The 57,671-nt window shown below is 39.7% G+C and carries 52 protein-coding genes (1 of these 52 running past the window's edge); 21 read left to right on the forward strand and 31 right to left on the reverse strand.

Going from position 1 to position 57,671, the window contains the following annotated elements:
• Window positions 1-44 precede the first annotated feature (44 nt).
• The 15 genes from O3617_RS05965 to O3617_RS06035 form a co-directional block, all read right to left on the reverse strand.
• Window positions 45-686 (reverse strand): CatB-related O-acetyltransferase, encoded by a 642-nt coding sequence (locus tag O3617_RS05965; protein WP_371449138.1) that lies wholly within the window; start codon window positions 684-686, stop codon window positions 45-47.
• Between the two features lie 11 nt (window positions 687-697).
• Window positions 698-1,837, reverse strand: coding sequence for a DegT/DnrJ/EryC1/StrS family aminotransferase (locus tag O3617_RS05970; RefSeq protein WP_371449139.1), 1,140 nt, complete (start codon window positions 1,835-1,837; stop codon window positions 698-700).
• Between the two features lie 88 nt (window positions 1,838-1,925).
• Complete coding sequence (gene rfbB, locus O3617_RS05975; protein WP_371449140.1) at window positions 1,926-2,930, reverse strand: dTDP-glucose 4,6-dehydratase; 1,005 nt, start codon at window positions 2,928-2,930, stop codon at window positions 1,926-1,928.
• Window positions 2,931-2,942: 12 nt separating this feature from the next.
• Window positions 2,943-3,521, reverse strand: a complete 579-nt coding sequence (gene rfbC, locus O3617_RS05980; RefSeq protein ID WP_371449141.1) for a dTDP-4-dehydrorhamnose 3,5-epimerase — start codon at window positions 3,519-3,521, stop codon at window positions 2,943-2,945.
• Between the two features lie 12 nt (window positions 3,522-3,533).
• Window positions 3,534-4,412 (reverse strand): glucose-1-phosphate thymidylyltransferase RfbA, encoded by an 879-nt coding sequence (rfbA, locus tag O3617_RS05985; protein WP_371449142.1) that lies wholly within the window; start codon window positions 4,410-4,412, stop codon window positions 3,534-3,536.
• Window positions 4,413-4,432: 20 nt separating this feature from the next.
• Window positions 4,433-5,422, reverse strand: a complete 990-nt coding sequence (locus tag O3617_RS05990) for a glycosyltransferase (RefSeq protein ID WP_371449143.1) — start codon at window positions 5,420-5,422, stop codon at window positions 4,433-4,435.
• 28 nt (window positions 5,423-5,450) lie between these two features.
• On the reverse strand, window positions 5,451-7,241 hold the full coding sequence (locus O3617_RS05995) for a phosphoethanolamine transferase (protein ID WP_371449144.1): 1,791 nt from the start codon (window positions 7,239-7,241) through the stop codon (window positions 5,451-5,453).
• Window positions 7,242-7,304: 63 nt separating this feature from the next.
• Window positions 7,305-8,486, reverse strand: a complete 1,182-nt coding sequence (locus tag O3617_RS06000; RefSeq protein ID WP_371449145.1) for a glycosyltransferase — start codon at window positions 8,484-8,486, stop codon at window positions 7,305-7,307.
• A 212-nt stretch (window positions 8,487-8,698) separates the two neighbouring features.
• Window positions 8,699-9,628 (reverse strand): VirK/YbjX family protein, encoded by a 930-nt coding sequence (locus O3617_RS06005; RefSeq protein ID WP_371449146.1) that lies wholly within the window; start codon window positions 9,626-9,628, stop codon window positions 8,699-8,701.
• Window positions 9,629-9,797: 169 nt separating this feature from the next.
• A complete protein-coding gene (locus tag O3617_RS06010) occupies window positions 9,798-10,925 on the reverse strand; it encodes a glycosyltransferase family 1 protein (protein WP_371449147.1) in 1,128 nt (375 codons plus the stop codon).
• Between the two features lie 61 nt (window positions 10,926-10,986).
• Window positions 10,987-11,745, reverse strand: coding sequence for a glycosyltransferase family 2 protein (locus O3617_RS06015; protein ID WP_371449148.1), 759 nt, complete (start codon window positions 11,743-11,745; stop codon window positions 10,987-10,989).
• A gap of 11 nt (window positions 11,746-11,756) precedes the next feature.
• Window positions 11,757-13,754, reverse strand: coding sequence for an LTA synthase family protein (locus O3617_RS06020; RefSeq protein ID WP_316601673.1), 1,998 nt, complete (start codon window positions 13,752-13,754; stop codon window positions 11,757-11,759).
• A gap of 88 nt (window positions 13,755-13,842) precedes the next feature.
• The gene (locus O3617_RS06025) at window positions 13,843-15,777 is read right to left on the reverse strand and encodes an LTA synthase family protein (protein ID WP_371449149.1); all 1,935 of its coding nucleotides are present in this window, start codon (window positions 15,775-15,777) and stop codon (window positions 13,843-13,845) included.
• Window positions 15,778-15,892: 115 nt separating this feature from the next.
• On the reverse strand, window positions 15,893-16,726 hold the full coding sequence (locus tag O3617_RS06030; protein ID WP_371449150.1) for a hypothetical protein: 834 nt from the start codon (window positions 16,724-16,726) through the stop codon (window positions 15,893-15,895).
• Window positions 16,727-17,218: 492 nt separating this feature from the next.
• Window positions 17,219-17,818: a class I SAM-dependent methyltransferase gene (locus O3617_RS06035; RefSeq protein WP_371449199.1), complete on the reverse strand. Its 600-nt coding sequence runs from the start codon at window positions 17,816-17,818 to the stop codon at window positions 17,219-17,221.
• A 282-nt stretch (window positions 17,819-18,100) separates the two neighbouring features.
• On the opposite strand from O3617_RS06035, the gene O3617_RS06040 reads away from it, so the two are divergent.
• On the forward strand, window positions 18,101-19,450 hold the full coding sequence (locus O3617_RS06040) for a hemolysin family protein (RefSeq protein ID WP_371449151.1): 1,350 nt from the start codon (window positions 18,101-18,103) through the stop codon (window positions 19,448-19,450).
• A gap of 471 nt (window positions 19,451-19,921) precedes the next feature.
• On the opposite strand, the gene O3617_RS06045 is transcribed toward O3617_RS06040, so the two are convergent.
• Window positions 19,922-20,194, reverse strand: a complete 273-nt coding sequence (locus O3617_RS06045) for a type II toxin-antitoxin system YafQ family toxin (RefSeq protein WP_156717978.1) — start codon at window positions 20,192-20,194, stop codon at window positions 19,922-19,924.
• Entirely contained in the window at window positions 20,194-20,469 is a 276-nt protein-coding gene (locus tag O3617_RS06050; protein WP_005375812.1) for a type II toxin-antitoxin system RelB/DinJ family antitoxin, read from the reverse strand. Before O3617_RS06050 ends, O3617_RS06045 begins: the two co-directional genes overlap by 1 nt.
• A 482-nt stretch (window positions 20,470-20,951) precedes the next feature.
• On the opposite strand from O3617_RS06050, the gene O3617_RS06055 reads away from it, so the two are divergent.
• Together O3617_RS06055 and O3617_RS06060 are read left to right on the forward strand one after the other, a co-directional pair.
• Window positions 20,952-22,016 (forward strand): efflux RND transporter periplasmic adaptor subunit, encoded by a 1,065-nt coding sequence (locus O3617_RS06055; protein WP_371449152.1) that lies wholly within the window; start codon window positions 20,952-20,954, stop codon window positions 22,014-22,016.
• A complete protein-coding gene (locus O3617_RS06060; RefSeq protein ID WP_371449153.1) occupies window positions 22,013-25,075 on the forward strand; it encodes an efflux RND transporter permease subunit in 3,063 nt (1,020 codons plus the stop codon). The genes O3617_RS06055 and O3617_RS06060 overlap by 4 nt, the downstream gene beginning before the upstream one ends.
• A gap of 547 nt (window positions 25,076-25,622) precedes the next feature.
• Here O3617_RS06060 and O3617_RS06065 read toward each other — a convergent pair.
• From O3617_RS06065 to dnaA, 9 genes are all read right to left on the reverse strand, one after another.
• On the reverse strand, window positions 25,623-25,940 hold the full coding sequence (locus O3617_RS06065) for a YbjQ family protein (protein WP_287505582.1): 318 nt from the start codon (window positions 25,938-25,940) through the stop codon (window positions 25,623-25,625).
• 146 nt (window positions 25,941-26,086) lie between these two features.
• Entirely contained in the window at window positions 26,087-27,568 is a 1,482-nt protein-coding gene (locus tag O3617_RS06070) for an amino acid permease (protein ID WP_371449154.1), read from the reverse strand.
• Window positions 27,569-27,578: 10 nt separating this feature from the next.
• Window positions 27,579-29,480: a DNA topoisomerase (ATP-hydrolyzing) subunit B gene (gyrB, locus tag O3617_RS06075; RefSeq protein WP_105083801.1), complete on the reverse strand. Its 1,902-nt coding sequence runs from the start codon at window positions 29,478-29,480 to the stop codon at window positions 27,579-27,581.
• A 109-nt stretch (window positions 29,481-29,589) separates the two neighbouring features.
• The gene (gene remB, locus O3617_RS06080) at window positions 29,590-29,841 is read right to left on the reverse strand and encodes an extracellular matrix regulator RemB (protein WP_295226932.1); all 252 of its coding nucleotides are present in this window, start codon (window positions 29,839-29,841) and stop codon (window positions 29,590-29,592) included.
• A 71-nt stretch (window positions 29,842-29,912) separates the two neighbouring features.
• Window positions 29,913-30,812: a DUF721 domain-containing protein gene (locus O3617_RS06085; RefSeq protein ID WP_371449155.1), complete on the reverse strand. Its 900-nt coding sequence runs from the start codon at window positions 30,810-30,812 to the stop codon at window positions 29,913-29,915.
• Window positions 30,799-31,899 (reverse strand): DNA replication/repair protein RecF, encoded by a 1,101-nt coding sequence (gene recF / locus O3617_RS06090; protein WP_371449156.1) that lies wholly within the window; start codon window positions 31,897-31,899, stop codon window positions 30,799-30,801. The genes O3617_RS06085 and recF overlap by 14 nt, the downstream gene beginning before the upstream one ends.
• A gap of 3 nt (window positions 31,900-31,902) precedes the next feature.
• Window positions 31,903-32,133 carry an RNA-binding S4 domain-containing protein gene (locus O3617_RS06095; RefSeq protein ID WP_371449157.1) on the reverse strand — a complete coding sequence of 77 codons (231 nt, stop codon included), beginning with the start codon at window positions 32,131-32,133 and terminating at the stop codon, window positions 31,903-31,905.
• 203 nt (window positions 32,134-32,336) lie between these two features.
• Window positions 32,337-33,458: a DNA polymerase III subunit beta gene (gene dnaN, locus O3617_RS06100; protein ID WP_016476251.1), complete on the reverse strand. Its 1,122-nt coding sequence runs from the start codon at window positions 33,456-33,458 to the stop codon at window positions 32,337-32,339.
• A gap of 317 nt (window positions 33,459-33,775) precedes the next feature.
• Complete coding sequence (gene dnaA / locus O3617_RS06105) at window positions 33,776-35,401, reverse strand: chromosomal replication initiator protein DnaA (protein WP_371449158.1); 1,626 nt, start codon at window positions 35,399-35,401, stop codon at window positions 33,776-33,778.
• 655 nt (window positions 35,402-36,056) lie between these two features.
• Between dnaA and rpmH the strand changes: the two genes are divergently transcribed.
• From rpmH to mnmG, 7 genes are all read left to right on the forward strand, one after another.
• Window positions 36,057-36,191: a 50S ribosomal protein L34 gene (gene rpmH, locus O3617_RS06110; RefSeq protein ID WP_004692946.1), complete on the forward strand. Its 135-nt coding sequence runs from the start codon at window positions 36,057-36,059 to the stop codon at window positions 36,189-36,191.
• A 79-nt stretch (window positions 36,192-36,270) separates the two neighbouring features.
• On the forward strand, window positions 36,271-36,618 hold the full coding sequence (gene rnpA / locus O3617_RS06115; protein ID WP_005375872.1) for a ribonuclease P protein component: 348 nt from the start codon (window positions 36,271-36,273) through the stop codon (window positions 36,616-36,618).
• 121 nt (window positions 36,619-36,739) lie between these two features.
• Window positions 36,740-36,994: a membrane protein insertion efficiency factor YidD gene (yidD, locus tag O3617_RS06120; protein ID WP_371449159.1), complete on the forward strand. Its 255-nt coding sequence runs from the start codon at window positions 36,740-36,742 to the stop codon at window positions 36,992-36,994.
• A 173-nt stretch (window positions 36,995-37,167) separates the two neighbouring features.
• Window positions 37,168-37,824, forward strand: a complete 657-nt coding sequence (locus O3617_RS06125; RefSeq protein WP_371449200.1) for a YidC/Oxa1 family membrane protein insertase — start codon at window positions 37,168-37,170, stop codon at window positions 37,822-37,824.
• A gap of 8 nt (window positions 37,825-37,832) precedes the next feature.
• Window positions 37,833-38,618, forward strand: a complete 786-nt coding sequence (jag, locus tag O3617_RS06130; protein WP_371449160.1) for an RNA-binding cell elongation regulator Jag/EloR — start codon at window positions 37,833-37,835, stop codon at window positions 38,616-38,618.
• A 270-nt stretch (window positions 38,619-38,888) separates the two neighbouring features.
• Window positions 38,889-40,274, forward strand: a complete 1,386-nt coding sequence (gene mnmE, locus O3617_RS06135; protein ID WP_371449161.1) for a tRNA uridine-5-carboxymethylaminomethyl(34) synthesis GTPase MnmE — start codon at window positions 38,889-38,891, stop codon at window positions 40,272-40,274.
• A gap of 45 nt (window positions 40,275-40,319) precedes the next feature.
• Window positions 40,320-42,191 carry a tRNA uridine-5-carboxymethylaminomethyl(34) synthesis enzyme MnmG gene (gene mnmG, locus O3617_RS06140; RefSeq protein ID WP_371449162.1) on the forward strand — a complete coding sequence of 624 codons (1,872 nt, stop codon included), beginning with the start codon at window positions 40,320-40,322 and terminating at the stop codon, window positions 42,189-42,191.
• An 80-nt stretch (window positions 42,192-42,271) separates the two neighbouring features.
• Here the strand turns inward: mnmG and O3617_RS06145 are convergent, their stop codons facing one another.
• Both O3617_RS06145 and O3617_RS06150 read right to left on the reverse strand, forming a co-directional pair.
• Window positions 42,272-42,673, reverse strand: coding sequence for a type II toxin-antitoxin system VapC family toxin (locus tag O3617_RS06145; protein ID WP_371449163.1), 402 nt, complete (start codon window positions 42,671-42,673; stop codon window positions 42,272-42,274).
• Between the two features lie 5 nt (window positions 42,674-42,678).
• Entirely contained in the window at window positions 42,679-42,909 is a 231-nt protein-coding gene (locus tag O3617_RS06150; protein ID WP_371449164.1) for an antitoxin, read from the reverse strand.
• A gap of 511 nt (window positions 42,910-43,420) precedes the next feature.
• On the opposite strand from O3617_RS06150, the gene rsmG reads away from it, so the two are divergent.
• Window positions 43,421-44,170, forward strand: coding sequence for a 16S rRNA (guanine(527)-N(7))-methyltransferase RsmG (gene rsmG / locus O3617_RS06155; RefSeq protein WP_371449165.1), 750 nt, complete (start codon window positions 43,421-43,423; stop codon window positions 44,168-44,170).
• Between the two features lie 202 nt (window positions 44,171-44,372).
• Here the strand turns inward: rsmG and O3617_RS06160 are convergent, their stop codons facing one another.
• The 3 genes from O3617_RS06160 to O3617_RS06170 form a co-directional block, all read right to left on the reverse strand.
• Window positions 44,373-45,230 (reverse strand): methylenetetrahydrofolate reductase, encoded by an 858-nt coding sequence (locus O3617_RS06160; protein WP_371449201.1) that lies wholly within the window; start codon window positions 45,228-45,230, stop codon window positions 44,373-44,375.
• 111 nt (window positions 45,231-45,341) lie between these two features.
• The gene (locus O3617_RS06165) at window positions 45,342-47,774 is read right to left on the reverse strand and encodes a homocysteine S-methyltransferase family protein (RefSeq protein ID WP_371449166.1); all 2,433 of its coding nucleotides are present in this window, start codon (window positions 47,772-47,774) and stop codon (window positions 45,342-45,344) included.
• A 360-nt stretch (window positions 47,775-48,134) separates the two neighbouring features.
• The gene (locus O3617_RS06170; RefSeq protein ID WP_371449167.1) at window positions 48,135-48,887 is read right to left on the reverse strand and encodes a methionine synthase; all 753 of its coding nucleotides are present in this window, start codon (window positions 48,885-48,887) and stop codon (window positions 48,135-48,137) included.
• A gap of 399 nt (window positions 48,888-49,286) precedes the next feature.
• On the opposite strand from O3617_RS06170, the gene O3617_RS06175 reads away from it, so the two are divergent.
• The 10 genes from O3617_RS06175 to O3617_RS06220 all read left to right on the forward strand — a co-directional run.
• On the forward strand, window positions 49,287-50,060 hold the full coding sequence (locus tag O3617_RS06175) for a ParA family protein (protein WP_371449168.1): 774 nt from the start codon (window positions 49,287-49,289) through the stop codon (window positions 50,058-50,060).
• 114 nt (window positions 50,061-50,174) lie between these two features.
• Complete coding sequence (locus O3617_RS06180; RefSeq protein ID WP_371449169.1) at window positions 50,175-51,086, forward strand: ParB/RepB/Spo0J family partition protein; 912 nt, start codon at window positions 50,175-50,177, stop codon at window positions 51,084-51,086.
• Window positions 51,086-52,372: a [FeFe] hydrogenase H-cluster maturation GTPase HydF gene (gene hydF, locus O3617_RS06185; RefSeq protein WP_371449170.1), complete on the forward strand. Its 1,287-nt coding sequence runs from the start codon at window positions 51,086-51,088 to the stop codon at window positions 52,370-52,372. Before O3617_RS06180 ends, hydF begins: the two co-directional genes overlap by 1 nt.
• Window positions 52,366-52,887 carry a DUF4446 family protein gene (locus O3617_RS06190; protein WP_016476263.1) on the forward strand — a complete coding sequence of 174 codons (522 nt, stop codon included), beginning with the start codon at window positions 52,366-52,368 and terminating at the stop codon, window positions 52,885-52,887. The genes hydF and O3617_RS06190 overlap by 7 nt, the downstream gene beginning before the upstream one ends.
• Window positions 52,888-52,940: 53 nt before the next feature.
• A complete protein-coding gene (locus O3617_RS06195) occupies window positions 52,941-53,918 on the forward strand; it encodes a M23 family metallopeptidase (RefSeq protein WP_371449171.1) in 978 nt (325 codons plus the stop codon).
• A gap of 715 nt (window positions 53,919-54,633) precedes the next feature.
• Window positions 54,634-55,212: a cob(I)yrinic acid a,c-diamide adenosyltransferase gene (locus O3617_RS06200; protein ID WP_301836445.1), complete on the forward strand. Its 579-nt coding sequence runs from the start codon at window positions 54,634-54,636 to the stop codon at window positions 55,210-55,212.
• Window positions 55,213-55,254: 42 nt separating this feature from the next.
• Entirely contained in the window at window positions 55,255-56,385 is a 1,131-nt protein-coding gene (locus tag O3617_RS06205) for a hypothetical protein (protein WP_371449172.1), read from the forward strand.
• Window positions 56,386-56,408: 23 nt separating this feature from the next.
• Window positions 56,409-56,786: a GerW family sporulation protein gene (locus O3617_RS06210; RefSeq protein WP_038123670.1), complete on the forward strand. Its 378-nt coding sequence runs from the start codon at window positions 56,409-56,411 to the stop codon at window positions 56,784-56,786.
• Between the two features lie 205 nt (window positions 56,787-56,991).
• Entirely contained in the window at window positions 56,992-57,450 is a 459-nt protein-coding gene (locus O3617_RS06215) for an OmpH family outer membrane protein (protein ID WP_005375856.1), read from the forward strand.
• A gap of 182 nt (window positions 57,451-57,632) precedes the next feature.
• Window positions 57,633-57,671: the 5' portion of a hypothetical protein gene (locus tag O3617_RS06220; protein ID WP_371449173.1), read on the forward strand. 555 nt of this gene lie beyond the right edge of the window; the window shows 39 of its 594 coding nt (coding positions 1-39); the start codon lies at window positions 57,633-57,635; its stop codon lies off the right edge, out of view.

Here is a 57,671-nt window from a genome sequence, read left to right on the forward strand (position 1 = left end):
CCTTCTATATTTACTTAATATGTAAATATAGAAGGCTTCACCTTTTATTTATACCTGGCTATAAACTCTTCAATTTTAGACCAATACTTCATACTTTCAAAGATTTTATCATCATCCCATTTCCACCATTTCATGAACAATAAAGATTCTACTATACTATCAGAAAATCGTTGTTTTATAACTCGATTACTACCTACAACAACTGTGTATGGCTCTACATCCTTTGTAATAACACTACCTGCTCCTATAACGGATCCATCACCGATAGTTACACCACTTCTAATAATACTATGAGCTCCAATCCATACATCATTACCAATTCTAATACTTCTATCCGCGTTAGGCATATCTTTCTTGTAATCAAGAAAATTTCCATATGTACTTACATAATTAATATTATGACCATTTTGAACAAGATGTTGATCAATACCTATCGAACAAAAACTACCTATTGAATGCATTTCTCTTTCATGATAAGAACGATAGCCATATGTGAATTTTCCAATTGGTATACCAATATATTTATCAAACCAATATCTAGATAAATTATCTTTCCAGCCATATTTCTTTTTTGAATATTTATATAACCATTCAGGAGGATTACTTGTCCCTCTAATTTTTCGTATACCTTCCAAATAGAGTTTTTCCCATTCCGTAATCCCATATTTTTCTACTAACTCATCCATGATTTCCTTATTTATGCATTAACAAACTCAATAACTTTATTAGCAATCATTTTTACATCATCTTTTGTTAAATACATATGAAGTGGCATGGTAATAATTCTATTAGACATTCTATGCGCATTAGGACATTTACCATTATCATAAGAATACATTTCATACTCTGTATTATCACGATAATGAACACCAGGATAGATATCATTTTCTTGTAAATATTCAAGTAATCCATCTCGATTATCTACAGCAATTTCATAGATATGATAGGAACATTCATCGGCATGTGGTGCACCGATGATTTGAATTTTTGGCTCATTTTTAAACATCTCATCATAGCATCTAGCTAATTCACGACGATATTCATTTGTTTCATCCAAGTATTTAAGCTCTACTAAGCCAATAGCAGCCATGATAGAATTACCATGATCTTTATAACCCAGGTACTCTACATCATATTTCCATTTATAAGAACCTTTTGTGCCACTATTACGAGCATACGTATCCTTATTAATACCTAACCATGTCAATTTGCGACAAATTTCATCATACTTTTTATTATGGAAACAAATCATACCACTATCAGCAGTTGGTAAATTTTTAACAGCCTGGAATGAATAGACAGCCACATCTATGCCATGCCATGTACCTGGCATTTGTCCATTCACACGAGTACCGGCCATGTGTGCCGCATCAAGAATTAGTTTTAGATTATGTTCTTTACAGATTTCAATAATTTTATCTAATTGACCAACACGTCCACCATAACCAACAAAAATAACAGCTCTAGTTTTATCATTAATTTTACGTTTTACATCTTCAGGATCTAAACAAAGGTATTCATCTACATCAGCAAAACGAGGTACTAATTTTTCATATAAAACAGCATGATTCGTAGATACAAAAGTAATTGGTGTAGTTATAATTTCATCACCGTTTTCCCAACCATTTTCTTTTTTTAAGATTTCTACTGCTAAATGTAATCCAACAGTAGCTGAGTTTAAGAAATGAGCATTCTCATGACCAGTATATTCTTTCCATTTATTTTCAAATTCTACTGTTTTGAAACCAAGACCAGTCCAACCTATTTCAAGACATTCTCTGATTTCATTTAAACATTCTTCTACATGATATTTAGGTTTTAATACTTGAATTGTCATAACTATACTCTTTCTTATTAATATAATGATATCTATAATTAATTATACTAAATAGTATACTCTAATAAAATTATTTTCATAACAATATTTAACGTCCGTATTTACTTTTATATTCCCCACTAATTATATGTTCCCACCAGTCTTGATTATGCATATACCATTGAATAGTTCTCTTTATTCCCTCATCAAAAGATGTTTTTGGCAACCATCCTAATTCATCATTAATTTTAGTAGGATCTATAGCATACCGTTGGTCATGCCCTGGTCGGTCTGTAACATAAGTAATTAACGATTCATCTTTTCCCAATGTAGATAAAATCGTTTTTACTACATCAATATTAGCACGTTCATTATGACCACCAATATTATAAACCTCTCCTACACGACCTTTTCTAACGATTAAATCAATGGCCTCACAATGATCTTCTACATATAACCAATCGCGCACATTCTTTCCATCCCCATATACAGGTAATTGTTTATTATTGAAAGCATTAATGATCATCAATGGAATCAATTTTTCTGGAAAATGATATGGTCCATAATTATTTGAACAACGAGAAATCGTTACAGGTAAACCATACGTTCTATGGTAGGCTAATACTAATAAATCAGCAGATGCTTTAGATGATGAATATGGACTCGATGTATGAATCGGTGTCTCTTCCGTAAAGAATAAATCTGGTCGATCTAGTGGTAAATCACCATACACTTCATCTGTGGATACTTGATGATATCGCTGAATTCCATATTTACGACAAGCATCCATTAATACAGCAGTCCCCATAATATTCGTACGCAAGAATACTTCTGGATTCTCAATGCTTCTATCTACATGAGACTCAGCTGCAAAGTTAATAACTATATCTGGCTTATATTGCTCAAATATTTTATAAATAGCTTGTCTATCTGCAATGTCTGCTTTCACGAAAGAAAAATTAGACTTATCTTTTACAGGTTCTAAAGTTTCTAAATTACCTGCATAGGTTAGTGCATCAACGCATATGATATGATCCTCTGGATACTTAGCTACCATCATATGTACAAAGTTACCACCGATAAACCCAGCACCACCGGTTACAATAATATTCATATGTTCACCACCCTATTGTCCACTATCAGCCATTGTAAAGGATATCTTATTCTCTAATTCATCAAAGAATGGAGATTTTCTATCCTTCTCAGATAGGATAGGATTTTCTATACCCCAATTAATAGCTAATATGGGATCATTCCATCGAATACCACCATCTGATTCTGATGCGTAATAGTTATCTGCTTTATACATAAACTCAACATGATCTGTTAGGGTTACAAAACCATGCCCAAAGCCACGAGGGATTAGAAATTGTTTTCGATTTTTTTCACTAAGTTCAACACCATACCATTGCTTATATGTAGGACTATCCTTACGAAGATCAACTGCTACATCAAGTACTGCACCACGTACACATCGTACTAATTTTGCTTGTGCCTTATCGCCATATTGAAAGTGGATGCCACGCAATGTACCTTTTACAGTAGATGATGAGTGATTGTCTTGTACAAAATTATAAAATAAGCCAGCCTCTTCCATAGTTCGCTTATTCCATGATTCCATAAAGAATCCTCGATGATCACCAAAAACTTGTGGTTCAATAATCACAAGACCTGGGATACCTGTTTCTGTAACCTTGATTCCCATATTATACAACCCCTATCCTTGTATTTGCCCCTCTGCTACACGCCGTAAATGTTTACCATATGGTGACTTACCATATAGCTTTGCACTTTCTAATAATTGTTCTTTACTAATCCAGTTATTACGATAAGCAATTTCTTCTAAGGCAGATATTTCAATACCAGAACGTGTTTGAATAACTCGAACAAATTCAGATGCATCACTAAGAGAATCCACAGTTCCTGTATCTAACCAAGAATACCCTCTACCAAGTGTGTGAACACGTAAATCACCACGTTCTAAGTACATTTTATTTAAATCTGTTATTTCTAATTCTCCACGATCAGATGGTGTTACCTTTTTAGCCAATTCACAAACGTCTTTATCATAGAAATATAACCCTGTAACGGCATAATTTGATTTAGGATGTTGCGGTTTTTCTTCAATAGATTTTACTAATCCATTTTCATCAAATTCAACAACACCAAAACGTTCTGGATCTTCTACATGATAACCAAATACAGTCGCACCACTTGTAGCCTGTGCAGCTTCTTGCAATTGTTTTCTCATCCCTGCACCATAAAAAATATTATCACCCAAAATCATGGCACAAGAATCACCATCAATAAATTCTTCACCAATAATAAAAGCTTGTGCTAATCCATCTGGGGATGGTTGCTCTTTATATTGTAAATTAATGCCATATCTAGAACCATCACCTAATAAGCGTTCAAAATTAGGTAAATCCTGCGGTGTTGATATAATCAAGATATCCTTAATCTCTGCTAACATAAGCATAGATAATGGATAAAATATCATTGGTTTATCATAAACAGGCAATAATTGTTTAGATGTTACTAATGTTAATGGATATAGACGTGTCCCTGATCCACCAGCTAAAATAATCCCCTTCATACTTATCCTTCTTTATTCTTTTAAGAAAAAATTAATTTTAATGCGTTTACTAAATTATATTTTTCTCTAATAAGTTGACCACCATTTCTAGCAATTTGATTGCGTTCATCTTCATGACTCATATAATATTCAATCTTTTCAAGTAGCTCATTTATATTAGAATAACACTCGAAATCTCTTTTTTCTTTTAATTCTAAATTACATATATTCTGTCTATCACTCAAAATAAAATTATCATTACCCATAACCTCAAAAGTTCGACAATTATAACATGTATGCCCTTCTATATGGATATTCAAATTGATTTTTGTCCGTTTATAATAAGTAATTACATCACTAGGTGTTAATACTTTATTCTCAACAAATTTAGATAAATATGGATATCTACGTTTAAACTTCCATTTACCGATAATCCGTTGATGCCAATGATGATCATGCCATATACGTCCTAATACAAGCATCTTATAATTCTTCTCATATGCTAACTTAGCAGCGGCTTCTAATATATCTAATCGTTTTTGTATACCTGCAATCGTACCAATAAAAAATATATCTATATCTTGCTTATCTTCAGATGTACGAGGTGAAGTATAAAATTCTGGCCCCGCAAATAATGGCAAGTATTCTCCCTCAATAGAATAATATTTTTTTAATTGTAAAATATCATTTATCTCAAAAGAATAAATTTTAGAATATAGATATATATGATTTTTTAAATCATTTATATCATGCATAGCATCCCAAACCCATAATCGACAATCAACCTGTTGAGATATAGTTTCATTTATAAGAAATGTTTGATCTGGAAATCTAAAATCATTAAGAAATAAAACTATATCTATTTTCTTATGTTTAATTACACTTAATAGTCGATTTCGCTCTACTTGTACAGATTTATCATAATCTAGTTCAAATATCTCTGTACAATTACCTAGTTGCGTATTCGCAGCAATCATATTTCTAGAAAATATACTGCTATTTCTTTGATTAGTAACTAAACAAGTATTCATATTCTTCTCCATAAATTAGAATAAGTTTCTAATGATCAATATCCTCACTTAATGATACTTTTCCTAAATTAGTTTTTAATGACTCCTTTGTATATATATATTCTTTTTTAGTAAAATCATCCTCAAAAGGGACACTATCACATTTGATTTGCATTATTCCTAACATCAGGTTAAAAATCAAATCATTGGTAATATAATAATCCTTATGTTGCTTTAAGTTTTTATAAGTTTCAGAATATCTCATCTTATATTCATCAGACAAATAAATAAATAATGGAACTCTAACGGTGTCAAATCCATTAAAATAAGGTTTTCTTTTTACTTCAATATCTGTTCCATGATCTGAAAAATAAACCATAGACTGTAAATTTAAAGCAGATTTACTATAATTAAAAATTAATTTTAATATATAATCCGTATAACGTATTGAATTATCATAAGCATTTACTCCTAAGCCATGATTTTTTTCTACAGGCCAAACCTCAAACTCTGCTGGATATCTTTCATTAAATACAACATGGCTACCTTTTAAATGTAATACTATCAACTTATTAGAATCTGTTTGAGGAATGGATTTTAAATAATCTAACAACGCTTCATCATATGGAACAGATGTATAATCTTCTAAAGTCCATCTATAATAATCTGCCTTCTGGCCAATGATAGATACAACTGTATTTTCTACATTAGCAACGCCTTGATTACTATACCAAAACGTTTCAAATCCACAAGATTTTGCTGCATCAATAATAGTAATAGCATCAACAAAATTTATATTATTATATTGATTAGCATTAGTTAAAGCTAACTCCATTACCTTTGCCGTTTGTACAAATGATGAATACATATGATTAAATGTAAGAATCTTATCAGATTTACTCATTTCAGTTAACCATGGAGTAGTATCTCGATTGTATTCACATAGGGCAGACATATGATCTGTATTAGCAGATTCTCCTATAACAAGAATAAATGTATTTCCTGATTTACTTAATAAATGCTCAAATTTTAAATTTTCTATTGCTTCTTTATGCTTTACATTATATTGTGCTAAACTTCTTTGGAATCTACAAAATTCTAATACTAATTTAATTAGTCCTGTTTTTCTTATTAAAGCATTTTGACCTTTTACAATAAAAGTAAAATAAATGATTCCCCAAAAAAATATATTCATAATGAATAAATCAGTTATTTTAAAAGAATTCAGTACTATAGAAAAATTTGATAACAAGAATATTGCTACAATAAAACAAAGACCACCTAAAAGAATTAAAAACTTTTCAAAAGATGAGATTGTTTTAAAAAACTCAATAACCTCATATTTTTGTGTATAATAAATAGTCTGTATAGTAGAAATATCAATAACTTTTCTATATATTAAATAATATAAAATCGTTACTATACTTGGTGTTAAAAAGCCAATAATAATTATGCAATATATAATACGACAAATAATTTCACTATTAATAAAATAACCTAATATCATTGTTATTAATATTAATTCAATAACAGAATATATTCCCCATACAAAATCATAGCAATGCAAAAATCCAATTTTTCCATTGCTATTTGTTAAATAATAAATTACTGGATAAGTATACGAAATAATTAAACCAATAATACTTGGCACAATAAATATACTCATATCAACATAAAAAAAATTAATACTAATATATATTACACCTGTAAGTAAAATTAATGGTATTAATAACTTAACAGCAGAAACACGATAGTCTGAATTATCTAAACCTTTTGATAAATATATAAGAGAAAAATATAATACTAGAAATACTATAAAAAAAGTAAAAATATAATACATACAACTACACCCTATCTTAATAATATCCCTACCAAATCTTATTCCTATATAAATAAAGCTGCATTAATTTCTAATAGTCTCAAATAATAAATTTTCCCATCTAGACCATATAATATTAGGAGCATATTGTTTCATAGAATTAGATGCATTCTTTCCTAAATTAGTACACAACTCATTATCAGACATAAGTTTTTTTAACCCCTGTGCAATATCATCAGAATTGTCTGCTACCAAAATTCCATTATATTCATCTTGCACCATATCAGATACACCAAGCCATGTATCACAAGCTATGACAGGTAACCCTTTAGCCATCGCTTCAGCCATCGATAAACCAAAACCTTCTGATGCACTCATCATGGCATATATATCTCCTGTTGATAAAACAGATTCCACATCCTTAGTAATACCTTTAAATTGGACCCTATCCGTTAAATTTGCCTGTTTTATCATCAATTCTAATTGTGCTTTATAGGCTTTATTCTCATCAGCGCCCCACAGTTCAACAATCCAATTTGGAAATTGATCTGCCACTTTAGAAAAAGCTTCAATTAATAAGTGAGGTCGCTTATGTCCCTTTGCCAAACGACCTATAAATAAAATTTTATGTACATCTTTTGGTTTTGTTAAGTCTACTTGATTGGTAAATTGTGGTACTACATTTCCTATAACCACAATTTTATTATTAGGAAGATGTCCTTCTAATACTTTTTTAAATGATGGTAATAGCACTTGATTTACATCAGATTGCTTTACAGCTTCTAAAGACAAAACAGGATAAAAATCAAAATAATCTTCTGGATTACCATGACTCATAGTAATAATAGGTATATGATTATTAATATTTAAATCAATTATCAAACTTTTAGATGCACCTGGAGTAAATGATACAATAATATCTGGATTTATTGTTTTTATTATTTGTCCCATATAAGGGCAAATATATTTATAGTTAAAATCGTTATTTACAGTACGTGCTTTTTGTTTACTAAATAATCGATAAAACTCACGTTTTAAACGTAATGAAAGAGGATATTTGATTCGTTTTCCATTCTGTAGTCGTACATCATAACACTTTATATCCTCATCTATAGGAAAGAAAAAATCACCACTACGTTCATCAGCATAAATAACTGATACAGTATGTCCTCGTTTATGCATTTCATTAGCAAAAGCACTGGTTACTTTTGCTAATCCGCCTGTATCTCCAACCATCTTAGTCGTATTTACTAGTAAAATATTCATTATCAAACCCCATATGTATAGCAATTAAAAGGTGTTTACTGACTATAATAATTACATTTATTATAGCATATATAGACCTTTAATTACGCATAAACTCATACTTTATTCATTTATTAAAATGTATATAATCACTTAAAATCTAATCCTATAAAAAAACTTCTACTATATAATTAATTACATTTTATAGTAGAAGTTTTATACATCCCAATATTCTATTTTAAATACGCCTTCAAATTTTCTTTAATTTGTTCTTCGTACTGATCCAATAGTTCATATCTCTTCCGATATTGACTACGTTTTTGTGATTTGATTTCTTCAATCGGTTTTCTATATTCTTCCAATGGAATTTTGAAGAATCGTGGATCTTGTGTAACTGTACCGCCAATGTCATCCCACAATGGATCGAGTTCAGCTACTTTTGCCTTATGGCCACGTACCATGTGTGTATTGGCGTAGAAACCTTCGTCAGATACAGCATACATGGATTGAACTTTACAGTATTTAGCGAGTTCCCGAATCAAAAATACGATAAAGTTTTTTGGACGATATCCGAACATTTTTTTTGTAATATGTTTCGCATTATCAAGGCCATCCTTGTACCCTTGGATGGTGCCAATCCACAATGCTGGTTCCCCTTCTAAACCTTTGCCGAGGCGGATGTTCGCATGATATACGCCTTGGTCGCCTAGTTGCAACAGAATGGTAAATAAACCTTCCTTACGTTGACCAGTCATAAAGTTAAGGTGTGCCGTCATGTTTAAATCAGCATCTTCCCAAAGTAAAATGCCTTGTTTCAATCCTTCCGGTTTTAGTTCATCCGGATTATATAGCATTTCGATGGCCTCAGGCGTAAATACATCTTCTAAGGCTGTAAAGTGATTCTTTACCGCATCAATGCGTTCACGCAAGGTAGATTCTTTAAACAAGAAAATACGGCTCATCAACTCATAGAGGCCTTCTTGTTTATCTAAAATATGTTGATCTGGTGCGTAGCTTTCAAAAAAAGACTTATATTCCATCATCTCTTGTTTGTGGCCTACAGTTCGCAAGAAATGCAAGATTACGCGTCGTGTTTCACGCCATGATTTTTTCCCATAAATAGCTCGACCATTAGCCCATTGGTCCTTTATATATTGAAACATACACTCTCCTTACTTATACATATTTCATTTCAAAAGATTGTCAAAAGATTGTCAAAAGATTATTTTTTCTATAAACTCTTATTCTATCTATGTTTTTTGGATTTTCTAATCTATCAATATAATAATTTCAAAAGATTATCAAAAGATTATTCCAAAAATTCTTGTATAGTTATACATTAATGATTGAATCAATCATCCGTTTATGTCCAAAGTCTTCATTGGCTTGTACCAAACCTGCCTCATATATGTCTGGATGTTCAATCATTTTGTTTACGAATTGTTCTAATCCAGCACGAATCGTATCCACCGAGGATATGTCTAAGCTTTCACCAACATGATAATCGCGCAGCACCTCAGGATTGATTTCAGGCGATACCAAGGCCGGTTTATAGAACCCAATAGCCGTATAAAGCATGGCGCTCCAGTGATAGCGATACCGTTCAGCACCATATGGCATCAAGATGGCATCTACGTCTAGTAAAGCCTTGTCCCAATCGGATCCGATGAGGTTCGCATGTAGGAATGAAAGCCCTGGCACGTCCTTGTATTCGTCAGCGATGGCATCGAATAGTTCGCCGTCCTCAGGTTTTGCTGTCGCCCCTTGTACCAAGAGTTCTACGGGACTCGTAAAAGCAGCTGTTTTGAAAGCATCCAATAACGGGATAATATTCTTTTCTTTGCGGAATTGACCGAAAAATCCAAGACGAAGCGGCGTATGTGTAGAGAAGATTGGCGTTTCACCCGTCGAAGGGGTAAACACAGGAGGTAGAATAGGACGTACGCGCGGTAGGTCACTGCGCAGCATATCGTCGCGCAAGGTGATAACATCTAGGTAAATATTTTGATATCGATTGGCACGTTCCGCTTGTTTCAAGAATCGTACGTTTTCACCCTTGCCAATGCCATGGAAAATAAAGTGAACAGGTACCTTTGCATGTTTTAAAGGCGTATCCAATAGTGCTTTTATATAGCGATACGTAGAGGTAGGAATGATTAGAGCATCACAGTTGTGTTCCTCTAATTTCTTAGCAGCTGAAGTAAACCATGCACGGCGACGTCGTTCACGCAAAATGGACAAGAACGGTTTTTTCCATTTCGATGCACCTGCATAGGTCACTACCTCTCCGCCTTCAAGATAGATAACCTCAACGCCATAATCAACCTTAAAGGTAAAGTTCTCCGGCACCATCAATACCGGTTCATGACCTTGGCGTTTTAATTCATTGATGATCATGCGGTCAAATTCTACCTCATGACCAGCAGGCATAATGATGCTTTCCAAAATGGCTACGCGCATTGTGGTCCTTCCTTTCTCTACTAACACTCATCTGTTATCTAGAATCTATTATCTAGATCTGTTATAGTTTCCCATTGGATTTCAATAAATAATATAGCTTTACGTACTTAATCATGGTATAGAAATAATGGTTCACGGAAAGGATAAATCCCATTTTTCCATCTAAAAAACCTCTATCTAAAATGTACACCTTGAAAAAAGCCCAGCTTGGACGGATAAGAATATCCTTTACAAAGGAACAGGATTTTCCGTTTTCCTTATATTTCTTAGCCGCCAATGTCGTATAATTATTGAATTTATTGAAATACTGATGCCAATTATCGTAAGTATAATGATACATTTTGCCATGTAATTTAGCCTCAGGATAGGTGCTGGATATAGTTTCGTGTACAAATCCTTCTATATTCGTACCCTCTTTTGGCATAAATCGCAACACGTAATCAGGTCGCAACACACCATGAGTGGCCTTATTGTGATGGAATACATTCGACCGTTCAATCCAGTATGCTTTTTTCTCATTCTTAGCCAGCACATCTTGTGCTTCTCGTTGTAATTCTGGCGAAATGCGTTCATCTGCATCGAGGAAGAAAATCCATTCGGACCGAGCCTCTTCGACAGCAAAACGTCGTTGTTGAGACCAATCGCCATTCATAGCATGATGTACGACGCGGGCCCCCATAGATTCAGCAATCTCTACCGTTTTATCCGTGCTGCCATCGTCGATAAGAAGCACCTCATCAGCAAATTGTGCAGATGCGATACAGTCTTTCATATGTTGTTCTTCATTTTTAGCCAAAATAATGACCGTTACTGTTGCCATGTATGTCTCCCCTATTGTACATTAGCATAAAATTTCATCATCCACGCCGATAAGGAGCGCCAATATTCTGCGTCCTGCGCGTGGTTATCGATTGGGCGTATGTATTCGGATGGTTCCGCCGTGTAGGCTTGGTATTGTCCGTAATCGCCGAGCACATCCCCTACCATGTCGCTTGTGATCCATTGGTATGGTGTTACATGCACATCCGGTTGTTCATCAAATGCGGATGGCACCGCCGCATAATATTCGAACCCTTTTGGCGCGATGGCCTCTATGATCGTTGGCATGATGCTTAGATGCGTGCCAATAGATGCAGGTAGTGATGTTTGTGAAAGCTCTGGATGTTGCATATAAAATACGGTATTACGAATTTCACGCATCGTATAATCCCGATGCAAGAAGGATGTATTATTAAATTCACCAAATAGATTGGAATGGTCACCCGTTACGATGAACAAGCTATCTGGGAACTTCGCTTTCATAGCATCTACAAAATCAAAGATGGCCTTATCACAATATTTGTAAGTTGCTAAGCCCTTATTGCCATCCTTGCGATTTAAAATATCATCGCCAACGCCAGGCAAATCGCGGCGTGCATCAAAATCAAGGTACTTATCTTCTAATTTATAGGGACCATGATTAGTCGTAGTATATACAAAATGGAATGTCGGTTCCTCCATAGCTACGATGCGTTTTGCCGCCTCTTCGAGGAATACGTGATCGTATACGCCAAGCCATGTTTGCGGTGCTTGAGGACCACAGAATTCGGTAGCATTTTCAATACGGTCAAAGCCTTGGGCCTTGCCGTATTTCGTAAAGTTACCACTCGATGAGTTACCACCGTACCAGTAAATGGTTTGGTATCCTAATCGTTTTATCTGTGCTGCCAGAGCAGTTGGCAATGTATTGTTCCAAAAAATTTCCTTTTCATTTAATTCCATGCCGCTATCATAGATACCGCTTATGAGGCTTGAAATAGAAGGACGTGACACATTACCGGCTGGCAAGAAATTAGGCACACACGCCGTATGCACATCAGCCGCAAACTCACGCAATCCTGGACAGATATTAAAATTCATATACAACAGATCCATGGACCACTGAGGGATGCTTTCACCAACAATCAAAAAGATATGCTTAGGCTTAGCAATGCGAGCACCCTTTGCTACGCGTTTAAAGGCATACAATGGATTATCCAAGGTTTGCCAATCACGGCACGGCATAAGATGGTTCACATCCTCTACGAGTTCCTCATCGGATTTCATTTGCGCCGCTGTCAACGGCGTTTTGCGAACCAATTTGAGAGCCTCTAAATCGTCAATGGTGGCCTTTGCAAAGAAGATATCCTCCTTAACGATGGTTGGCACCACGTCCCATTCCGGTTTATTGCGGTGATTCAATGTCCCACCATAATGAAGCCAATAGTAAATCACCACATAGATTACCAAAAATCCAAAGGCACTAGCGCCAGCTGCGATATTGCTTTCAAAATGAGGATACGGAATGGACGGAATCGCAGACAGTAATGTGCTAGCCCCATAGCTAATGACCGCTACAGGAATGAATCCGGCGAGCACCCACCAACCCTTGTCTTGATTAAAGAAAATATCGATGAGGTTTTTCTTATCCGCATGCTTACCATAGTGCAACATGTAGTTATAGGTATCGTTAAAATGCTTGTAGAACTGCATCTTACCGGCAAAGGCAGCATATATAATGCAGCTCAACACCGTATTTAAAACGATGGCTGCCATCATGTAGTAATCTGGAAAAGCCAAGAACGGCAAGGTTCCAAGCACAAGCAAAATCAATAGCTGATAGGCGTTGATATCCATGCCCCACCAAAATCCAAAGGTAAAGCAAGTACGAATGATGTGTCCCTTGCCCTTTAGCGTTTCATATGGATGGTACACGCCGATAAAGATAGCCCTAAAGATAGCACAGAGTATAGGCATCCAGAGGAATAGTTTAATATTTTGTTGGAGGGATAAGAAAAATTGTTCACCCATGATAGTTCCTTTTGTAAGTAAACAAACCCTATATATTCCCTGACAATATGGAGTTCATTTTGTTAATGATATAAATTAAAATATTCCCCTATTGGATACTATCCCCATGTTTTAACCGCCAAGCCGTTAATTCTCGCATGGTTTTCATAGAGTTAGCATAGGCTTGCGGCATTTGTTCATTTTCTAAATAAATACCATTTGTATCCATCCACAAACGATGGTTAAACACGAATGGCCCTTGATTAAATAGACTCGGCACCATAGCTTCATAGGTTTGCCCTGTGCGACCTACGAGTTCCGCTAAGGTCGGAATGATTTGGATGCTCATGCCGAATGCATTTGGTGAAAGCCATTCTTTTTTGATGCCTTGTCCATAGAAAATAATCGGAATCGTAGAGAACACATTAGCACTTTGTTCACGAGCAAAGGTAAAGCGTTCGCTATGGTCACCGGTGATAACAAATAATGAAGTTGGATCAGATTGTTCCTCTTTGCTAATAAATTCACCCATCACATGGTCTGCATACCATATGTGGCCCATTTCGTTAATTTGCTTATCCGTATTGGCAATGGAATCTGGCAAGTTCTTACGAACCTTATCCGCATCATAGCCTTCCTTCGCCACATTCACACTATATGGAGGATGATTCGACGTAGTCATGATGACATTGATGATTTTTTCGCCACGATGTTTGTCCATGTATGCATTGATAGCCTTGAACATATCTCCATCGGCTACACCCCAAGCATTTGTTTCATTGCTCGGCATTTCAGATGCATCGTGAAATTCATCAAAACCTTGTTCTAATGCAAAGTTCTTAACATTTTGCCAAGTACTAAAACCGCCATACCAAAATACGGTCTTATAACCTAGTTTTTTCATAACCGGTCCAATACCGAGGCCATATGGTTCTTGTAGCATGCCTACGCTATAGTTTGGATACATCCCCGTATCCGGCATGCCCGTTAATAAACCAATAATGGCAGGCATCGTACCTGTTCCTTGAGCCAAGGCCATTTGCGTACCCATCGCCTGTGGACTAGCCGCGTACTTACGACCTTGCTCTACAAGATACGCACCAGGTTCGTTGAATTCAGCAAGAAATGGCCATAAGCCATAGGATTCACCGAGAATGATATTAATAGATTGCGGTTGTTGTTGTAATCGCTCTGTTGTTATCGTTTTTGTGAAAGCTTCATCAAATCGTGTACTATTAGGATTACCGCCAATGGCCTGTATTTTTTCATGTAATTCAGCAGGTGTTAAGTGAATATCCTCTAGCTCTGAAGTCCGTTTCGCAATAGATTTTACACGGTATAACGCTTGTGCATCGTCTAATATTGTTTCATTTAATAGATTTGAATTAAGTCGAGCTGCGCTTTCCCAGTTAATGGAATTCGTATAACCAAAGGCTCCACCAAAGCGGAAAAATACGAATAGTACACCAAATCCAACAAAACTTAGAACACCAGTAATCCATTTACTACGCTTAGTACTAGGTGCCCATTCATATGTGTTGGTATTTAGTACTTTCACTAAAAGCCAAGTGAAAATAATACTAAGCGCAATGCCACCAATTAAATATGGTATACCATGATATTCATTGATAGCCGTATTGATAATGGCATGAATATCGTCATGTTTGCCATTGATAAGCATCGCATTGTAAGAGGAGTTAAATATGGTATAAAACGGAATACGCCCCATAAAAAGCAATGTAAAGAAGATGGTAACAAATCCATACCAAACCTTGCGTACACCTTGGGCCTTCCATTTCGGCCACACTATAGATGGCAATGTAGCAAATAGCAAACTTACAAGGACAATCGATCCAACGGTCTTCAAACTCAACCGAAAACCAAGCCATAAAGACATTAAAATACTGTCCATTGTAGTCGTATCTAATTGAGATTGAAATATAATTAAAAATACGATTCTAAAAAGCGTAAACAAGATAGAAAAGAACAAAAATGCTTTTAATTCCTGTTGAATGCCTTTTATCCAGTTCAACCAACGATTCATACCATTCCCCAACTTTATATACTATATTTCCTACACCGCGGCCCCTTGCACCGCTTGCATTTTCCACAGCCCTTATCCGTAGTTTTCTGGCCGTGGTCATTTATAAAATCTACGGTTAGTCCTTTTTTGTGGACTTTTGAGACTCCTTCTTCAAGGCTTTTTCTAATTTCTTAGCCTTTTTATCCTTCTTAGCATCCTTGTCTTTCTTAGATTTTTTAGAATCCTTATCCTTCTTACTTTTTTTGGACTCTTTGTCCTTCTTGGACTTCTTAGATTCCTTTACAAGTTCGAATTCTTTCTTAGACTGCTTGTCTTTCTTGTCCTTTTTTTTATCTTTGTCTTTCTTTTTCTTATCTTTTTTAGCCTTTTTCCCTGAAAGCTTCGCCCATTCTTCTTCTACGCGTTTCAGTTGTTTTTTGATAAGCTTGTCGATTTCCTTTTGTTGTTTAGTTTTATCCTTATCGCCCGTGGATTGTTTAGAGTACAACAAGGAATTCACCATATCATAAGGATCTAAAGATGTATGAATATCTCGGTCTAGGATACTTTCATCATCAATATCTTCGATGTCATGATCTACGTCGTGTAACTTAACTTGCTCCATCGCATAATCTAAGTTGTCTTGATTAGACGCACCATAACCCATCGGTTTATCAAAGGAAAGAACATCGCCAAATAAATCGCGTTCCAAGCTTTCATAAGAATTAAGCATACTCATGCGATCCTGAACGACCTCAATTTGATTCCACAATTCCATCAAATTCGCCGTATACTGCATGCGTTCCTTAACCTCTAAATAGGCTTGGTGAATAACAAACAATTCTTTTTCATTAAGACCTTCTTCAGCGCCGATTTCTTCAATCATTTGCTGAATCTCTTGATCGCGATTATAACGCTCTACTAAGGCACTGCGAATTTCTTCAATAAGACTTGCTGACACGCGTTCCATACGTTCCTCCTTTATGGTATATACTCAGCCCTAATCACTATGATTAATCATTACGAATCAATACATACCATGGTGAATAGAAAATAAATTTTTATACTCTCTAATCTATTATTATATCAGAAAATATGCGGATTTTCTGCGTGTTTTAGTGAAAGTACGTAAAATTTGACTATCCTTTTATATCATGCTATTCTATGAGTAACAAAGGAAATTAGTATGAGGCAATGTTTTCATACGAAAAAATAGCAGGGTGGCAGCCCTGCTATTTTTTATTGTGCTGGTTACTAACTAAACTATCTATCCAGCCACTTGCAAATATAATATGCAACTATACTTGCTATGATAGATAAAAAAAAGGAAATTAATATCTCCGGCAATGTTTTCACCTCCTTTCTGTTACCAGAATGGAGTAGTAACAATTAGATTATATAATGTCTATATATACTTTTCTATAAGAATAGATAAAACGAAATATAGAGATAAATTAATTTACTAAAACACATTCACTCTATATACCAATATGCATTCTTTGTCGTCAGTTTTTCGAAATAAATCGCCGCATTGTATTGATTCTTCTGCTTCGAGGCGCACATGGTTATTTAGGAAATTCTCTACTTCTTCGTTAACATAATAGAAGAATAGTAGAATTTCTCTTGGATGATGATATAAAGAATCAAAGATATTACCTAGTACGCGTTTAATGGTATGAAGTGCAAAGGGGTTAAAGAAAAAGCATCGATCTGCATTGTCTGGTAATGTATAGGTAGCAGCATCGCCTAGGACAAAGGATACGCGGTTCTTGGCAGCTGGGCTTTCACCATTCATAATGGCACGCTCATACAAACGTTCATCGTATTCAATGCCGATGGAATGGCACCGCGTCTGATTGGCCATAAATATGCTAACGCGCCCCTTGCCACTGCCGTAATCGATGAGAGTATTTTGTTTCGTAATATAACCACTGTTCGCGAGGCGCTCAAGAACACAATAATCCGTCGGCTCATATGGATGATGCTCTGCATCCGAACGGCTATCATCACGGCCTGTGGTTTTGATTTGTAACACTTGTTCCCATTCCTGTTCGCTTGTCATCATAATATATCCCCTATCGATCATATATATGTAAATTATATTCTTATCAATCATTGTATACATAGATAGCATCATTTACAAACGTTAGATGAGTATGTGATATAACAAATGACAAAGGAAACCAATGTGTGACACGTTTTCACGCAAACAAAAAAGGAGGGTGGCGGCCCTCCTTTTTTGCGCTATTTACCATATATGATTTGAATATGATATACTAAAGAGTAATATTTCAATTTTTCTCATGTGTAGAATTGTATCTCATAAAAAGGAGTATTTACTTACATGGACAGTGATCTGACCTTAGATTTTATAATTATCGTCATTTTAATCATCGCGAACGGCATTTTTTCCATGACCGAGCTCGCCATCGTCAATGCCAAGAAACGCCGCCTCGAGGAGATGGCCGAGTCTGGCAATGAGCGCGCCAAGAAGGCCTTTGAGTTGGCAGAGAATCCGAACGAAATGTTCTCTACCATCCAAATCGGCATCACCCTCGTCGGTATTTTGACCGGTTTGTATTCCGGTGCCACCTTTTCCGCGCCGTTAGAGGACGTTTTGGTGAAAGCCTTCCCTAGTATTGCTCCGTATGCGGCTTCTATCAGTTCCTTCTTGATTGTTGCCATCATCACCTATCTATCACTTGTCATCGGTGAATTGGTGCCAAAACGCCTAGCCATCAACAGTCCTGAAGCGATTGCCGTTATCGTATCCAAGCCAATTTACTGGCTTTCACAAGCATTAAAACCAATCGTACTGTTCCTCGGCGTGTCCACAGATTTTCTATTGAAAATATTGGGCGTCACTGTGAAAGAAGAAGCACCTGTAACGGAGTCAGAAATCAATAAAATGCTCACCGAAGGCGTAGCCATGGGGGCCTTTGAAGAAGAGGAACCAATCCTCGTAGAAAACATTTTCCACTTAGCAGACATGAATGCAGGCGATGTCATGACACCGCGAACGCAGCTCAAATGGATTGATTTAAACTCGTCCGAAGAAGAAATCATGGAGGTCCTAAAAACGGCCAACCAATACCGCATTCCAGTAGGTGAAGACTCCCTCGACGAATTGCGCGGCGTGGTCAACGTGACCGATGTAATGGTCCAATGCTTACAAGGCGAAAAATCCTTGCATCATGTCATCCATTCTTGTCTGAAAGAACCATTGCTCGTACCTGAGTCCATTTCTCTTATGAAATTACTCAACACATTGCGTAACGAAGGCGTTCACGAAACCATCGTCCTCGACGAATACGGCGGCTTTAGCGGCCTCGTTACCTTGCACGACATCATGGAAGAAATCGTAGGCCTCATGCCATCCGGCGAAGAAGAACGCCAAGAAGAAGAAAACCGCATCGTCGAACGCGAAGACGGCACTTGGCTCGTAGACGGTCTACTCGACGTAGACGAATTCAAAGAATTCTTCCACATCGTCAAAGAACTACCACGCGAAGAAGACGACCTCTACAAAACACTGGGCGGCCTCATGAACCTTCTATTCGGTAGAATCCCACGCGAAGGCGACAAAACAAGCTGGGACGGATACACATTCGAAATCGTGGACATGGATAATACACGGATAGACAAAATTTTGGTTAGTTATGTTGAACCAGTTGTGGAACAAACAGAAGAATAAAAATGGATGAGAGAACCCCTCTTGAAAGCCGACACGCTACTGCGCTACGCGGAGCCCGAAGTCGTTTTCAAGAGGGGTTTTCTCATCTTCTATTCTACGTTTGTTGCACAACTTTATTAACATAATCTATTGTGGATAGACAGGCCGGGTCTGACTCCGGCCTACGGCCTCCGCAGGGCCAAAGTCGTTTTTGGAAGTCTATTTTTTTATTACTAATATCCTATGATCCTACGTGCTCAAATTTTCATTTCTGCTGTAATTCGCACAACTGATTAAACATAATCTATGAGAGAAACACGCTAAAGCGGGACCCGAAGTCGTTTTGGTAGCACCATGTGCCTTTTTCACTCTTACTGTAATTCGCACAACTGGTTAAACATAATCTATGAGAGAGACACGCTACGCGGAGCCCGAAGTCGTTTTCAGGAGGGGTTCTCTCTTCTTCTATTCTACGTTTGTTGCACAACTTGGTTAAAATAAATCAGAATGTGATCCAGTATCTGATAAGGTTAAAGTTAAAATATCATTTTCAATATAATAAATTAATAACCAATCTGGTTTTATATGACATTCTCTATATCCTTCATAATTTCCAGTTAATGCATGATCTCTATATTTTATATCTAATGTTTGACCTTGTCTCAACATATCAATTACATTATCTAGCAATCTAATATCTAATCCACGTTTTTTCATTAACTTATAGCTTTTTTTAAAAGTAGAAGTAAATTTAACTTTATACACTAATCAGATTCCAAAGCAGCCTTTAACTCATCCATTGTTTCATAGGATGGTACATTAGGATCTCTAGAAATTCTTTTTGCTTCTACCAAAGCTTCTAATGTCTTTTTATTATAATGTGGATCTTCAACTGTAAAAGGTAATCCACCTTTTATCAAACATTGCCGTAAAAATATATTGATTGCACTAGATAAATCTAAACCTAAATGTCTTAATAACTCTAATGATTCTGCTTTTACATTTTCATCAATTCTAATCTGAGTAGGCACAGTTGCCATAATACCACCACCTTTTCTTATACTTAATATAATACAAAAACACTACAATTGCAATACAATGTATTATTTTATATTTAAAACCTAAATTTCTCCCCGAAGGTCCCCTCTCTCCAATTATTAGAAAATATATATGTTTGTATTTTTCAAATTCAGATTTACAGTAAATAAGGACTGGCTTGTCCCAAAACGACTTCGCGCTCCGCGAAGCGCAGTAGCGTGTCGGCTTTGGGACGAGCCAGTCCTTTTATATTGCTAAACTGTATTCTTCAAGCCATCAGGCGCAGACCGTTAAGGTAGCTGGAGGTTTTAGGAAGGTGCCTCATGGTTACTAAATTTAGAAAACATATATATTTTCTAATATAATTAATATCCTTATAGAATTTTTATCTAATATATAGTATTATTTAATTGTATAAAATATATATTTTGTAGTAGTTATTGCTTTCACAATAATCTCTATTACGTGTGTGAAGGAGAGGATTATGAATCGTAGTGTATTAGGTTTGACCACGGCGCTGTTGATGAGTGCACTCATCATCGGCGGTTGTGGGTCGAATCAAGATGATCAGAATACGAGTCTCAAGGTACGGACGATTACGATTGGCGAAGAGGCTGGTACGACGAGTGCTGGGTATTCGGGAACCATCAAGAACCGGACGGAAACGAATTTGGCGTTCCAGGTTGGCGGCCGCGTGATTAACAAGTTTGTCAGTGTTGGTACGGCTGTACAGGCCGGTCAGGTGATTGCTCAAATTAACGGCGCTGACACGGCGAGTCAGGTGCAAAATGCGCAAGGTGCGGTTAAAGCGGCGCAATCTGCTTATGATTTGGCCAGTACGAATGCTGAAAGATACCGCGCTTTGTACGCTGAGCAGGCTATCAGCAAATTGCAATTGGATCAAGCGGAAAATCAATTGAATGCAGCGAAGGCTCAGTTGCAACAGGCCCAAGCAGGTCTCAATTTGAGTAACAATCAAAATAGTTATACTACTTTGGTTGCTCCAGATAGTGGTATTATCACAGCTCTCAATGTCGAGGCCGGTCAAGTCGTGGCAGCAGGCCAGGCTATAGGTACCTTGGCGGCCGGTCATGAACCTGAGGCAGTCATCGCGTTGCCAGAACAGGAAATGAGCAAAATTCACCCTGGTAGTACGGCAACCATCACATTTTGGGCTTTGCCTGATGTGAAAGTACAAGGTATTGTCCGCGAAATTTCACCGGTTCCAGACCCTGTAGCGCGAACATATACGGTCAAAATTACCTTGCAAAACCCTCCAAAAGAGGTGCAGCTCGGTATGACCATCAACGCCATCCTCAATCAAACGGATACAGCGGATATTTCCATACCGTTGACGGCGTTGGTGAAAGACAAACAAGGTAATAACGCAGTCTATATCATTCGAGACAAGAAAGCACATCTCGTTCCTATTCAAACCGGCGAATTTGGTAATAATTCGGTCATTGTTAAAAATGGCCTTGCTAAAGGGGATATTGTCATCACCGCAGGGACCCAACAATTACAAGAAGGAACGGCGGTGCATGAATGAAGAAGTTTAACTTAGCAGATTGGGCTCTGCGCCATAAATCTATCATCTACTACTTCATCGCCGTACTCCTCACCTTTGGTATATTCTCGTTCACCCATATGGGACGCATGGAAGACCCAGACTTTACGATGCGTACCATGGTCGTCGGTGTCTCATGGCCCGGTGCTTCACCGCAACAAATGTCGGACCAAGTAACGGATAAGCTGGAAGAAAAACTACGAGATTTGCCGGGTGTAGATTATACGAAGTCTTTCACAGACGGTAGTAAATCGGTTATTTATATCAATCTGAAAGAAGATTTACCATCGAACAAAATTCGTCCCGCTTGGGAAGAAGCGCGGAATATGATCAATGATGAATGGAAATCTTTGCCATCTGGCGTGCAAGGCCCGTCCATCAACGATCGATTCGATGATGTATATGGCACCATTTACGCGCTTTCAGGTGACGAATTCTCGTACGAAGAGAAACGGCAACAGGCGGAAGATTTAAAACGGCAGCTCTTATCCGTTCCGAATGTTAAGAAAATTACCCTCATCGGTGTTCAAGATAAGTCCTTGGATGTAACGATTAACAAGGACAAGCTCGCATCGTATCAGGTGAGCACACAACAATTATTGACCGCCCTTAAACAGCAAAGCGCGATGGTGCCAGCGGGCATGGTCAATACGGATACGAATAATGTATATTTACGCATTAACGGCGTCTTTGATAGCGTGGATGCGGTCAAAAATATGCCGGTTCGCATCAATAACCAAACGATTCGCCTCGGCGATATTGCGGACGTAACGATGACCTATAAGAACCCATCCAGTCCTCAGTTCTACTACGAAGGCAAGCCGGCCATTGGCATCGCTATTTCCATGGATGCGGGCGCCAATAACATCGAATTTGGTAAGGCTATCGATACGAAACTGAAAGAGCTAAAAACGACGATTCCTGCAGGCTTAAGCCTCGACCAAGTGTCGAATCAGCCGCATATCGTTAAGGAATCCATCGGCGATTTCTCCCAATCTTTATTCGAAGCTATCGCCATCGTATTGCTCGTCAGCTTTGCGTCCCTCGGTATCCGTACGGGTATCGTGGTGGCCCTCACCATTCCGGTCGTCGTGTCTACAACGTTTGTACTGATGTATGAAAATGGCATTTATTTGCATAAGGTTAGCCTTGGTGCCCTCATCTTGGCACTGGGCCTGCTCGTAGATGACGCCATCATCGTCGTGGAAATGATGAGCGTTAAGCTCGAAGAAGGCTTTAACCACTGGCGCGCCGCAACGTTCGCCTATGAATCAACGGCCTTTCCGATGCTGTCCGGCACGCTCATTACCTGCGCCGGTTTCTTGCCTCTCGCCTTGGCGGAGGGCATGGTTGCGGAATTCACAAAATCCCTGTCCATCGTCGTCTTTATGGCCCTCATCCTATCCTGGATTGCGTCCGTTCTGGTCAGTCCAGTGCTGGGCTACAAGATTATCGAAAACAAGGCCGAGAAACCCGAGTCGGAATGGACTCGTCGCGATCATATTATGCATCGTATGAAAACCGTTTTTTATGCTCGTTTTGAAAGCCTCCTTCACTGGGCACTGGGTCATCATAAGGCCGTTTTACTCATAACATTAGGGGCTTTCATCCTATCCTTGCTTTCATTCCCGCTCATCAAACAGGAATTTTTCCCATCGTCGACGCGGAATGAAATCATCGTATCCATGCAATTTCCTCAAAGCTCGTCCATCGATTATACCCAAAGCCAAGCTAAATCATTGGATACTTTGTTAAAGGATAACGAACATATCGACCATTTCACCACCTATGTAGGCGAATGGTCACCGCGATTTGTATTAACATTAGAACCGGAATTGCCTCGTGCTAATTTCATGCAAACCATCATCGTTACCAAATCCTTAGAAGATCGGGATGCGTTGTTCAAGGATTTACAAGATCAATTAAACGATCAATATCCATCAGCCCTCATCAACATGCAATTCGTCCAAATCGGACCGCCGTCAAAATACCCTGTTATGCTCCGCGTATCGGGTCCTGATGCGTCTGAGGTTAAAACGATTGCAAACGATGTGAAAGCCAAGATGCAAGAAGATAAGGATTTACATAATATCGCCTTCGATTGGCCGGATACAGAGCCAGTCGCTCAAATCCATATCGACCCAGATAAAGCGCGGTTGCTAGGCATCAATAGCTACGCCGTATCACTTCATCTACAAAGTTTATTATCCGGTACAAAATCTGGTGAATACTACGAAGGAAACCAAACTATTCCTGTTACTTTCAGATTGGGCGGCAATGAAAACCACAACTTAGCGGCACTTTCATCATTACCAATCCAAACAGGAAATGGTTCCTATGTACCGCTCAGTCAAATCGCAACAATTTCGATGAGCCAAGAGGAAGGCATTATTTGGCACCGCAACATGATGCCAACCATCAGCATTCATGCTAATGTAGGCCCTGGCGTTCTTGGCAACGCTAAAACGAAGGAAATTTACAAAACCCTTGAAGAATACCGTCAAAACTTGCCAACCGGCTATACCATCGACCTCGATGGTTCCGCCGAAAAGAGCGTCACTGCCGTTCAAAAACTGCTCGTCCCAATGCCAATCATGCTCTTTGCGATCATGACGATTCTCATGTTCCAATTAAAGAGAATTGCCCTCATGTTTATGGCCCTATTTACCGCTCCGCTTGGGCTCATCGGTGTTGTACTAGCCCTAAACCTTACGCGTACACCACTTGGATTTATGGCCATACTCGGCATCATTGCCCTCTCCGGCATGATTATTCGTAACTCCATCATCCTGTTGGACCAAATCGAAATCCACCGCGCCGAAGGACAATCTGCCCGCGAAGCTATCATCAACTCCGCTACATTACGTTTCAGACCAATCATGCTAACCGCCATCGCGGCCATCCTTGGTATGATACCACTCATGGGGTCCGTATTCTGGAGCCCACTCGCCATCGCATTCAGCGGCGGCCTACTCGTAGCAACCATACTAACACTCATCGTACTACCAGTTATGTACGCAACATGGTATAAGGTTAAATAAACAATATATAATAGATATCTATTATAATCTAATAATTGATTGACTACTAATTCTGATAATGTTAATATAACTTTGACAAGGGAAATAAATAAGTTGCAATGTATTCACGCAACAAAGAAAAAACAGCAGGGTAGCAGCCCTGCTGTTTTATATTGCCTTACATACATATCCCTATTTTAAATTAGAACACGCCTGTTCTAATTTTTAAGAGCCCATTTATTACATACCAAAAAGCAGCAGATCACAAAATCTGCTGCTTTTTTTCTAATTTAGCCTGTCGTATTTAATAGAAAATAGATGGGGCCACTTGTTTCATGACTTTGGCCCTGCGGAGGCCGAAGGCCGGAGTCAGACTCGGCCAGTGGAAGTTTTAAGCAAAATAGGATAAGTAGTGTTTCCGAACGACTTTTTCTCTAATTTAGCCTGTCGTATTTAATAAGGAAAGCTGAGCATGACTTCCATGCGACTTTGGCCCTGCGAAGCCCAAAGGGCGGAGTCAGACCCGGCCGGTGGAGCAGGGAAGTCATGCTCAGCTTTCTCCCACTTATTAAACTACAACGGCCGTCCCATTACATGTCACCATAAGCATGCCGTTTTGAGCACCTACTGTGCTGTATTGGAATGATACGCCAATAACGGCATTAGCACCGATTTTACTAGCCCTTTTTGCCATTTCATCGATTGCCGCTTGGCGTGCGTTCATTAGGGAATCTTCATAACTACCGCTGCGGCCACCAACGATATCACGAATGCCGGACATAAAGTCTTTTACAAAGTTACGGCCTTCAACGACTTCGCCAAATACGATGCCTTTGTACTCTTGTACAGGTTTGTTCTCAATGTGCATAGTTGTAGTAATAATCATAGTTGTATCCTCTCTAATTGACCACAATATATTTTGATTTATTATAGCAAGGCTTTCACAGAAATACAATTACATATTATGGCATGTACAAAAAAAAGACCTATTCACTACTTTCATAATGAATAGGTCTAGTTTTTTTTGCGTTTTTATTTGTCAAAATCGCGGTCTAGGTTTACTTCTTTCAACGGAACGAGTTTAGTTTTGTTGATGTATTTGTAACCTAGGTAAACAGCGAAGAATATAGGCAATCCGATGTACGCAACGGATACACCGTACCAGTCGATGGTATCGCCTGTGAAAGCGGAGTAGTTTTGGCCACAGATGATGATGACGCATAGGATGAACGCCAAGATTGGACCAAATGGGAACAACCACGCCTTGTAAGGCAATTCTTTAAGGTCTCTACCTTGTGCAATGAACGCACGGCGGAAGCGATAATGGGAAATGGCAATGCCTACCCAAGCAATGAAACCGCAAAGGCCGGAGATGTTAACAATCCATGTATACGCTGTACCTTCGCCGATGAAGCTTGTAAGGAATGCAAACAAGCCAATAGCTGTAGTCAATACCAATGCAGGTACTGGAACGCCGCGTTTGTTGAGCTTTGCAAAGATTTGTGGCGCTTGACCTTCCTTAGCCAATGCGTAAAGCATACGCGTAGAGGAATAAAGGCCAGAGTTACCAGCACTCAATACGGCTGTTAAGATGATAGCATTGATAAAGCTAGCAGCGAATGCGAATCCAAAGCGGTCAAATACGAGTGTAAATGGAGAGATGGATACGTTTTCTACACTGGAATTCAATAGGTTTGGATCAGTATAAGGAATGAGGAAACCAATAACGGTGAAAGCCCCAATATAGAACAACAAAATGCGCCAGAAGATAGAATTAATCGCTTTTGGCACGTTCTTTTCAGGGTCTTCTGCTTCCCCAGCAGCTACGCCGATAAGCTCAGTACCTTGGAAGGAGAAACCAGCTACCATGAAGATAGCGAGGATGGATTCCCAACCGCCTACGAATGGTGCTTCCCCTACTGTCCAGTTCTCAAATCCAGGGGATGTACCGCCGATACCAAAGATGAGCATAAAGCCACAGAATAGGAATACGAAAACGGTAATAACCTTGATGGACGAGAATACGTACTCGCTTTCACCAAAGGAACGAGTGGACAAATAGTTAAGCCCAAATAGAATTAACAGGAACAATGCGGACCAAACGATGGCCGGCACATCAGGGAACCAATATTTCATGATGAGCGCCCCTGCCAGTACTTCGGCAGCCAATGTAATCGCCCAGTTAAACCAGTAGTTCCAACCTAAGGCAAAGCCAAAGGCAGGGTCTACATAGCGTTTTGCGTAAGTTCCGAAAGAACCTGGAATCGGTAAGTACGTTGCCATTTCCCCAAGGGATGTCATGAGGAAATATACCATGATACCGATGAGGCCATACGCCACAAGAGCACCACCAGGACCAGCCGTACTTACTACTTCACCACCGGCTACGAATAAGCCTGTACCGATGGCACCACCCAAGGCGATCATATTCATATGACGCGCTTTGAGGGATCGTTTTAAATGTTTTTGAGTATTAGAAGTATACTCTACGTTAGTATTCTGATTATCTGCCATGGGTCACCTCTTACAAATCTAAATTGCGCACATATTTTGCGTTATCTTCAATAAATTTACGTCGAGGTTCAACCTTGTCGCCCATAAGCACCGTAAAGATTTTATCAGCTTCGATGGAATCCTCTAAGCTAACTTGTAAAATCGTACGATTTTCAGGGTTCATTGTTGTTTCCCATAATTGTTCAGGATTCATTTCACCTAAACCTTTGTAACGTTGAATTGTAATACCATCACGGCCTACTTCATCAAGCTTAGCTGTAAGTTCTGCATCAGAGTACACATACCAATGAGATTTGCCTTTTTTGATTTGGTATAAAGGCGGTTGTGCGATGTAGATATGGCCTTCTTCTACCAATGGTTTCATATAGCGGTAGAAGAATGTGAGAAGCAATGTACGGATGTGAGCGCCGTCAACGTCCGCATCTGTCATGATGATGATCTTGTTATAACGAGATTTTGTAATATCGAATTCGTCGCCAATGCCTGTACCGAATGCAGTAATCATGGAACGAATTTCGTTATTCGCTAAAATCTTATCAAGACGTGCTTTTTCTACGTTAAGGATTTTACCACGCAATGGCAAAATCGCTTGGTAACGACGGTCGCGGCCTTGTTTTGCAGAGCCGCCCGCAGAATCACCTTCGACTAGATAAATTTCTGTCATAGATGTATCTTTTTCGGAGCAATCTGCCAATTTACCAGGAAGACTAGATACTTCCAACGCATTTTTACGGCGAGTTAAGTCGCGGGCCTTACGAGCTGCCTCACGAGCACGACTTGCCATCGTTGCTTTTTCGATAATTTTCTTCGCATCTTGTGGATGTTCTTCAAAGAATGTTTTGAGACCTTCAGATACAATAACATCGGTAATACCTTTAACTTCGCTATTGCCAAGTTTTGTTTTAGTTTGACCTTCGAACTGAGGTTCTAATACTTTCACAGATACGACAGCTGTCAAACCTTCACGTACGTCCTCACCGGAAAGATTGCTTTCATTTTCCTTGATCAAGCCAGATTTACGGCCGTAGTCATTGAGTGTACGAGTCAAGGCAGCACGGAAGCCGGATAGATGGGTACCGCCGTCAACAGTGTTGATATTGTTTACGAAGGACAACAAGTTTTCGCTGTAGCTATCGTTGTATTGCAATGCCACGTCTACCACAACGTCATCCTTTGTATTTTCAATATCGATAACAGTTGGGTTAACAACTTCTTTGTTTTCATTCAAGAATGCGATGAAAGAACTTAAACCACCTTCGTAGTGGAAGCTTTCAATACGAGGTTCCTCTTGGCGCATATCGCTCAATGTGATGCGAAGGCCCTTATTAAGGAACGCCAATTCTTGCAAGCGAATTTTCAATGTATCAAAATTGAACACCGTCGTTTCAAAGATTTCAGGATCTGGTTTAAAAATAACCGTCGTACCAGTACCTTCTGCCTTGCCGATTTCGTGCAATTCGGATGTTTTATGACCGCGTGCAAAATCGATTTCTTGAATGATGCCATTTTGAGATACTTGCACCTTAGTCCATTCACTCAACGCATTTACTACGGAAATACCTACGCCGTGAAGGCCGCCGGACACCTTATAACCGCCACCGCCGAATTTACCGCCAGCATGCAATTTTGTTAATACCAATTCTACCGCAGACATGCCGGACTCATGCATTCCTGTTGGAATACCACGGCCATCATCGACAACGGTAATACTATTATCTTCATTAATGGACACTTCGATATGCGTCGCATACCCTGCGAGCGCTTCGTCCACTGAATTGTCTACTACTTCATAAACGAGGTGATGCAAACCGCGAATGGACGTACTACCAATGTACATCCCTGGGCGTTTACGGACCGCGTCTAGACCCTCAAGAACTTGTATATTCTGAGCGCCATAATTTTCTTCAGCCATTAAACAAACTCCTCCTAACGACATAAACCGCAACATGCTCATACACAACACATCTGCGGTGCTAGATTATCTCTTTATTATACTATAGATTGCTTGTATCGTGAAAGCCCTATAATTTGCTACTTAAAAGCATATAAAACTCATCAATCCGCTTTTTTAATGTTTTAAGCGATATACCAGATGCATACACACCATCATCTGTTACAATATACGTTTTTACCTTATCCTCAGGCACCACATACATGACCTCTGCGTCATAATGCGAAATGCCCGTCCTATGATGCTTACCAGATTCCGCATGAATCATAGTAATAATCGAATTCATAGGGATACTAAAATTATCGCCAATATGTAAGTACATAAATCTCCTTATTCTTTTGAGGTGGATGGGGAGTGCTTTCTCACTCCCCATCCACCTCATATAGCCTAATGTTATTCCAATATCCCCCTAAGCATATTTAGCTCTTTTTGTTTTTCTTCGCTTAGGAATTTTGATCTGTATTTGTTACACAAATTGATAACGTGTTGGTCTGTCAGTTCTTCAAGCCGTTTGTGGGTGATGAGCATGGTGGCCATGTACATATGGTTTCGGCTAATAGACCCATGGTAGACCTTGTCTAGATAGAAGTAGATCAATTCCCGCATGGCTATGGAAAAATCTTTAAAGGTACATTTTATGTATTGTTGAGCTTCGCTATATTTTATATACGGACGTCGTCTGATTTGTGTTTTTATATCATTAATATGACTGCGATGCATTTCATATTCGCAGGAAACACAATATTTTGTTTGCCTGTTCATCAATGTATGGCAGCGCTCGCATCGATGAAATCCATGTTCTAGTAAATAGATTTCCTTTTTGCGACTACTAATGAGCACCTTACGAAATGGTTCTCTTAATGTCTCTTCTGCTAAGCTTTCAACCATAGCATCAATGGATTTCATATCATCATCGGACAAGGCGATTTTCGACATGTCGATATAGCCATCGATATCGGGCATATCGATTTTCAAAATTTCGGTATTAACCGTTTCTTTCACATAGCTCTGCCGATGCATAATAAGGCCCATTTCTGTGATGATATCACTCTTGTAATAGTCATTGATAGCCTTAAGGATGCGTTTTTGGTTCATTTTAACCTCTTGCATCCACTGCGAAGTATCGGCGCTGAGCACGATTTTTGGAGGCTTGATATCGATGATGCGCGTATGACCAGCAAAAATGGGGCCCACCACATCACGCCAATGATGAATGAGTGTATTCAGTTTGAATTGTTCCAGTAAACCTAACTCATGTAGGCCACCAGCTAAGCACATATCAAGGCTTTCCATAATGAATGTGCCCCTCCTGACATTGAATAAATTGAACCCCTTGCAGGTTTTCAAAATCATATATATCCGTCGTGGTAATGACGGTTTGAATGCGTTTATGAATGAACTGCAACAAATTGTTCCGTCTAGCCTCATCAAGCTCGCTCAACACATCGTCTAAGAGCAATACGGGATATTCGCCTACTTCAGATTTGATGAATTCTAATTCGCTCAGTTTTAGTGAAAGCACGGCCGTCCGCTGCTGTCCTTGGGATCCAAATTTCTTTAAATCGATAGCATCGGAAAAGAATCGTAAATCATCGCGATGAGGTCCTACGCTGGTCGTCATGCGATGACGATCTTGAGGCAACGCCTCTTGCAGTAAATCGTAAAAGGCCTCCTTCGTGTACACCATATGCCCCTCTTCTACATACGGTTGTTCGTAGCCGATGGTGAGATTTTCAAGACCCCCCGTCAACTTACGATTCATCAAATCGATGAGCAAATTGATTTTCTTTAGACTTTCCATCCGTTTTTTTACGATGAAAGCCGCCATATCCGCCAGTTGTACATCCCATTCAGCAAGAGGAATATTTTGTTTACCGCGATATTCCTTTAATAATGTATTCCGTTGCTGCAATAACCTATTGTATTGTAACAATTGATGATAATAGGTAGCGCTGGTTTGAGATATTTCCATATCTAAAAATCTGCGCCGCCCCGATGGGCTACCCTTGATGAGCTGTAAATCCTCTGGGCAGAAGATGACCGTATTCAAGGTGCCAATCAATTCCTTTTGAGAAATCTTAGTATCATTTAAGCGGATATCCTTAGGACCTTGTCGAAATAGCTTAATATTAACCTTCTGTGGTGTCTCCTTTTTCTCAAAATTCACCACAATCCCCGCTTTATCAGCGTTAAATAAAAGCATATCCGACGTATCATTCGTGCGGTGGCTTTTACCAATGGTACCGACATAAATAGCCTCTAAAATATTGGTTTTACCAGCCCCATTGGTGCCGTACAAGACGATGATTTCAGGCTGCAAATCTATTGTTAAATCCTTATAGTTGCGAAACTGGAACAATTGCAGTGAGTTAATTCTCACCGATTATGCCTCCTCTTTGGTAACGATGAATTCTACATCGAGTCCATCTACGCCAATCACATCGCCAGCGCGACATTTTTTACGTTTTTCTGTAACGATAGTGCCATTTAATGTAAGCACTTGATCATCGATGAGGCCTTTCACTTGGCCCCCTGTTTCAATGACCCCTTCCAATTTGAGCAATTGATCGATTTGAATGTACTCCGTATGGATTGGTACAGATTGTTGTTTCATAACGTCCTCCTATGGTGGACAAATTACAGAATATACCAAGTATACAACCATGAGTAAAATGCATTGTTATACACTTAGTAATATGAATTTTTATGCATATAAATATACAATAATCTATTTAAGTACATACTGAATTCTCAATATAAAAACTAATCGTAGAATTGGCTTTCACAAACATGAGAATACATTACCATATGTAACGATTAGGAATTCGTACGAACAGGTGTAACTACGTACGTATAGTTCGGATTATTATCTTGGCGAATCACAACAGGACCATTTTGTTTTAAATACATGTGGATATTATCGCCTGTGCTGTGACGCAAGATATCGGAAATATAACGACCATTAAAGGAAATCGTGAACGGAGTGCCCTTAAATTCCACAGGAATTTCTTCCTTCGCCATACCAATTTCAGCATTTTGGCTGGACAAAGTCACTTGTTCTTCGGACCAGTCATAGCGAATAACGTTGTAACTCATATCCTTTGCTAACAAGGATACACGATCAACAGCACCGGCAAATTCCTTGCGGTCTACAACGGCACTGGAATCGAATTGAGCAGGAATTACCTTTTCATATTCTGGGTACGTGCCTTCGATTAAGCGAGAAATGATATAGATGGATTCAAACATGAACACGATTTGTGTGCGGTTCCAAATGATTTTAATAATAGAAGGATTATCGGTTGGCAATAAACGAGATACTTCTGCCAAAGCCTTTGTTGGAATGATGACACGCATAGGGGACGTCGCAGGTTCATCAATGGTTACCTTTTTAACAGCCATGCGATGTGTATCGGTAGCAACCATGGTTACTTCTTTGTCGTTTGCATCTTTGATTTCGAGCAAAGCACCGGCAAATACAGGACGATCATCGTCGCTTGCCGCTGCATAGTTCGTAAGGTCGATAAGTTCTTTCATCGCTTGACTATCGATATTTACATAATCTTGGTCGTGAATTTGCTCTACCAAGGAGAAATCATCTGGATGCAAGGTTACTAAATTAAATTCAGAGGAACCGGACGTGATTTTTAGCGTATTGCCATCCTCTGGTTTGCTCAATTGAATCGTTTCGCCTGGTAATTTGCGGATTAATTCTTGGAAATAACGAGAAGCAACTACTAATGTACCTGGTTCTAGGATGTCGGCGTCAATTGTTAATTTGATGCCCAATTCAAAATCGTTGCCTTGTAGTTCCACTTGATTGTTCTTTGTTGTTATATAAATGGAACCTGGTAGATTTGAACTTGTCTTATTTTGTGATACTTTTTGTAGAACGTTGATGGCTTTTTGGAGATTGGCCTTAGGAAATTTGATGTTCATAACGTAAATACTCTCCTTGTTTGTAATATTCGTTGTGTGATTTTCGTTGGTCCTCTATAGATAATCAACGATAGATCGGTTTTCTGATATGTTTTTGATTTGTTTGTTAGTTTAGTAGTATTTGTAGTAGGCGCTGTGAATGTGTGTACATGTGAAAGTTTTCTAGATTTTATGCGTTTCCACAGTTGTGGATAAGTGTGTGTATACCTTGTATTAGGTTATCCACATAGTCACAGAAAATATTGATTTCTGCCATATCCACAGATTTATACACAACATATCCACAGAGTTATCCACACCCATTTTAATTGAGTGATTTAGTTAAGTGATGAAAGCTTTGCTTTGATGTCTAGGATAATCTGTTTTGTTTCCGGATTCTTGTCGATTTCTTTGCTAATCTTATCGTACGCATGCAAAATCGTCGTGTGATCTCTAGAAAAAGCCGCTGCGATTTGTGGGTAGCTTTCATTAATTACATCGCGGCACAAATACATGGCAATTTGCCGTGGAAATGCGAATTGAGCCTTCCGTTTCTTGCCTAACAAATCTTGTTTCTTAATGTTGAAATAGGTACTGATAAAGTCTTGAATGGACTCGATATCGATGAGGGTTACGCGCTCCGTCGTGATGATGTCGGATAATGTTTTCTTCGTGTATTCCAAATCGATGCTGCTCGTCCGTTGTTCCAAGGATGCCGTACCGATGAGCTTGTTGAAAGCCCCTTGTAGTACGCGGATGTTTTCGTCGAATTGCAACGCCACGTAGTTGATGGCATCGTTGTCGATAATGAGATTGCGATTCTTGTTGTTTTCCTTTTCAACGAGGGCTTTTAAAATGGCGATACGCGTTTCCAAATCTGGATTTTCCATGGTTGCCACATAGCCCGCTTGGAATCTAGAACGCAAGCGTTCTTCGAACTGATCCATATCGTTTGGCATGGTGTCACTGGTGAGGACGATTTGCTTGTTATTGTCCAATAATTCATTGAAGGTGTTGAAAAACTCTGTTTTCGTGCCCTCTTTATTTTCTAAGAACTGAATATCGTCGATGAGCAATACGTCGATGTTGCGGAACGTATTGCGGAACAACTCGCCTTGCCGCTTGCGTATGGATTCGATGAATAAATTCATGAACTTTTCGCTCGTCGTGCACATCACCTTGAGATTAGGATATCTTTCAACGATGGCATTGCCGATAGCGTGCATTAAATGCGTTTTGCCAAGACCGGATGGACCGTAGATAAATAGCGGATTATAATCGCCGCCTGGATGTTCCGACACATTTTGGGCCGCCCCAAAAGGAATGCGGTTTGAATTGCCTGTAATGTAATTATCAAATCGATAGCCTCTGTTGAGCTGAGACGATGATAAATCGATAGGAATATCCGTAGACTGCAAGGTTTGCGCCGTTTGTGGCTGCTCTACAGGAAACATCGGCTCATCTGGAATTAACTCATCCACCTCTTTGCGCTGGATATACACAGGATCCGCGTACACCGGTGTGTAAAACTCCTCTTGATATGGAACCTTCTGCTTTGCAGGTGTTGAGGATTTTTCGATACTACTGTCTATATCACTTACGGTAGTATTTGTTAATGTGCTTGTACCTGTATCACTACTATCCGTAGTATTACCTGTGAAAGTATCTGCTACCTGTGGCGGTGCTGGTGTTTCTCCCTTTTGAGGAAATACGTCCAGTAACACCATATTTAATTGCTTGCCCGTCACTTGCTGGATGGCATCTGTTAACATTTTACTTACCATTTGCTGAGATTCAATGACGTTTTTTATAAAACTCTGCATAACTCCAATGTGTATAGAATTATTATCTATACTCATCGGTATAAGAGAAGTACTTAAACTTGAATAAATCGCAGGTGGCAGTGTTTGTTTCGCTACTTGTAATATATGTTCCCATATATCATTAATATCAGTTGCTTGCATGTTGTGCCTCTTGTGTATAACTTTTATTAAAATTGTGCATAACTTTGGTAATTATGTGCATAACTTATTCTAAAACTGTGGAAAAACCACAAAACCCTGTGAATAACCTGTGCACAACTTGTGAATAAGAAAAAATAAAATTCCCTTCTAACCTTATAAATACTGAGTTTATACTATTCACAGGTTAAAAGAGAAAAAATGTGGATAACTTTTCTAAACTATCCGAAAAAACTTATTAAAACATATAATTTTTACCAAATTCATATATAATTGTACCAAAAATGAAGGGAATTGTCATTGAGTCTGTGGATAACTTTTATGGAATTTGTTTATTTTAGCATTTTTATCTAAATCCGGTTTGGTGGTTACTTTTTAGCTCCACCGGCCGGGTCTGACTACGCCCTTCGGAGGCCGTAGGCCGGAGTCAGACCCGGCCGGTGGAGCGAGAAAATAGTAGGCAACCCTCATTACTTAAATGTAGTAATATTACTGGCAAACAAATTACACTTGTAGAGTTTAATCTAAACACCATATCTTTTTTATATAAATATATATAGAAAGCCCTGTTTTTTATTGACAGATTTGCGTTTTCCCTCTATAATTACCCTGTTATGGTATAAGTAAAACAAATATAAAACGAGGAGGTGTTTTACTAATGAAACGTACATATCAACCAAATACTCTTTGGAGAAAACGTACCCATGGTTTCCGTGAACGCATGAAAACTATCGGTGGCCGTCTCGTATTAAAAAGAAGACGTGCTAAAGGCAGAAAACGCTTATCTGCATAATATAATGGCTCAGCAAGAGCTTTCAGAAAACTTGGCGCTCTTGCCAAGTTTTTCTATTCTATAGGACTCGGACGATACAATGGATTACCGCTTAGATAAAACGAGACGTATTATAAACAATAATGAATATCGCCTTGTATATAAGCATGGTAAGTACGAGGTAGGACGCCTATGCGTGTTATATCGTATGCCTGTAGCGAAGCAAAAGACTCGTATCGGATTTGTGACGGGTAAGAAGGTGGGTTGTGCGGTTGAACGCAACAGAGCACGTCGCCTTATGAAAGAGGTATATCGCCTCAATCAGCATCAAATTCGCGAAGGATATCATATTGTTATCGTTGGACGTGGCCCTCTGAAGGACGCAACCTATGAACGAGCGGAAAAGGAAATACTGTACTTATTGCGTAAAAGCAAGCTCTTAGTATAATCCTATATAGGACCACAAGCATGGACAGCGCTATGCTTTGGTCCTATTCGCGTATTATGAGGTATATGGATTTGGTGGAACTGTCTTAGATACATGCGCCAATCCAATCATGGTGAATTCTATGAAAGATACATGTATAACTTTATTAAATCTTGTAAAACGAGGTGTAACCTTTGTTTTATGGCTCGTTATTCGCTTCTATCAGATTGCCATTTCCCCTCTCAAACCGGGATGTTGCCGATATTATCCCACTTGTTCCACATATACTCTGCAGGCCATTGAAAAATATGGGCCTTTGAAAGGTAGCTGGCTTGGGCTAAAACGCATTTTGCGTTGTCATCCATTCCACAAGGGCGGGTATGATCCCGTTCCGTAGATTGGTGTTGGTGAAAGCTAACGCTAGTTAGGGCTTTCACCAACAATAGTCGTCTAAGCGAGCACAGTTTTGGAAATACCTGAGCATCTGTATGGATGAAATTTAGACCATACCATAACGATATATGGATGCGCGAAGGAACCCAATTTAGACCTGCACTCGAAGGAGAAACAATGGAAATTTTTAACTATCTAGTTGAATTTATGCGCACACTTGTGACATATGCTTTCAACTTCACTGACATGGTCGGCTTCCCAAGCTATGGGGTGGCTATTATCATCATTACTGTCATTATTAAAGCGATTTTAGCGCCGTTGACAGTAAAACAAATTAAATCTATGAAAGCAATGCAAGAGTTACAACCTCGCATGAAAGAGCTTCAAGAAAAATACAAAAACGATCCTCAACGTTTACAAGCTGAGATGGGCGCTATGTACAAAGAAATGGGCGTAAACCCATTGGCTGGCTGCTTGCCTTTATTGGTGCAAATGCCGTTCTTGATCGCTATTTTCTACGCATTGCAAGGATATCCTTACAATCCTGAATTTGAACATTTCTTGTGGCTTCCAAGCCTTGGCGCATCAGATCCATACTATATCTTGCCAGTATTGAGTGCTTTGTCCACATGGATCATGTCCAGACAAACTGGTATGGGTGCTAGTGGTGCCGCTGCACAACAACAAAAGATTATGCAAATCTTTATGCCATTGTTCATCGGTTACATTTCCTTGAATTTCCCATCTGGTCTTGTTATTTACTGGATTGTATCCAATGTGTTCCAATTGGTGCAACAACATTTCATTTACAAGGGCTTAGAAGCTAATAAATAGGAGGCACTATGGAATTTATCGATGTATCTGCTAAAACAATTGAAGATGCCATCGCTAAAGGGGTTGCAGAACTTTCTATAGATGGCCGTGAATTGGTAGAAACAAAGGTTATTGAACAACCTTCTAATGGTTTTTTAGGTATTGGCCGTAAACCAGCTGTGGTTCGTTTGTTCTATACAACGGTAGCAGCTACGGCTACGGAAGAAGAAAAAGAAGTCATCGCTGAGACTTCTGATGCTGTATCGGATGCGCCTGTTGCGACTGATGAACGCGATGTGGCTGAATCTGTTGATGATTCTCCGGTATCTGTGAAAGCTAAACAAGAGCTTTCAAAAGAAACACAACAAATCATCGCTGAAAAAGGTAAGGAATTCCTTGAAAAGATGTTTGCTCAAATGGGCCTTATCGTGATGATTGAAAAGATGTTTACCGCTGATAAAATCACATTCCAAGTACATGGTGAAGACCTTGGTATCTTGATTGGTAAACACGGTCAAACCCTTGATGCTATCCAATATTTAACGAATTTGGTGGCTCACAAAGAGGTGTCTGGCCATTGTCACATCGTGGTGGATGTGGAAAATTACCGCGCTCGTCGTGAAGAAACGTTGATCAACCTTGCAAAACGCCTTGCTTCTAAGGTAAAACGTAACCGTCAAAAGGTTTCCTTAGAACCTATGAATGCATTTGAACGCAAAATCATTCATACCGCGTTGCATGATGATAAAAACATCGTCACAGAATCCGCTGGTGATGAACCATTCCGCCATATTGTGATCTCTTACAAAAAATAAAAGTGTTTGGTGGCGGTGGCATTCTGATAACCTCCACTAAACAAAATAATGATAAGTGATAACGTTGATGTTTCGAAACCGACTTTGGCCCTGCGGAGCCCGTAGGGCGTAGTCAGATCTGGCCGGTGGAGGTTATCGAAACATCAATGTTATCGCAATCAATAGGTTATGGTGAAAGCTAACCTAAGGTAATCTTCGCATTGGTAAGATTGGTTTAGTTTAACTTTCACAGGCGAAGAAATTAAAGATATTCGAAGTACGGAGATTTTTATGTATATAGATGATACAATAGCGGCCATTGCGACGCCGCCTGGCATCGGCGGGGTTGGTATTATTCGGGTCAGCGGCAAGGATAGTTTTCCTATTGTAAATAGCCTGTTCAAGAGCGCTGGCACGGTTCCGTTGATGGACCGCCAAAATAGAACGATTCAATACGGGACTATTGTGGATCCAGCGACGAACAAGACCATCGACGAGGTTCTTGTGTTGTTAATGAAGGGCCCCCATTCCTACACAGCGGAAGATGTGGTGGAAATTCAGTGTCACGGCGGCATTGTGCCGGTTCGACAAATTTTGAAATTGCTCGTTAATCACGATGTGCGCATGGCCGAGGCCGGAGAATTTACGAAGCGCGCCTTTATGAATGGGCGTATCGACCTAACCCAAGCGGAGGCGATTATTGATATTATTGAAGCAAAAACGGAGGACTCCCTCTCCCTTGCTGTATCTCAGCTAGATGGGACCGTTTCGTCCTTTGTGAAAGATGTGCGTGAACAGCTCATCGCCATGATTGCTCATTTAGAGGTAACTATCGACTATCCTGAAGAGGATATCGAGGACGTAACGAGCCAAGAGGTTCGTGAGCAGCTTGAGCCTATTTTGAAAGCTATGGATGAACTCTTGTCCACAGCCAATACAGGCCGCCTTATTCGCGACGGTATTACGACGGTTATTGTAGGTCGTCCAAATGCGGGTAAATCGAGCCTCATGAATGCTTTATTGCGCGAAAACCGCGCTATTGTAACGGATATTCCTGGTACGACACGGGATAGCATTGAAGAATACATGACCATAGAAGGCATTTCTCTACGACTCATTGATACGGCGGGTATTCGAGATACTCAAGATACGGTAGAGGCCCTAGGTGTGGAGCGTGCACGTGATTATATCAACAAAGCAGACATCGTGCTCTGCGTGATCGACGGGTCTACCCCATTGATTCCTGAAGAAATCGAAATTTTGACTTCTGTGAGCGGTTTGAATACCATCGTACTCCTTAACAAGTCCGATGTGGCACAAGTCGTTACAGACGAAAATATCGAAGAACATGGAACCTTTACGGCCATCGAACGCATCAGCGCTAAAGACGGCGAAGGCTCTGCGGTTCTTTCCAAATGGGTACAAGAACTCGTCTACGGTGGTCGAGTAAAACAAGATAACAGTGCTATGATCAGTAACGTGCGCCACATTAGCCTCATGGAACAAGCAAAGGCTCAAGTAGAACAAGCCATCTCCTCCATCGACATGGGGATGCCGGTGGATTTTGTAGCGACCGACTTGCGCAGCGCTTGGGAACTACTGGGCGATATTACGGGCGATACCATTCGTGAAAGCATGATTGATGAACTATTCAGTCGTTTTTGCCTCGGTAAGTAAAATAAACTTTCAAAATAAGTAATAAATATAAGGAATTCAATAGATATGTATACTGTAGATAATTATGATGTCATCGTCATCGGTGGCGGTCATGCTGGTTGTGAGGCGGCTCTCGCCTGCGCCCGCATGGGTCATCGCACGTTGATGGCGACCATCAGTTTGGATAATATTGCACTTATGCCGTGCAACCCTGCCGTTGGCGGTCCTGGTAAAAGCCATCTTGTGTATGAGCTTGATGCATTGGGCGGTCAAATGGGTATCAATGCGGATGCTACGGCCATTCAAATGCGTATGCTCAACATGGGGAAAGGCCCTGCCGTGCATTCTTTGCGCTGCCAATCGGATAAAATCAAATACCAACATTTGATGAAACATACCTTAGAAAATACGGATAATCTCAATGTTAAGCAAATCATGGTGACCGAACTTAAGGTTGAGGATGGCAAGGTAACGGGCATTGTTACGGAACTTGGTGAATTCTATGGTGCTAAGGCCGTTATTCTTTGTACAGGTACCTATTTGAAAGGCAAAATCCTCATCGGCGATATCGACTATGTAGGTGGTCCAAATGGTCAACGGGTAGCGGAACAATTCTCTCAATCCCTATTGGATAATGGTGTTGAATTGATGCGCTTTAAGACTGGCACACCAGCGCGCGTAGATAAACGGACGCTCAATATTGAAAATATGGCCGTTCAAGAGGGCGATGCACATCATCATGCATTTTCTTTTATGGACGAATGGATCAACCGTAACGAAGATGTGTGTTGGTTGACGTATACGAATAAGGAAACGCATGACATTATTAAAAGCAATATTCATCGCGCTCCGATGTATAGCGGTAAAATCGAAGGCGTTGGCCCGCGCTACTGCCCTTCTATCGAAGATAAGGTGGTACGCTTTGCCGATAAAGAACGTCATCAATTGTTTGTAGAACCGGAAGGCACGGGCACAAATGAAATGTATGTGCAAGGTATGAGTACATCCCTTCCTATGGACGTACAATATGCATTCCTTCGCACCATTCCTGGCCTTGAAAATGTCGAAATCATGCGCCCTGCCTATGCTATTGAATACGATTGCTTGAACCCTACACAATTGACGCCAGCTCTTCAAGTGAAACACATTGAAGGCCTCTACTCTGCAGGTCAAGCCAATGGTACCTCTGGTTATGAAGAAGCAGCTGCACAAGGCCTTATGGCGGGTATTAACGCAGGCTTGTGGCTCGAAGGTAAGGATCCTTTCATCCTCGCTCGCTCCGAAGCATACATTGGCGTTCTTATCGATGATCTCGTAACAAAAGGTACCAACGAACCGTACCGCATGATGACGAGCCGCAGCGAATATCGTCTATTGCTTCGTCAAGATAATGCAGATATGCGTCTCACTGAAAAAGGTCGTGAAATCGGCCTTGTGAAAGACGATCGTTGGGCTAAATTTACAGCTAAAAAGGCGGCTATTGAAGAAGGTATGGAATTGTTGAGAAACACACCTGTCAATCCATCTAAGGAAATGCAAGCTTTACTTGAAAGTCTAGGCACAGCCCCTATCAAGACAGGCATTCGCGCATACGATTTGGTAAAACGTAACGAACTCTCCTATGCAACCGTAGCCGATGCATTCGGCTTAAAACGCTTTACACCTGACGTAGAAGAAGCTATGGATATTGCTATTACCTACGAAGGTTACATCAAAAAGCAAATGGAACAAGTAGAAAAGGTTCGCAAACTGGAAGAAAAAATTCTTCCAAAAGAATGGGACTATACAGAAATTAAGGGTATCTCCCTTGAAGCGCAACAAAAACTTAACAAAATCCGCCCTCACTCCATCGGTCAAGCCAGCCGTATCTCTGGCGTATCCCCGGCGGATGTGTCTGTACTGTTGATTCAACTAGAACAATATAATAGAAGTAAATAATTGCGATAAGCAATTACATAATAGAAAAAGCTAGCTAATCGTTCTGATTAACTAGCTTTTTTGTATTGGTTTAGGTTGTATTAGCTTAATGGTTTAGACCAATCTTCTACATTTAAATGATTAACTCTTTTGAATTCTTTTGTATTGTTAGTTACAATAGTTAGACCTTTCGATTTAGCATGGCTAGCTATGAGTAAATTCATAGGACCAATAATTTTTTCTTGTGATTGTAAATCAGCTTTTATCTTTCCATATTCCTCAGCAGCATGACTGTCGAAATCAACAATTTCTATAGGCGATAATAAAAGCGTTAGTGCTAACCTATTTTTATCTTTGGCTTGGCTTTTTTCAACACCATGCATTAATTCAGCATATGTAATTGATGAAATGCATATATCTGATGGATGATGTTTTAAAATTTTTTGTAGTACAACTTCTGGCTCTTGTTTGATAGCATAAATACAAATATTTGTATCTAACATATACTTCATAAAGTTTCACGCTCCTGATGATCGATTTCTTCCCGTCCGTTACACATAAAATCATCTGTAAATAATGATAAGCCTGTTACAAAACCTGCCCACTCATCATCTTTTGGCATTAGTAAGACTATATTGCCTACTTTGTTGATGATTACTTCATCACCATTAAACCGATACTCTTTTGGTAATCGTACAGCCTGGCTACGGCCATTTTCAAATAGCTTTGCTGTGGTCATACATATCACCTCCTTGTTAAGAAAAGTATATACCTTGATATATATTTTTACAAGTATTAGTTTTACAAATATAACAAATAAATCTTTGCATAAATATATGAATATTTATAACTGTAATATATGTAAAAATAAAATTTTGTACATTCTTGGCGTACATAAGATGTACACACAGAAAAGACAAATTATAAGATAAAATGAAGATATTTTCATATAGGAAATAAAATTTACTATCTATTATCAAATTATATAATTAATTGAGAATATCGTTAATAGAATCATATTAATATAAGATTTTTATGTGCACCCCCTCTTTTTGCACTTTTATCTATGTAATAAATGAGAGTGTATTGAGAATATGGTATAATAGATATAAATATGACTCTTATATTTCGCTTGTATGCTCTTTTTTAAGTATTTTATATATAAGTTATCCTAAAAATACATAAACAGGTCTTACAGCGCAAATAAATGAATTTTAGCTTAAATTACATACATATAGTTAGGAGCACCGATGAAAGAAAAATATGATGTGCCTATCGCTAGTGAATCTGAGTTTGTAGAATATATGCTTTCACAAATGGCAGCATTTGGATTGCCATGCACACAGCAGCAAGCAAAAGATTTCTACGTGTACTATGCACGCATGATTGAAACAAATAAATACCTCAACTTGACGGGCATTACGGATATGAAGGATGTCGTGGTCAAGCACATGATTGATTCCCTATCTTGTTATGATCCGAAAATTATCAAATCTGGTTCCTCTATTATTGACGTCGGAACCGGTGCAGGATTTCCTGGTATCCCATTGGCCATTTATGATAGAACCTTGCACGTAACCTTGTTTGATTCACTCAAGAAACGCCTTACCTTCCTTGAGACCGTTATCGACGAATTGCAATTGACGAATTGCAAGACCTTACATGGACGCGCTGAGGATTTGAGTCATCAGGACTATCGTGAAAGCTTTGATATTGCCACAAGCCGTGCCGTTGCAAGATTACCAATCTTATTAGAATGGACCGTGCCATACGTTAAACAAGGCGGCTATGTTATCGCTTTAAAAGGCGCCATCTACGAAGAAGAAGTTAGTGAATCTAAGAAAGCCCTTAGCACACTAAAAGCATCTATTGAAGACGTAAGAACGGTGACCTTACCGTCATTGGATGATAAACGAGCTATCGTGTACATTAAGAAAACAGGAAAAACACCTGGGAAATATCCTAGAAAACCAAAAGAAATCAAAGATAAACCGTTATAAAAAATAGACCATCCCAAAAGCCGATACGCTACTGCGCTTCGCGGAGCCCGAAATCGTTTTTGGAATGGTCTATTTTTTATAGTATAACGAAACGGAATGTCCTTCCAAAACCGACTTTGGCCCTGCGAAGCCCGAAGGGCGTAGTCAGACCCGGCCGGTGGAGGTTTTGGGAGGACATTCCGTTTACTATTGTATTTAAAGATTACACGTGATCAATAATATGCAAAGTCGTATCTATATCATTAAGCGGCATGATATGTACGCCTGCAGCAATTTTTTTGATTTGTTCCAGTGTTTCGATGGCGATTTCTGTACCGGCTTCTTTGCCGCCTTTTTCTACGCGGTCAAGGATGTCTTGAGTAAGGTTGATTCCAGGCACTTTTTCATGAAGGTATGTAGCCATTTTGAAGCTTTTAAGAGGAATCAAACCAAGCATAATAGGTACATTGAATTCAGACATTTTGTCGATATAGCGTTTAGCTTGTTCTAAATCATAGATAGGTTGTGTTTGCACGAAATGGGCACCATTTTTGATTTTAGCAGCTAATTTTTGGCGTTCGATTTCTAAATCAGGGGCACCAGGATTGCCTGTAGCGCCAATGTAGAAATGTGTTGGTTCATCAAGGTCATTACCAGCAAGGTCCTTGCCTGCGTTCAATGTTTTTGCGATGTTAAGTAAGCCCATGCAGTCAACTTCAAATACGGATTGTGCAAATGGATGGTCGCCATGGTCCGGTTTGTCGCCTGTCAGTGTCAAAATGTTATTAACACCAAGTGCTGCAGCACCGAGCAATTCGGATTGTAAACCGATGATGTTGCGGTCACGGCATGTAAGGTGGAAAATCGTTTCAATGCCTTCATTATGTTGCAATAAATAGGACAAGGAAATAGGGCTCATGCGCATTTTAGACATAGGGCTGTCCGCAATGTTTATGGCGTCAACCTTGCCTTTTAGGCGCGATGCTTGTTCAAAAACCTTTTGGGCAGAACTGCTTTTAGGTGGGTCCAATTCAACGGTGATGGTGAACTGGCCGTTTTGGTGTTTCTCACGTAATGTCATCATATACCTCTTATCTATTCTATGTATGGTGAAAGCCTTACATGCGTTATGTGAGCATTATGTTAGGCTTTCACCATGAGTATAATCTATATTATATGTCTAGATTAGCTATTATTTCAAAGTTTCAAAGAAATCGTTCGCGTGGTTTACCGCCGCGATGCCGTCCTTGGCGTAAATATCTGCGCCCGCTTGGTCAGCGTAATCTTGGGATACTACGGCGCCACCAACCATAACCTTCGTTTTAAGGCCTGCTGCACGAATGGCAGCGATGGTATTGTCGATTTGAGGCATTGTGGTCGTCATCAAGGAGCAAATGCCTACGAGGGCCGCCTTGTTGTCTTTAATGGCTTGTACGATGACCTCAGGGTCAACATCCTTGCCGAGATCGACGATTTTATAACCATTGTTTTCGAGCAATGCAGCTACGATATTCTTGCCCAAATCGTGAATATCACCCTTAACCGTGGCTACAACAACGGTTCCTTTATCTAAGCTGTCGCTGGCAGGAATGATTTCTTTGATGGTGTTGAAAGCAGCCTGCATCGTTTCGGCAGCGAGCATAACTTGTGGTAAGAACAATTTACCGGAACCGAATTTGTCCCCTACTACGTTCATGGCTTCTGAAAGCCCTTTTTTCGTAATATCCAATGGGTCCATGCCGTCAGCTAATGCTTTTTTTACAAGATCAACAATGGCTTCCTTTTCGCCTTGTTCTACACAAGTGCGGATATTGGCTAATGGGTCATTGCTGTCAAAGGATGCTTTATCTGGACCTTTTGGCGCCGCATTGCCTGGTGCTGTTGTTTCGTCTTCGTAACCATATTCTTTGATGAATTCAGCAGAACCTGGATCCCAACCAAGTAATGTGGTGCTCGATACAAATGCTTTTTTAGCTGCGTAGTTAAGCGGATTCATGATTGGTGTGGTCAAGCCAGATGCAAGTGCCATTGTTAGGAATTGACCATTTAAATATGGACGTTGTGGCATGCCGAAGGAAATATTGGATAAGCCCATAACAGTTGGGAAACCGAATTTTTCTTTATATAAACGCAATGTACTAAGCGTTTGTCGTGCACTATCTTCACCACTAGCAAGTGTTAATACCAATGGGTCAAGCAAGAGGTCGTGTGGTTGTAAACCATACCCATATGCACGATTTACGATGCTTTCAGCCAAAGCAACGCGATCCTCAGCCTTTTCAGGCAAATCGCCACTGCAGATTGGTAAGCAAAGCAATGCAGCGCCATAGCGTTTAGCCAATGGCATAACGTGTGTGATGGACTCTTCTTCGCCGTTTACCGAGTTGATAAGTGCGCGGCCTGGATAGTTTTTAAGGGCTACCTCCATGGCTTTAGGATCCAATGTATCGATGGATAATGGCGTTTCCACAAGCATGGATAATTCAAAGATGGCTTTTTCCATCAAAGGTGTTTGATCCATACCGGCTACACCCATATTTACATCTAGAATATCTGCACCTGCTTCTACTTGGTCTAAGGCGTCGCGTTTTACACGGATGAAAGAACCGTCGCGTAGCTCTTGAGCAAGCACCTTACGGCCTGTTGGATTGATACGTTCGCCGATAATCAACGGTTTAACATTATGACCTAATTCAAGCAATTTTGTACGGCTTGTAATCACTGTTTTAGGCTCAATATGAGCACGTTCCTTAGGCGTATGTGCATTCACAGCGTCAGAAATTGATTGGATATGCGCTGGTGTTGTACCGCAGCAGCCACCTACATAGCTTGCACCTGCGTCAACGATTGGAATCATCAATGGGCCCATGTCGTCTGCTGAAAGCGGAAATACCGTTTGCTTGTTAATGAGTTGTGGCATACCTGCATTTGGTTGGCAGATGATTGGTAAATTAGTAACACTAGCGATTTTTTCAATGAGCGGTGTGATTTGTTCAGGTCCAAGAGAACAGTTAATACCGATGATATCGGCCCCCATTGCTTCTACGATTGTAGTAGCGACTTCTGGAGGTGTGCCTGTAATGGTACGGCCGTCTTCACTGAAAGAAAATTGACATATGATTTGTATATCTTCTTTTGTCTTACCTGCTGCTTCACGAGCATCCAAAGATGCTAATAGAGCGGCACGCATTTCTTGTACGTCAATAATCGTTTCAATAATGATGAAATCAACGCCGCCTTCAATCAAAGCCTTTGCTTGTTCTCTATATGTATCGTAAATAGAATCAAAGCTCATATTACCCAAAGGTTGTAAAAAACGTCCTGTAGGGCCCATAGAACCAGCTACGCGAGCGGATGGCTTGAACTCTGCAATTGCTTCTTTGGCAACCTTTACAGCTGCTATATTTATTTCTTTTACACGATCTTGTAAATCGTAATCTTCTAATTTAAGGCCGCATGCGCCAAATGTATTAGTAGTAATTACATCACTACCATGTTGTAAATATTGTGCGTGGATATTTTTTACCACTTCTGGTCGTTCCACGTTAAATAATTCTGGGCAATAGCCCTCTTCTAGGCCTGCTGCTTGGAGCATTGTACCCATAGCGCCGTCAAAAATGTACATGTGAATCATCCTTTATATAATAGATGCAATTACTGATATATGAACCCTGTGATGTTAGCCCGCCTATTATAGATAAACAGTAGAGCTGTGAATAAACATTACTTTCTCGCTCCACCGGCCGGGTCTGTCTCCGCCCTTCGGGCTCCGCAGGGCCAAAGTCGCTGTGAAAGTAATGTTTATTCACAAAATCTGTTAGCTGCTTGTATATGCGGGCTTACAATCTCGTTGTTCATCATCATAATTGCATCTTTTTATTATCATAAATAGATTGTTTCACGTGAAACATTTTTGCTAGCACATGGGTACAATGGTACAGATGTACAAGGTAATGTTTCACGTGAAACATCGTGTGTTAAAAATTTATTCTGTTGGTTGTGCTTTCATAGCTATACCAGATGTTTCGGCTGTTGTTTTGCTTGTTTCTGGTTTTGGAGCTGATGCTTTTTCTGGAAGTTTTCTTGATTGGCAATCTTTTTGTGAGCAAGAACTACAACCGCGTTTTGTTGTCAAGCATTGGTCTCCTGGCATTAAACCGATAATAGCTGTTACGGATTTTCTTGGAAATAATAAGAAGTTTTCTGTAACTTGTAGGCCAATTTGTTCGGTTTTGATGATTTTGCCAAGTTGAGGTTGAATTTCTAAAGGCCAGTTGCCATAGCCTGGGCTAAAACGCCATGTAGGTGCATAACCTTGTTTCTTAGCAATGTTATTGATTACCTCATTAACTTGGTCAGCCACTTGTTCAACTGCCGTTGTTGCAGCTGCATCTAGTAATAGACCTACGGTGTAGTTACCTTGTTTGAATAGCTGTTCGCTACGTTTTTCAACATCTTCACCGACCGTAACACCTAGCACATACACCTTCGTTGATTTTTCAAGGTGTTTTTCAATGATAGATCCTTCAATTTTGAGCGGCGGATTACTTAAAATAACTTTATTTTCCGCATCGTAATCATATTCTTGGTAGACACCTTTTGGCGTCGCTAATAATTGGATTTCTTTACAAGCTTCGTCAACGAATTTTTCTGGAAAATCTTCGGCATGACGAAGTCCTGCATATCGCTTTACTTCATCCTTGTTGATGACGGGAAGCATTCCGTTATAAATGGGCATGTGAAACGCCTCCTTTAAAAATAAAATAGATTGTATGGTTAAAATGTTAAACCTATTAAAATACTGTCTTTTATAAGTATAAATATATCTATATATACTGTAAAGGCTATAGCTTCATATAATTTATTAGGGTGCGTCCATAGAAAAAAGTTATATGTAATTATTTTATACTCAATGGTGTAAATCTACTAAGTCATAATACGTAATCAAATAAATTTATACGTTCTTATATCATGTTGGTGAATATATGTTTTTGGAATGTTTCACGTGAAACATTCTTATTTGTTTTTAGATTTTATTTGAAAAATGATGGTCGTACCTATAAAGTTCTATTTCTTTTGCGTGCCCTATGTTATAATGAAATGAAATATTTTCGAACGTAAAGTTGAGGTGAATTTTGTGGGCAAAGTAATAGCGATTACTAATCAAAAAGGCGGTGTAGGAAAGACTACAACATCTGTTAATCTCAGTGCTTGTTTAGCTGATGCAGGCAAAAAGGTGTTATTAATAGATTTGGATCCGCAGGGTAATGCTAGTTCTGGATTAGGCATTGAGAAAGATGATTTGGAATTATGTATTCACGATGTGTTGATAGATGGTGAAGACATCGTTAATGTTATTCAACCTACAATGCTTAAAAAGCTTTTTGTAGCGCCTGCAACGATTCAATTGGCTGGTGCTGAAGTGGAATTAGTAGGAATTGTTTCACGTGAAACAATTTTGAAAAAATCCATTGCTTCTGTACGCGATGAGTATGATTTTATTATCATTGATTGCCCGCCATCTCTTGGTTTGCTAACATTGAATGCTTTCACAGCGGCTGATAGTGTTTTGATTCCTATTCAAACTGAATTCTACGCCTTGGAAGGTGTTAGCCAACTTGTTAAGACGATTACAATCGTGCAACAAACATCTAATAAAGAACTTGTAATTGAAGGTGTGTTACTCACCATGTTTGATGGCCGTACTAACTTGTCTGTCCAAGTGGCAGATGAGGTAAAATCGTTCTTTGGCACTAAGGTGTATAAAACAATTATTCCACGAAATGTTCGCCTCAGTGAAGCGCCTAGTTATGGGGAACCGATTATTGTATATGATCCGAAATCAAAGGGTGCGGCTGTATACACAAAATTAGCTAAAGAGGTTATTCGAGATTCTAAGAAAACGAAATAATTGGTATAGAATAAATTAAATAAATATGATTTTGAATGTAAGCACAAACTGTATATTGGTTTGTGCTGCATTTTATATATGCAGTGTGAAAGTACTAATAGATTGGGGTTAATTATGGCGATGAAACAGAAAAAGGAACGAAAAACATTAGCGGCAATGATGGGAGAGCAGTCCATAGAAACGGCTTTGCCTGAACGTGAGATTCACGAGTTGCCTATAGGGGATGTAATTCCTAATGAGGATCAACCACGTAAGAATTTTGATGACCAAAGTTTAGCTACTTTGGCTGAATCTATTAAGAATCTAGGTATCTTTCAACCAATCGTCGTTCGCAAGCAAAAGGATAAATACCAAATTGTAGCCGGAGAGCGCCGTTATCGAGCTGCGTTGATGGTGGGCCTAGAAACAGTTCCTGTAGTTGTAAAAAATTATAATACGGAGGAAATGACAGAAGTCGCGTTGGTAGAAAATCTACAACGTGAAGGCTTGGACCCAATTGAAGAAGCTTTAGCGTATCAAGGATTGATGAATACGTATAAGCAAACTCAAGAGATGATTTCTGCACGTCTTGGACGTAGTCGTTCGTATATTGCTAATATGATGCGCCTTTTGAAATTAGCTGCATCAGTTCAAAAGGATTTGATTGAAGGCGATTTGACCGTTGGTCAAGCTAGACCTTTGTTGGCTTTGCGTAGTGCAGCGCAACAAGTAGAAGCAGCAGAACGCATTAAAGAAGGTGAGTTAAGCGCGCGTCAAGCAGAGCAGCTCGTGAAAGCAATGATGTCTAAAAAGACTAAGTCTAAAGACACTACAGAGCCACATGATACAGCAGAAGTTCGTGCATTGGTAGATCGCTTAAAGTTGAGTCTAGGTTCTCCTGTATCTATTAAATTTAGAGCTGGAAAGAAGGTACAAGGTAAAATTGAAATTGCTTTCAGCTCTGAAACTGAATTAGAACGTCTTATTGCGTATATGGATGCTCAAGAGAGCACAGAACATGAAGAAACAATGGAGTTTCGCGTATAATGGAACAAACACCAAAGGCTAACAGCGTACACATTGGCTTTTTTGGCCGTTGTAATGCGGGCAAGTCGACCTTAATTAATATGTTAACGGATCAACCTGTATCCCTCGTGTCTGAGGTGGCAGGCACTACGACCGATCCTGTTAGCAAATCTATGGAAATATTGCCTCTAGGCCCTGTGGTTATCACCGATACGGCTGGTATTGACGATACATCGGAACTGGGCGCTCTTCGCATTGAAAAATCCGAAGAGGTTATTAAAAAAATCAATCTCGCTGTCTATGTATTGCGTAATGACGAACCGCCAACAGCAGACGATATGATGTGGCTTACTAAATTGAAACAAAATAATGTGCCTATCGCATTATTCATCAATGAAATTAATGTTTCTGATAGTGAAAGCAATCATGACAATGATAGTAATGGTAATGAAAGTAATGATGCTAACCAAAATTATGTAGATGCGTATCCCGATTTGTCAGCCATTGCTACTGTCGTAGGCGCTACGGATTTTACATCAAATCGGGATCGTCTTACATTGCTCGATTTGCTAGGAGGGTTAACACCGCTCGATGTAGAAGGCGAGCAATCTCTATTACAAGGGTTAGTTGATCCAGGGGATACTATCATTTTGGTATGTCCTATTGATTCGGCGGCACCAAAAGGACGCTTGATTTTGCCACAAGTACAGACAATTCGTGAGATTTTAGATCATAAGGGGCTTGCTTTGGTATGCCAAACAGACGAATTGCCGACCATGCTAAGCAAGCTTTCACAAAAACCAAAACTCGTTATTACCGATTCGCAAGCCTTTGAGGCGGTGAATGCGTTGACGCCCGCAGATATTCCGTTAACATCATTCTCCATATTGATGGCGAGGTTCAAGGGCAAATTACAGGATTTAGTAACGGGGGTGAAAGCCCTTAATAACTTAAAACCAGGAGCGCGTGTGCTCATTAGTGAGGGCTGCACGCATCGTCGCCAATGCGATGATATTGGAACCGTTAAAATTCCGATGTGGCTCAAAAAGAAGGGGCATACGGATTTACAGCTTGAATTTACCAGTGGTGGCGCGTTCCCTAAGGATGTGAGCGGTTATGATCTTATCATCCATTGCGGAGCGTGTATGTTGACGCGTCGCGAGGTGTTACGGCGCATTGATTGTGCCGTTGTGCGAGGTACGCCTATTGTGAATTATGGTGTACTTATTGCGTCATTACATGGTATACTAGAACGTGCTATTAGTCCATTTATGGACGAATTAGATAGAAAGGGTTTTGAATGTTAGAATCTATACAACCCTATATCGGTGTATTAGGATGTGCATTAGCCGTTATTTTATTGGTATATTGCATCATCCTACACATTAGATTGGGGAGCTTAACGAAGAAGTTCAATTTCTTCATGCAAGGTGAAAATGGGGCTAGCCTAGAACGTAAACTTTCAGTAGAAATCACTGAAATTCGCGAGGCCGCAAAGGGATTGCAGGATATGATTGAGGAACAAACTCAAATTCGCAATATTCAAGGCAACACATTGCAAAAAATCGGCTTTAAGAAGTATAATGCATTTGATAATATCGGCAACGATTTGTCTTTTGCCCTTACATTGCTTGACGGCAATAATAATGGGGTTTGCATTTCCAGTATCTATGGCCGAAATGACTCTCGTATTTTCAGTAAACCAATTGTGAAAGGTAAAAGTCTCGTTAATCTTTCACAAGAGGAATTGGAAAGTTTAAACGAAGCGCTTGGGGAACGTACGAATGAGGAAGCGTTAGCGAGCGTTATCCATTCTCAATAGGCAAATTGCTTTGCTGTGTTCGTATAGAATGCACATGCATGATGAGTTGAGGAATGATTAAAAGTAAGGAAGGCATTTTGAAAGTACCAAGTATTTTGAGTTCTGTAGTGTCTCATAATGGTGATAACTGCACCATTACATTGAGTCATAAACAAGCGAAGATTGTAGCTGTAGTGGCTGTAATCTTATTTGTAGCAGCACTTGTTTTATCCATTTGGGGCATTGCACGACAAGCGGAAATCGTTCAATTGCGTCAACAAACACAATTGCAAACAGAACAATTAAAACTGTTACAACAAAAAACAGAAGTGTTGGATAAGAAAATCCAAAACTTAAATCAAATTAGTGAAGAAAATAAACAAATGTTGAAGGGTGCTGAGTCCGGCACGCCATCTCAAGGTGGAGGAGACGGTTCTGACCCAAAGCAGGAAGCCGCTAGCGATGAGACTAGTCCCACGCTAAGTGCGGCACAACTTTCAGCAAGACTATCTAAATTAGATAAGGATGCACAACAATTATTAGTTAGCTTCTACACGATGCGCAACATCTTGCGCGACGGTGGGGCTCAAGACATTGCTGCATTGCAACAATTGAACTACACCACAGGTTCTGGTGGATATACGAATAGTACAACACCAAGCATCTGGCCAAGTAAGGGCGTTATTACATCGCCTTATGGCAGCCGTGTCGATCCTGTGACCGGCGCTGCTAGCGCATTCCACGAAGGTGTCGATATCGCCGATGATTACGGCACACCTATCGTTGCAACCGCAGCGGGTACCGTAACATTCGCTGGCTACACCGAAGGTGGTTATGGTAACCTCGTGGAAATCGATCACGGCAACGGATTTGTGACCCGCTATGGCCACAATAGCGCCGTTCTCGTTACACCGGGTATGACCGTTAAACAAGGCCAAGTCATTGCCGTTATGGGCAGTACTGGTAAAAGTACTGGCGCACACGTACACTATGAAGTGCGGATTAATGGGTCCGCGGTTGATCCCATGGTATTTTTGCCAATTAGTAATTAAATACGCTATAAGACGGGATACCCCCTGTTCGAAAGCCGACACGCTACTGCGCTACGCGGAGCCCGAAGTCGTTTTCGAACAGGGGGTACCCCTTTTTACGCTATATTTTAATTACTAAAATGGCGGGATGAGGAAAGCTACTGCGCTTACGCGGAGCCCGAAATCATTTTCAAGAGGGGTCTATCTTTTTTCTATCCGAATTTAGTTGACTAATTGGCATGAAATACCATTGGACAACTTAAGTATAAGGAGGAGCCCGAAGTTGTTTTTTGGAGGGTGCTCCTTTTCTACGCTATATTTTAATTATTAAACTGGTGGGAGAGGGGAACCTATGTAACAAGTATTCATTGCATTTCTTCCCAAACGGCTGGGTTGGTAGTGATTCATATACCATAATTGCTACGATTATTGTATAGGGAAGGAATAGATATCCTTTTTGTGAATTAAGGCAGGTAATAAATCTGTTCCTCATATATGATTTGTATACTAATAAAAAGGGTTGAGGGGGCTGAAAAAATGACTTTGGCCCTGCGAAGGCCGAAGGCCGTAGTCAGACCCGGCCGGTGGAGTTTTTTCGGCCCCCTCAGCCCTTATGTTTATGTATGTAATTGTAATAAGGAACAGATTTTTATGGACTATATTGCATAATAAGGATATCTATTCCTTTTCGTCTATAAATATTGTACAATTATGGTATATGAACGGAGGTATATCTATGAAGGCCTATGTACAAGTTTATACCGGCGAAGGCAAGGGTAAAACGACGGCTGCTATCGGCCTCGCTATACGTGCTATAGGCGCTGGCAAAAAGGTTCTATTTTTACAGTTCATGAAGTCTAAAGTGTATAGTGAACATAATATTTTACCGACCCTTAAAAATATTACATTAGAAACTGTAGGTAAACCGTTTTTTATCATCAAGGAAGGCATGAAGAGCAAGGATGAACTCGCCAAATGGGGTGATGAGGTAGTTGTATTTGAATCGGGCAATCCGCCTAAGGATTATGTAGCGCTTATTGAAAAGGGTTATGAACGCGCGTTAGAGGCTGTATCTAGCGGCGACTATGATTTGGTGGTTCTCGACGAATATAACATGGCTTTGTTCTTTGAACTCATTGATTGGAAAAAGACGGAGGCTCTATTAGAGGCTCGCAATCCGGAAACTGAACTTGTGTTTACGGGGCGTGGGGCACCGCAAGAACTTCTTGACGCAGCCGATCTTGTGACGGAAATGAAGGAAGTTAAGCATTATTACATGCAAGGTGTAATGGCTCGCAAGGGCATTGAAAATTAGAGCATACTTTCACAAATCCCATAACCTAAGGAGGTGATGTGGTTGAGTATAGTCGCTATTGTAGCACTCGTCGTAGTGCTTCTCATCGTAGCGCTGATCATGATTATCCTACTAACGCCAATCACATATAGCATCGAATGGAACGGCAGGACGCCGTACCGCGTAGAATTGTCGGTCAAATGGCTATGGCGCGTGCTGTCGCTGCATCTCGCATATTTCCAGGGCAAACCATTTTTTAAAGAACTTTATCTATTAGGTATGCAGAAAATAGGCCCTGTGAAAGAATACGACGAATGGATTCAACAACGGGTTGATGACGAATATCAGAAGGCTGTTGACGAATTTGAAAATGATCCGATGGCTGCGCAAGCGGAAGCAATGATGAAAGCCATGCAAGGCGGTGGCCAGGGCAGCACTGAACCGACTGGGCCGACGACTGCTGGTGCTTCTGGTGAAAGCCTAGATGCTACGTGCAGTGCAGGGGCATCTTCGGATGAGCCAGGTAAACAAGTTCGCGTTGAGCGTGTGGACGCATCTAAGGATGACAATAAGGGCGCTGAAGCGCGGGCTGCACAATATGATTCAATCCGCGATAACCCGACGATGAAACCTGATGATGAAGTGGTGGAAAAGGTCACTTTCAATAGTGATGGCACCGTAAAAGAAAAGGTATTTGCGAAAATTGACGGTTTAAAAGATAGCGTGAAATCGCGCTTTCAAAAACCAGATCCTAACGATCCGGTGGCCAACTTTAAATCGAAAATCCCAACCTTTTGGTTTATGAAACATGTGACGAATACGGAATTGTGGCGTCAATTATTGCTTGTTTCTAAGCGGTGTTATGACCATTCTAAACCACGGGATATGGCCGTTGAAGGGCGTATCGGCATCGGTGATCCTTTTAAGGGTGGCATGCTTGCTTCGATGTTGTACAGTATCTGGCCTGAACAGGCTGAACATATTGAAATCGATTATTTACATTGGCATTTAGAAGGCAGCGGCCATATTAAAGGGCGTATAATCCTAGGCGCGTTGGCATGGCACGGCACGCGATTCGTGCTTTCGCAACCAATGCGTGCACTCATAGCTGAAACGGTCAAGGTCGTTTGGGTTAAGCGCAAAGAAAAGAAAGAATTAGAACGATTGAAAGCGGAACAAGCCGCTAACGCATAGTTGACATCAGTGGAGGTACTACGATGGAGAACAGTAACGTAAAAGAAAATTTAGAAGTCCTTTTTGAGAAGTTCAAAAATATGATTAAGGTGGAAACTGTAGTAGGTGAAGCGGTGCAAATCGGCGATACTACATTGGTTCCATTTGTGGACGTAACATTTGGTTTCGGCACTGGCACAAACCACAACACATCTGGCAAGAACCATGAATGTGGCGGCGGTGGCGGCGGCGCTCGCATGGAACCAAGCGCTGTGCTCGTAATCAAAGGCGAACGCATCGAGTTGTTCAACATTAAAGGCAATCCTTACAGCAGCAGCTTTGATCGCCTTATCGGCTTGGTGCCTGACCTCGTGTCCAAATTGAAATCCGATAAATACATCTATCTTAATGACGAACAATAATAGATAGTAAATTTTTAATAAGGGTTCATGATGAATTCATGGATCCTTATTATTATTTAATAGTATACAATTTAATTATTAGATGCTATATCTTATCTTTATTTTTAGAGGGTTTTTACTTGTGAAAGCAAGTTAGATTTGATATAGTAAAAATAGTGCATTACATGTTTGTGTAATGAAACTTTACTGTTCAGGAGGATCTCAAATGAAATTAACTAAAAAATTGACAACATTAGCTATCGTTGGTGCTATCTCCGCTACCACTGCTGTGGCAAGCGCTGCTAACATTGGTTTGGTGCAAATGAGTCAAGTTGTAAATAGCTATCCTGGTTACGGTGCACTTGATATGAAAATGCAACAAGTAGATGCACAATACCGTCCACAAATTGAAAAGAAAATGCAAGAAATCGACAAAATTAAAGATCAAGCTCAAGCAGAAGCAGAATTCAATAAATCCGTAGCTCCATTGTTACAAAAAGAAAATGACGAAGTGAATAAAATTGCACAACCTATGATGCAAAACATTCACAACGCTATCGAATCCGTTCGCGTTGAAAAGAAAATGGACGTTGTATTAGACGACCCATACACAATCCGCGCAGCTGATGCAAACAGTAACGTTGAAAATATTACAGATGAAGTAATTAAACGTCTAAAAAAATAATATTTTAATGTCGTTTTGGCGATAGGTAAAAAGACACCCTCCTAAAAACTCCACCGGCCGGGTCTGTTCCTTTGGAACAGGGCCAAAGTCGTTTTTAGGAGGGTGTCTTTTTTCTCTCTAAATCAAACATAAAATATTATTTTTTTAGACTGTAGGGAGAAAGGGATAAGGAGGTTTTAATTATGTCGATTATGCAGGTTTGTTGGAGTTTGATGCGGTAT

The organism is Veillonella sp. 27098_8_77 (assembly GCF_041431535.1).
Taxonomy (GTDB): domain Bacteria; phylum Bacillota; class Negativicutes; order Veillonellales; family Veillonellaceae; genus Veillonella.

Coding starts and splice junctions, on each gene's coding strand:
- O3617_RS05965 (WP_371449138.1), bottom strand. CDS start 686: ATGGATGAGTTAGTAGAAAAATATGGGATTACGGAATGGGAAAAACTC.
- O3617_RS05970 (WP_371449139.1), bottom strand. CDS start 1,837: ATGACAATTCAAGTATTAAAACCTAAATATCATGTAGAAGAATGTTTA.
- rfbB (WP_371449140.1), bottom strand. CDS start 2,930: ATGAATATTATTGTAACCGGTGGTGCTGGGTTTATCGGTGGTAACTTT.
- rfbC (WP_371449141.1), bottom strand. CDS start 3,521: ATGGGAATCAAGGTTACAGAAACAGGTATCCCAGGTCTTGTGATTATT.
- rfbA (WP_371449142.1), bottom strand. CDS start 4,412: ATGAAGGGGATTATTTTAGCTGGTGGATCAGGGACACGTCTATATCCA.
- O3617_RS05990 (WP_371449143.1), bottom strand. CDS start 5,422: ATGAATACTTGTTTAGTTACTAATCAAAGAAATAGCAGTATATTTTCT.
- O3617_RS05995 (WP_371449144.1), bottom strand. CDS start 7,241: ATGTATTATATTTTTACTTTTTTTATAGTATTTCTAGTATTATATTTT.
- O3617_RS06000 (WP_371449145.1), bottom strand. CDS start 8,486: ATGAATATTTTACTAGTAAATACGACTAAGATGGTTGGAGATACAGGC.
- O3617_RS06005 (WP_371449146.1), bottom strand. CDS start 9,628: ATGTTTCAATATATAAAGGACCAATGGGCTAATGGTCGAGCTATTTAT.
- O3617_RS06010 (WP_371449147.1), bottom strand. CDS start 10,925: ATGCGCGTAGCCATTTTGGAAAGCATCATTATGCCTGCTGGTCATGAG.
- O3617_RS06015 (WP_371449148.1), bottom strand. CDS start 11,745: ATGGCAACAGTAACGGTCATTATTTTGGCTAAAAATGAAGAACAACAT.
- O3617_RS06020 (WP_316601673.1), bottom strand. CDS start 13,754: ATGGGTGAACAATTTTTCTTATCCCTCCAACAAAATATTAAACTATTC.
- O3617_RS06025 (WP_371449149.1), bottom strand. CDS start 15,777: ATGAATCGTTGGTTGAACTGGATAAAAGGCATTCAACAGGAATTAAAA.
- O3617_RS06030 (WP_371449150.1), bottom strand. CDS start 16,726: ATGGAACGCGTGTCAGCAAGTCTTATTGAAGAAATTCGCAGTGCCTTA.
- O3617_RS06035 (WP_371449199.1), bottom strand. CDS start 17,818: ATGACAAGCGAACAGGAATGGGAACAAGTGTTACAAATCAAAACCACA.
- O3617_RS06040 (WP_371449151.1), top strand. CDS start 18,101: ATGGACAGTGATCTGACCTTAGATTTTATAATTATCGTCATTTTAATC.
- O3617_RS06050 (WP_005375812.1), bottom strand. CDS start 20,469: ATGGCAACTGTGCCTACTCAGATTAGAATTGATGAAAATGTAAAAGCA.
- O3617_RS06055 (WP_371449152.1), top strand. CDS start 20,952: ATGAATCGTAGTGTATTAGGTTTGACCACGGCGCTGTTGATGAGTGCA.
- O3617_RS06060 (WP_371449153.1), top strand. CDS start 22,013: ATGAAGAAGTTTAACTTAGCAGATTGGGCTCTGCGCCATAAATCTATC.
- O3617_RS06065 (WP_287505582.1), bottom strand. CDS start 25,940: ATGATTATTACTACAACTATGCACATTGAGAACAAACCTGTACAAGAG.
- O3617_RS06070 (WP_371449154.1), bottom strand. CDS start 27,568: ATGGCAGATAATCAGAATACTAACGTAGAGTATACTTCTAATACTCAA.
- gyrB (WP_105083801.1), bottom strand. CDS start 29,480: ATGGCTGAAGAAAATTATGGCGCTCAGAATATACAAGTTCTTGAGGGT.
- remB (WP_295226932.1), bottom strand. CDS start 29,841: ATGTACTTACATATTGGCGATAATTTTAGTATCCCTATGAATTCGATT.
- O3617_RS06085 (WP_371449155.1), bottom strand. CDS start 30,812: ATGGAAAGCCTTGATATGTGCTTAGCTGGTGGCCTACATGAGTTAGGT.
- O3617_RS06095 (WP_371449157.1), bottom strand. CDS start 32,133: ATGAAACAACAATCTGTACCAATCCATACGGAGTACATTCAAATCGAT.
- dnaN (WP_016476251.1), bottom strand. CDS start 33,458: ATGAACATCAAATTTCCTAAGGCCAATCTCCAAAAAGCCATCAACGTT.
- dnaA (WP_371449158.1), bottom strand. CDS start 35,401: ATGCAAGCAACTGATATTAATGATATATGGGAACATATATTACAAGTA.
- rpmH (WP_004692946.1), top strand. CDS start 36,057: ATGAAACGTACATATCAACCAAATACTCTTTGGAGAAAACGTACCCAT.
- rnpA (WP_005375872.1), top strand. CDS start 36,271: ATGGATTACCGCTTAGATAAAACGAGACGTATTATAAACAATAATGAA.
- yidD (WP_371449159.1), top strand. CDS start 36,740: ATGAAAGATACATGTATAACTTTATTAAATCTTGTAAAACGAGGTGTA.
- O3617_RS06125 (WP_371449200.1), top strand. CDS start 37,168: ATGGAAATTTTTAACTATCTAGTTGAATTTATGCGCACACTTGTGACA.
- jag (WP_371449160.1), top strand. CDS start 37,833: ATGGAATTTATCGATGTATCTGCTAAAACAATTGAAGATGCCATCGCT.
- mnmE (WP_371449161.1), top strand. CDS start 38,889: ATGTATATAGATGATACAATAGCGGCCATTGCGACGCCGCCTGGCATC.
- mnmG (WP_371449162.1), top strand. CDS start 40,320: ATGTATACTGTAGATAATTATGATGTCATCGTCATCGGTGGCGGTCAT.
- O3617_RS06145 (WP_371449163.1), bottom strand. CDS start 42,673: ATGTTAGATACAAATATTTGTATTTATGCTATCAAACAAGAGCCAGAA.
- O3617_RS06150 (WP_371449164.1), bottom strand. CDS start 42,909: ATGACCACAGCAAAGCTATTTGAAAATGGCCGTAGCCAGGCTGTACGA.
- rsmG (WP_371449165.1), top strand. CDS start 43,421: ATGAAAGAAAAATATGATGTGCCTATCGCTAGTGAATCTGAGTTTGTA.
- O3617_RS06160 (WP_371449201.1), bottom strand. CDS start 45,230: ATGACATTACGTGAGAAACACCAAAACGGCCAGTTCACCATCACCGTT.
- O3617_RS06165 (WP_371449166.1), bottom strand. CDS start 47,774: ATGTACATTTTTGACGGCGCTATGGGTACAATGCTCCAAGCAGCAGGC.
- O3617_RS06170 (WP_371449167.1), bottom strand. CDS start 48,887: ATGCCCATTTATAACGGAATGCTTCCCGTCATCAACAAGGATGAAGTA.
- O3617_RS06180 (WP_371449169.1), top strand. CDS start 50,175: ATGGCGATGAAACAGAAAAAGGAACGAAAAACATTAGCGGCAATGATG.
- hydF (WP_371449170.1), top strand. CDS start 51,086: ATGGAACAAACACCAAAGGCTAACAGCGTACACATTGGCTTTTTTGGC.
- O3617_RS06190 (WP_016476263.1), top strand. CDS start 52,366: ATGTTAGAATCTATACAACCCTATATCGGTGTATTAGGATGTGCATTA.
- O3617_RS06195 (WP_371449171.1), top strand. CDS start 52,941: ATGATTAAAAGTAAGGAAGGCATTTTGAAAGTACCAAGTATTTTGAGT.
- O3617_RS06200 (WP_301836445.1), top strand. CDS start 54,634: ATGAAGGCCTATGTACAAGTTTATACCGGCGAAGGCAAGGGTAAAACG.
- O3617_RS06210 (WP_038123670.1), top strand. CDS start 56,409: ATGGAGAACAGTAACGTAAAAGAAAATTTAGAAGTCCTTTTTGAGAAG.
- O3617_RS06215 (WP_005375856.1), top strand. CDS start 56,992: ATGAAATTAACTAAAAAATTGACAACATTAGCTATCGTTGGTGCTATC.